The following is a 54972-nucleotide window of genomic DNA, read 5'->3' on the forward strand; positions in this document are numbered from 1 at the left end:
CTCGCCAAACCCAAGCTGACCCGTCGCCTTCACCGACATCGGCAAGTCTCCTGCTTCAAACAGCAAGGAATCACAGCCAGCCGATTTCGCAATGGTCCCCCTTTGGGGGAGGCGGCCGAAGGCCGGTGGGGGGACGTTCTCAGCTTCCGAGGCGATGGAAAGTCATTGTCTCCTCCCCCCACCGATCGCTGCGCGATCACCTCCCCCTGTGGGGGAGGTTCCTAAAGGTCAGCCCGCCGCGGCGGCCGCCATGTCGCGCCACGGACGCGCTTCGCGGCGGAAGCGGGGGTGGGTCTTGGAGAGCCGCTTGTCGAGTTCGGCCAGGGCCTCGCGGGCCTCGGCCTTGCGGCCGCTCTCGCCCAGGAACACCGCATAGCGGGCCATGCCCTCGAAGCCGGGCATGTGGGCGGCGGCCCAGCGCAGGGAGACGTCAGCCTCCTCGGTGCGGCCCAGCGCGGCCTGGGCGCGGCCCAGGGCCAGGGCGGTCTGCGGCGTGCGGCTCTTTTCGCCCTGCTGGCCCAGGGCCTCGAGCAGCGGCAGGGCCTCGGCGGCGCGGCCAAGCTCGATCAGGCTGTTGGCGCGGGCCAGCATCAGGGTCGGATCGTCGGCATAGTGGCTCTGCAGGGCCTGGGCGTAGATCCGCTCGGCCTCCTCGTGCTTGCCAAGGCCGCTGGCGGCGACGGCCAGGCGCGAGAGGTTGGCGACGGTCGGGGCGTCCTCGGCCTCGCGGCTGGCTTCGCGATATTCACGGTGCGGGTCGAGCGCCTGGCGGGCGGCGGTCTTCATCTGCTGGGCCTTTGCCCCGCCCATGAACTCCGGCGCGATCACGGCCAGCAGATAGATCAGCGCGCCGATCCACGGGAACATCAGGATGATGAACAGCCAGTACATCGCCTGGCCCGTGCGCACGACGTGGACGCACATGACGATCGAGAAGATCAGCGACAGGCCAAGAACGGGGAACATCGACAAGGGTCTCCGGATACGTCCCGGCTATGTGTGGCCCCCATGCCGGGGCGTCAATCGGCGAGGCCTCCGCAAGGCGAGGTTTCGCCGTCCGCTCGCGCAGGTCCGCGCAACGTCGCCTCTTGCGTGTTCGACATGTGTCCGACTAGTGTCGTTATATTGCGAGAGTGCAATCCACTATGTGGGATTATCTCGCGAAACACATAAGCAGACCGGGAAAACCGGCGCTTGGGTTGGAAACATAAGGGCGGGTCCATCGAGGCGCCGCCGTCAGGAGGGACCTATGTCGTCGTCGTCCTCTCGCGCCCTGAAGGCGGGCTGCTCGTTGGGTGTCCTGCTGTCCGCGGCCCTCCTGGGCGGTGCGGCGAGCGCCCAGACGGCCCCTCCGCCCTCGGGCGAGACCACCGAGAACGCCGTGGAGGAGGTGATCGTCACCGGCTTCCGCGAAAGCCTGAAGAGCGCGCTGAACGTCAAGCGCCAGTCCTCGGGCGTGGTCGACGCCATCAAGGCCGAGGACATCGCCGACTTCCCCGACGCCAACCTCGCCGAGTCGATCCAGCGCGTGCCGGGCGTGTCGATCACCCGCGTGGCGGGCGAAGGCCGTACGATCACTGTGCGGGGCCTGCCGCCGAACTTCACCCGCGTGCGCATCAACGGCATGGAAGCCCAGTCGACCAGCGGCGCCACCACCAGTGACCGCGGCGCCAACCTGGGCCGCGGCTTCGACTTCAACACCTTCGCCTCGGAGCTGTTCAGCGGCATCACGGTGCGCAAGTCGGCCCAGGCCGAGGTGATCGAGGGCTCGCTGGGCGCCACGGTCGATCTCGATATCGCCAAGCCGCTGGACCAGAAGGGCCGCACCTTCGTGGTCGGCGGCTCGCTGGGCTACAACGACCTGTCGGAGAAGAACGACAAGAAGTTCAGCGCCGTGCTCGGCGACCGCTGGGACACCGCCTGGGGCCAGTTCGGAGCCCAGGCCTCGGTGGCCTGGAGCAAGCGCGAGTTCCTCGAGGACCAGTGGGGCTCGGGCGGCTGGAACCCGGCGACTTCCGACCAGGGTTTCTGCACCCCCGTCGGCCGTCCGGTACCCAACCCCGCCTTCAACGCCGCCAACGGTACGGACGCGCTGAACTGCGCCACCGGCGTGCCGCGTCCGGCCGCCAGCGACACCCTCTACGACCTGGGCAACCGCTCGACGGTGTTCTTCCCGCGCCTGCCGCGCTACGGCCGCTTCCACCACGACCAGGAGCGCACCGGCGCCACCCTGGCCCTGCAGTGGAAGCCCAGCGAGCGCACCTCGTTCGGCTTCGACGCGCTTTATTCGAAGTATGACGTCGTGCGCGAGGAGAACTGGCTGGAGGGTTTCTCCTTCGCCCGCTCGATCACCCAGAACGGCAAGCCGCAGACGGCGATCCGCGAACTGATCCTGCGCGAGGCCGGAACCAGCCACACCGCCGGCGACAACTTCGGCAAGCCGGTCTACGACGTCGCCTATGCCCGCTTCGACGGCGTCGACGTGCGTTCCGACACCCAGCACGACGAGTTCCAGAACGTCTTCCAGCAGTACACCTTCAACGGCAAGCACGAGCTAACCGACAACATCACCATCTCGGGCCTCGTCGGCTATTCGAAGTCGGACTACGACCAGCCCAAGACCACGACGATCATGTTCCAGCGTCCCAATACGAGCATGACGATCGACTTCCGCGACGACCGCGACCAGCCCAAGATCACCCACGGTTTCGACGTCACCGACGCCAGCCTCTACAGCTTCGGCGCGCCCAACGCCGAGGTGCGGCTGTCGCAGATCTTCACCACCAACATCTACAAGACGGCCGAGCTGAACCTGGCCTGGGCGGTGGACGACGACCTGACCATCAAGTTCGGCGGCCACTTCCACGAGTTCTCGTTCGACACCTCGGCCCGTCAGCGCCTGAACAACTTCCTCGTGCCCACCCTGACCAGCGACCAGCTGAAGGCCGTGACCAAGGTCATCAGCGGCTTCGGCGGCAGCGGCATCAAGGACGGCGTGTTCCCGACCAGCTGGGCGACCATCGACTACGACAAGTTCGTCGACAGTCAGAACCTCTACAGCGACAGCGGCATGTACGCGCTGTCGCCCAATGTCGGCGGCATCCGCCGCGTCGAGGAGAAGGTGACCTCGGCCTATCTGCAGGCCGACCTTCGCACCGTGATCGGCGGCCTGCCGGTGCGCGGCGACGTCGGCTTCCGCATCGCCCAGACCGACCTGCAGTCGCGCGGCTATCAGGTTGGCCTGACGCCCCAGCAGGTGACGGCCGAGAACAGCTATCACGACGTGCTGCCGTCGCTGAACTTCGCCGTCGACCTGCGCGACGACCTGGTGGTGCGCTTCTCGGCGGCCAAGGTGGTGGCGCGTCCTGACCTGACCTTCCTGTCGCCGGGCGGCAGCCTGAACCTGACCGGCACGCCGTCGATCACGTCGGGCAACCCCGACCTGGACCCGATCCGCGCCACGACCGTGGACCTGGGCGCAGAATGGTATTTCGCGCAGGGCTCGGTGCTGGGCGTGGGCGTGTTCTACAAGGACATCGCCACCTATGTGCAGAACCAGTCGTCGCAGACCAAGTTCCGCCAGACCGGCCTGCCGCTCAGCCTGCTGGGCAATTCGATGCTCGATCCCGACGGCACCGACTTCACCATCACCCGTCCGGTCAACACCCCCGGCGGGCCGCTGAAAGGCATCGAGGTCAACTACCAGCAGACCTTCACCTTCCTGCCGGGCTTCCTGCGCCATACCGGCGCGCTGGTGAACTACACCTATGTCGACTCGCAGATCGACTACTTCCTGGCCGCCGGCGGGGTGACCACCAACGACCTCGTGGGCCTGTCGAAGAACGCCTACAACGCCACGCTCTACTACGAAGACGCCAAGTTCAGCGCCCGCGTCTCGGCCTCGTACCGCGACAAGTCGATCGTCGCCCTGCCGGCCAACAACCCGCTGCAGGACGTCGAGGGCTACGACGCCAACCTGACCTTCGACATGGCCGCCTCCTACCAGATCAACGACCGCATGAAGCTGTCGCTGGAGGGGCTGAACATCTTCGATCGCTTCAACCGGCAGTACATCGACTCCGACCGCGACAGCACCTTCGTCTACACCCACACCGGCCGGCAGTTTAACCTGGGCCTGCAGTACCGGTTCTAGGCTCGGGCAGGGGGCGGCCTCCCTCGGGAGGCCGCTACTCGACCATGCCGCCACGCGAGGGCGGGGTTGCCTTGGCCAGCTGTTCGGCCAACAGGGCCGAAAGCTCCTCGCGCACCTCTTCCCGGGGCCGGCCGTAGTGCTGGGACAGGCCATTGGCGACGTGCTGGGTCAGGTCACCGATGATCACCGCCCAGGCGTTGGTCTCGTTCAGGCCGGGGACGTTCTCGTACATCCCGACGTTCAGCGTGCAGTGAAAGCCGCGATCGGCGATCCACAGACGGGCCATCTCGACTCCGTTCGGGTCGAGAGTGGCGGGCGGCGGGATCTGCAGCTCTTTGGCCATGTCGGCTCCTTCGCATCGAAAGCGGGTTTGCCGGTAGCCGGATTCGGTTGAGCGGAATCTACTCCGCGCGCGGCTTTTTCGGATCGGCCTTGGGCGAGGGGGCCAGGCGCAGCACTTCGGCCTGGTAGCGCTCGTCGTCGCCGGCGGCGGCGAAGGGCAGGGCGTCGGTGATCGCGTCCAGCAGCGGGTCCAGCCACTGGTGCTCGACCTTGTGGAAGTCGCCCAGCACGTAGTGCATGACCATGGCCTTGTCGCCGGGATGGCCCACGCCGATGCGGGCGCGGCGGAAGGTGTCGCCGATCTGGCTGGTCACCGAGCGGATGCCGTTGTTGCCCGCGGCCCCGCCGCCGGCCTTCATCCGAAAGCGCCCCGGAGCCATGTCGATCTCGTCGTGGAAGACGATGACGTCGGTCGGCTTCAGCTTGAAGAACTTCATGGCCTCGCCCACGGCGCGGCCGGTCTCGTTGTAATAGGTCTTGGGCTTGAGCAGCAGCAGCTTGACCGGGCCGTTCGGGGTGTCGACCAGGCCCTCGCAGGCCAGCCCCTGGAAGCGCGCGCGCCAGGGCGCCGTGCCCCACTTCCGTGCGATGGCGTCCACCGCCATGAAGCCGACGTTGTGGCGGTTCTTCTCGTACTTGGGCTCGGGATTGCCGAGGCCGGCGAGGATCAGCATGGCGCGGTCAGTTCCGTGTCTATCGGCCCTGCGTCCTTCGAGGCTCCCCTGCCGGGTCGCACCTCAGGATGAGGAAATCAATGCAATGAGGCCCTCATCCTGAGGCGCCCGCGCAGCGGGCCTCGAAGGACGCACGACCCCAAACGAAAACGGGCGGACCCGAAGGCCCGCCCGTCTCTTAAGTCAGTTCGGTCGCTAAACCGAGCCGGGATCAGCCTTCGACGGTGGTGTCGCCGGCGTCCGACTGGGCCGAGGCCGAGGCCTTCAGGGTCGCGATCACGAAGTCGCGGTCCACGGCCGGCTTCACGCCTTCCGGCAGCTTCACTTCCGAGATGCGGATGGTGTCGCCCAGGTCGTGCTTGGCCAGGTCGATGACCAGCTCTTCGGGGATCTGGTCGGCCGGGCAGGCCAGCTCGACGGTGTGACGGATCACTTCCAGCGAACCGCCCTTCTTCAGGCCCGGCGAGGTTTCGTGGTTCTTGAAGTGCACCGGCACTTCGATCTTGATCAGCTGGTGCTCGCCGACGCGGAACAGGTCGAAGTGGACCGGCTCGTCGGTGACCGGGTGGAATTGCACGGCCTTGGCGATGACCGATTGCTTTTCTTCACCGTGCTGCAGCGTGACCAGGTGGCCGAGCAGCTTGCCGGTGTAGAGGGCCTTGCGGAATTCGTTGGACTTCACCGCGACGTTCACGGGGTCCTTGTCGCCGCCGTACAGGACGCCCGGGACGAAGCCGGCGCGGCGGGTTTCACGGGCGCCGCCGGTGCCGGCGCGCTCGCGGATTTCGACTTTCAGGATGATCTCGGCCATGTCTGTTCTCTCTTGAGGGCCCATGCCCTCGGAATGCGAAATCGCCGCACAAGGCCGGATTGCCCCGCTCGGTCGACGTTTTCAGGAGGGCGCCCAATACACGAAGAGGGCCGCCGGTGCAATCCGGCGGCCCTCTCGCTGTCAGCCGGGGAGGCTGGGTCAGGCTTTCTTCTTCTTCACGGCCGCCGGCTTGGCGGTCGTCTTCTTCTTGGCGGCCGGCTTTTCCGGCGGCGGGGGCGGCAGGGGCTCGACCGGCATCGGCGCGCCCGAGGCCTTGATGACGCAGGCGCCGGTGTCGATCATGGCGTGCTGGCCCAGGCAGAAGATGTCCTCGTAGTGCGGCTTGGAGACAGCCAGGCACTGGTAGAGGTTCAGCTTGGCCATGTTCAGGCACGAGGCGCTGCTGGGCTCGGCCATGATCGCGTCGATGGTGGCCAGGTTCTCGTCGCCGGCCGCGCCGAGGGCGGCGAGGGCGGCCACGGCCAGGCTGCGGATGACGGCCGGGCGGTAGGGCGGCGGCGCCGAGCGCGGGCCGGCCGGCGCGGCGGTGGCGTCGAGGGCGGCGTCGATGTTGGCGGCGGCGGGCGCCGGGGCCGGCGGGGCGTTGACCGTCACCAGGGTCGCCTGCTGCAGCTGGGCCACGTCGGCGGTGTCGGCCAGGGCCGGGACGGTCGAGGCGCTCTTGGCATAAGCCAGGCGGGCGTCGCGATCGGTGACGAAGCCCTTGGACCAGGCCACGCGCTGCACGTCGTAGGCCGACTGCTTCACCTTCTTGCCGGCCTGGTAGACCTTGAGGCCGTCGGCGCCGAGGGTGTCGATGATGCGGGCGGCGGCGGTGTCGGAGCCCTTGAAGCCGACGGCGTAGGCCGGGTCGGCGATCAGCTGGTGGATGACCTGCTGGCGCTGGGCGGGATCGGCCGCGAAGGCGCGCACGGCGCTGACGAAGGTCGGATCCTGCAGGGCCAGGACCGCGCCGTACGACATGACGCCGCTGAGGAAATGCTTCTGCTCATAGCCGACGCCGACCTTCAGCGAGGCCTGGATCTGCTCGCCGTTCTGGAAGTTGGCGTCGATGGCGCCGGCGCGCTGCATGTAGCCGCGGAAGGCGCTTGCGCGCTCGACCACCTTGCTCGACAGGGTGATGGGCGGCGGGGCCGGCGGGGCCTGGACGACGGGCGGGGGCGGCGGCGCGGGCGGGGTGGAGCAGCTGGCCAGGACCGAGGCCGCGGCGAGCGCGACGGCCGTGATCGCGGCGCGCGGACGCAGGTTGAAAAGCATGCTGACGACATCCCCGTGTGACTGGAACCGGCTTAACATCGCCGACGGGCGACATTGTGACAGTCAGTCCGTTAACCAGACTTTGACAAGCGGGACTATGTCGCGATTTCCGCGAGAGCGCGGATTCCGTTGGATATTTCGCCGACGGAAAATGTGGCGCCGATGTGGCGGCGCGGTCGTGGGGGTTAACGGCCAGCCCCCGACCAATCCCCGCGAAAGCGGTGACTGGTCGGGACAGGAAGTCTCTTAGTCGAACAGCTTCGACACCGACTCTTCGTTGGCGATGCGGCGGATGGCTTCGCCGATCAGCGGGGCGCACGAGACGTAGCGGATCTTCGGGCAGGTCTTGGCGTGGTCGGAGGCTTCGATGGAGTCGGTGACCACCAGCTCGGTCAGGACCGAGTTGGTCACGCGGTCGACCGCCGCGCCCGACAGCACGCCGTGGGTGACGTAGGCGCTGACCGAGACGGCGCCGTGGTTGATCAGGGCCTGGGCGGCGTTGCACAGGGTGCCGGCCGAGTCGGCGATGTCGTCGAACAGGATGCAGCGGCGGCCTTCGACGTCGCCGATGATGTTCATCACTTCCGACTGACCCGGGCCCGAGCGACGCTTGTCGACGATGGCGAGGTCGGCGTCGTCCAGGCGCTTGGCCAAAGCGCGGGCGCGCACCACGCCGCCGACGTCCGGCGAGACGACCATCAGGTCTTCGCCCAGCGGGTAGTTCTTGATGATGTCGTCGGCCAGCAGGCGCGAGGGCAGCAGGTTGTCGGTCGGGATGTCGAAGAAGCCCTGGATCTGGCCGGCGTGCAGGTCCATCGTCAGCACGCGGTCGGCGCCCGATCGGGTGATCAGGTTGGCCACCAGCTTGGCCGAGATCGGGGTGCGGCCGCCGGTCTTGCGGTCCTGGCGGGCGTAGCCGAAGTAGGGCAGCACCGCGGTGATCCGCTTGCCCGAAGCCCGCTTCAGGGCGTCGATGCAGATCAGCAGTTCCATCAGGTTGTCGTTGGCCGGGTAGCTCGTCGACTGGATGACGAAGACGTCCTCGCCGCGGACGTTCTCGTCGATGGTGACGAACACCTCGAGGTCGGCGAACCGGCGCACCTGGGCGCGGGTCAGCGGCATGTCGAGGTACTCCGCGATGGCCTGGGCCAGCGGACGGTTGGAGTTGCCGGACAGCAGCTTCATGTTGGATTCTCGGTGGGGGGACGCCGTTGCCGGGCCTTCTAGCAGCGATCCGCCCGGGGGCAATCCTCTTAAGGCTCCAGGTTGCGCTTCGTGAACGTTTCGTGTCGTTCAGGCCGCAGGGGACCCCCTCCGGCCCTTCGGGCCGCCTCCCCCAGAGGGGGAGGATCTGCGGCCTCCGACGCTCCCCCTCTGGGGGAGCTGTCGGCGAAGCCGACTGAGGGGGTTCTCCGCTACCCCTCCAGCATGATCGCCGACAGCAGCCGGCCGTAGTCCTTCTGGCCGCTGAGCACCGCGCGGCGGTTGGAGAAGAAGTGGTCGCCCTCGGCGCAGGTGTCGCGGCCGACCCATTCGCGTTGTTCGACGCCGGCGGTCTCGATGCGGTCGAGCACGAAGGCCGGCAGGTCGAAGTAGCGCTTGTCCTGGCTCTTGCCGGGCTTGAAGAACCGCTTGGAGCCGGGGCAGTCGGCCTCGAACTTCGCGAAGAACTCCAGGCCCACCTCGTAGGACTGCGGGCCGATGCAGGGGCCGACGGCGGCGACCATGCGTTCGGGGCGGGCGCCCAGTTCGACCATGGAGTCGACGGCGGCCTGCACCACGCCGTCCAGCGCCCCGCGCCAGCCGGCGTGGGCGGCGGCCACGACCCGGGCCTCGGGATCGACGATCAGCACCGGGGCGCAGTCGGCGTGCAGGGCGCCGCAGACCACGCCCGGCGTCTTGCTGACCACGGCGTCGCCCTGCGGCCGCGCATCGCCCCACGAGCCGTCGGCGACGATGGCGATGGTCGAGTGGATCTGGAAGCAGGTGTTGAGGTCTTCGCGCTCGACGCCGAACCAGCCGGCGGCCCGGGCGCGGTTCTCGATCACGTCGGCCGGCTCGTCCTGGCTGCCGCGGCCGACGTTGAGGCTGTCGTACAGCCCCTGCGAGACGCCGCCGTTGCGGGTGAAGAAGGCGTGGCGCAGGCCCGGCACGGACGCCAGCAAGGGCGACTGGACGGTGGGGAGCGATGCTTTGGTCATGCCTCGTCCTCGAAGAGCGGGGGATTGAGCCCCGGCGCGCTCAGGCACGCGACCTTGAAGAGATCGCCCATCTGCGCCGCTCCGGTCAGGCGATCAAGCTGTCTTGCGAGGGTGTCGGCGCGATCGGGGCGCGCGGCGGCCAGCGCCTGGGCGCGAGCCTCGATGCCGAGGGCGCGCAGGAACTCGCCCTGGGTGATCACCGGCGGGGCGCTCGCGCCGGCCTGCCGCGCCGCGTCCAGCACCGAGGGGAAGTCGGCCCAGACGGTCAGGTCGGCCTGGCCGGGACTGTCCAGCGGGCCTTCCTTCCTGTGGGCGCGCAGGGCCTGCAGGGTGTCGCCGGCCTCGGGGGCGGCGCGGCCGTAGTCGATCAGCAGCGCCGCGCCGCCGTCGCGGGCGACCCGGTGGCCTAGCTCCGAGCCCAGCGCGGCCTGGGCCGGCGAGGATTCGAGGATGGATCCGAGCGCCAGTTCCTCCCCCGCCAAGGCGGGGGACGGGGACCACGAAGTGTTGGAGGGGGCGTCAGGCGGCAGGGAGGCGGTCGCCCCCTCCACCGGCTGCGCCGGTCCCCCTCCCCCGCGACGCGGGGAAGGAGAAAGCGATCGCAGCCCGAACGCCAGTTCGCCGTCTTCGCCCAGGCCCACGACGCGCTCGGCCCAGCCATCGGCGGTCTTCACGAACTGGCGGGCGGGCAGGCAGTCGAGCAGTTCGTTGGCGACCAGCAGCAGCGGCGCGCCGGCCGGAACCTCTTCCAGGCGGTCGGCCCAGCGCACGGACGCGCCGGAAAGCTTGTCACGCTGGGCCGCGCGCAGCACCGGCGAGACCTCGACCAGCCACAGGTCGGTGGCGTCGAGGAAGGCGGGCAGCAGGCGGGCCGCGCGCAGGATGTCGCTCATCAGGGTCCCGTCGCCGGGGCCCATCTCGACCAGGCGGAAGGTCGCGGGGCGGCCCAGGCGATCCCAGGTCTCCATCAGCCAAAGGCCGACGAGTTCGCCGAACATCTGGCTGACGCCCGGCGCGGTGATGAAGTCGCCCCCGGCGCCCAGGGCAGGGCGATTGGCGTAGTAGCCGTCGCGCGGGTCGTGCAGGCAGCGGGTGAAATATTCCGGAACGCTGATCGGGCCGTCCTGGGCGATCTGGGCCTTCAGGCGGCCCAGCAGCGCGGGTTCTCGCAGGCTCAAGGCTGGACCGGCTCCGGCGCCGGGACGGGGGTCTTCAGGGCGCGCCACAGCAGCCAGCCGCCGACCAGCAGCATCGGCAGCGACAGCATCATCCCCATGGTCAGGCCCAGCGGGAAGTTCGGCATGCCCTCGTCGGGGTTGCGCACGCCTTCCAGCGAGAAGCGGAACAGGCCGTAGCAGATCAGGAAGGTCGCCACGAGCGCGCCGCGGCGCTGCAGCCACTTGAAGCGCCAGACCAGCACCTGGAGGATCGCGAACAGCAGCACGCCTTCCAGCGCCGCCTCGTAGATCTGGCTCGGATGGCGCGGCAGCAGGCCCGCAGGGCAGCCGCCATGGGCCGCCTCGATGGTCTTGTTGCAGAACACCACGCCCCACGGAACGTCGGTGGTGCGGCCCCACAGCTCGCCGTTGATGAAGTTGGCGCAGCGACCGAAGAACAGGCCGATCGGGGCCACCGGCGCGACCAGGTCGCCCAGCTTCAGAAGGTCGATGCCGTTGCGGCGGGCGAACAGGATCACCGCCGCGCAGACGCCCAGGAAGCCGCCGTGGAACGACATGCCGCCTTCCCAGACCTTGAAGACGTTCAGCGGATTGGCCGCCAGGACGTCGCGCTGCTCGGGGTTCACCAGCATGTAGAAGAGCACGTAGCCCAGGCGTCCGCCCAGGATGATCCCCAGGGTGATCCACAGCACCAGGTCGTCGATCTGCTCGGCGTTGGCCGTGGGCCGGTGGCCGCCCCAGGGCGTGGGCGATTTGACCAGCCGGATGGCGTACTGCCAGCCCAGCACAATGCCGGCGACATAGGCCAGGGCGTACCAGCGCAGGGCCAGCGGTCCCCATTCCAGGGCCCAGGGACCGATGTGAACGACGGGGTCGATGTCGGGAAAGATCACGCCGTACGGCTCCGTTCGAGACAGATGGTCGCAGGGATACCCGCTTCGTGGTTCGCTTTCATCCCCTGCGCACCATATAAAGAACTGTGGGCGATTTGCGCCCGGCCGGAACGACGATGCACAGCCAGAACCCTTTCCTCGACGAATTCGCCAAGTTCACCCAGGCCGCCATGGGCATCGCCCAGACCGCCGGCGACGAAGCCAAGACGGCGTTCCGCGCCCAGGCCGATCGCTGGGCCGCCGAGCTGGACCTGGTGCGCCGCGATGATCTGGAAGCCCTGAAGGCCCAGGTGGCCGCTCTGCAGGCCGAAGTCGCCGCGCTGAAGGCCGAGAAGACCGCGACCCCGAAGGCCGCCGCGAAGAAGGCGACTCCGAAGGGCGACAAACCCGCCGAAAAGGGCGAATAAATCGTTTACCGCTCGCTTCAAGCGTGAACGCTGTTGTGGCCAAACGCGCGAAGCAGCTTAGACTCTCCTTTCGTGGGCGACACCCGGCGGGTCCCACGCCCGTCATCGCCCCCGGGGGCCAAAGGTTCTGATGGACACCCAACCCGACGACGACGTCCTGCTGGCGCTGGATCCCCTCGAGGTGGTCGAGCACGTGCTGGCCGCCGAAAACCTGACCTTCGACCGGACGGAGGACGGCGATCTCGCCTTCGCCCTGACCGGCGACTGGAAGGATTACGAGCTCTGGTTCGCCTGGCGTCCGGAGGCCGACTGCCTGCAGCTGTGCCTCTCGCTCGACCTGCGGGCGTCCAAGACCAAGCGCCCGGCGGCCTACGAACTGCTGTCGATGATCAACCAGCGCGTCTGGCTGGGCCACTTCGAGGTCTGGACCGACGACGGCGAGGTGGTGTTCCGCCACGCCCTGGCCCTGCCGTCGGGCGAGCGCCCGACCATGGCCCAGGCCGCCTCGATGATCGACGCGGCGGTGGAAGCCGCCGACCGCTTCTATCCGGCCTTCGACTTCCTGCTGCACGGCGCCAAGACCCCAGACGAGGCCATGGCCGCCTGCATGTTCGAGACCGTCGGCCAGGCTTGATCTTCCTTCTCCCCTTGCGGGAGAAGGTGTCGGCGCGAGCCGACGGATGAGGGGTCTCTCAGACTTTCGACGCCGCGACAGCTGATCGGCTGCCGCGGCGTTTTCGTGCGCGCGACCCCTCACCCGACCTCCCTTCGGGAGGCTGCCCTCTCCCGCAGGGGGAGAGGGACCATTCTGGTGGTGACGCGCCCCCCCTGTCGCGCTAAGCGCCCTGCGACACCAGACACGCGGGAGCTGACCCATGACCCCCATCCTTCTGCTCGGCGCAGGCCGCATGGGCGGGGCCCTGATCGAGGGCTGGCGCAAGACCGGGGCGTTTTCGCTCTCCGACCTGATCGTCCGTGATCCGGCCGCGACCGCCGAGGCTTTCCCCGGCGCGGTGGTCAATCCGTCGCTGGAAGCGTTGTCGGCGGCCAAGGTGGTGCTGCTGGCGGTCAAGCCGCAGATCTGGCGCGAGGCGGTCAAGGACGTGGCCCCGCACCTGGCCCCCGACGCCATCGTCGTCTCGATCGCCGCCGGCGTGCGCGCGGCCGACATCTCCGAAGCCTTCGGCGGGCGCCGCGTGGCGCGGGTGATGCCGACGACCGCGGTCGCCATCGGCCAGGGCGCAGCCAGCCTCTATGCCGACACGCCCGAGGCGCTGGACGCCGCCAAGGCCCTGCTGGCTCCCGTCGCCGCCACGGTCGAACTGGCCGACGAGCAGCTGATGCACGCGGCGACCGCCGTCTCCGGCTCGGCGCCGGCCTATCTCTACGCCTTCATCGAGGCCCTGGAGGCCGCCGGCGCCGGCCAGGGCCTTTCGCCGCAGGACAGCGCCCGCCTGGCCCGCGCCACCATCGCCGGCGCCTCGGCCCTGCTGGCGGCGGGCGGCGAAGAGCCGGCCGAACTGCGCAAGCAGGTCACCTCGCCCGGCGGCACCACGGCCGCGGCGCTGTCGGTGCTGATGGGCGAGGGCGGTTTCGGAGACCTGCTGCCGCGCGCGCTGGAAGCAGCGGTGAAGCGCTCGGAGGAACTGGGGGGGTAAGAAAGATCCTCCCCATGAAGGGGGAGGTGGCCCGAAGGGGCGGAGGGGGAAGTGCCTGATGAGGGTAGTGCAGCCTCAAGGACGGCAGCTCCTTCCCCCTCAGTCGGCTTTGCCGACAGCTCCCCCTTCAGGGGGAGCATCTCTTTCTACGGCGCGGTTGCGTCCACCAGCGCCTGCGCCGGCTTGCCCCGTTCGGCGGCCACGAACTCCACGGCCCGCACGATGTGGTCGGCGAACTCCCCGCCCAGCAGGCGGGTGTGGCTGGCGCCGGCCACGTGGTCGACATAGCCGTGCTGCGAGGCGCGGGCCGGGGCGGCCTGCATGTCCTTCCACTGGGCGCGTTCGCCGACGCGAGCGCCGGCGGTGACCACGGCCACCGGCCATTCGGGCTTGAACGGCGGTTCGGCGGCGGCTTGATCGGAAGCCTCGGCCCACAGCGTGACCTCGGCGGCCGAGGTGCGGTTGTGGCGGCCGTTGGCGAAGCCCCAGCGCTTTTCGGCCTTGGCGTCCGGCGGCAGGCCGATCTTGTCGCCCAGGCGGGTGTACATCAAAGGCTTGTAGAGCCCGGTCGAGGCACCCAGGGCGGCGGCGCGCGAGATGAACACGAACGACTTGATGAAGCTCTGGGCGCGGCGGATCTGCGCGGCTTCGGGCGTGGCGGCGTCCACCAGGACCAGGCCCGCCACCTGGTCTGGATTGCGCCCGGCGTACTCGCGCAGGCGCAGGCCGGCCATCGAGTGGCCGACCAGGATGAACGGGCCCTTCTCGCCCGAGGCGGCGACCAGCTTCTCGAAGTCCGAGACGATGGCCAGGCCGTCGCGCGGGGCGGGGCCCTGGGGCGAATAGCCCATGCCGGCGCGGTCGTAGGCGCAGGCCCGCCAGCCGGCGGCGGCCAGGGCGTCCTGGGTGGCGCCCCAGTCGGCGGCAAAGCCGAAGGCGCCGGCTTCCAGCCAGACGGTGGGGCGGTCGGCGTGCGTGGCCTCGCCTTCGCACACCAGGCGCAGCTTACGGCCCTCGCCTATGTCGACGAAGGTTCCGCGCGGGGCCTTGTGGCCGGCCGCGGCCATCACGCCGCCCGTCGCGACGAAGGAGACGAACAGGAGGGTGAAGGCGGCAAGGGCGCGTCCGGCGTGCTTGAGCATGGGTCTCAATGTAGGGGCGCAGGGCCGTTCGTCGAGAGCGTCCGCGACGTCGGGGCGCGGTTTCTTTTCGGCGGATCAATCCGTAGACTCGCCGCCATGCGTCGCGTGCTGTCCGCCCTGTTGCTGGTCGCCGCCCTGGTCTCGTCAGCCGGGGCCCAGACCCATGGCCGCCAGGCGCCGTCGGTCCCCGCGCCGGCGGAGACCTCCGCGCCCAGCGCGCAGGCGGTGATCCCGCCGCCGATCCCGCTGCAGTCGCCAAGGCCCGGCGCCGATCCGGCCGCCTGCAAGGCCGTGTGCGCCAAGACCTACTACTTCTGCCGCGCCAACACCGACGACGACAGCTGCCCGGCCGAATGGGCCCGCTGCGACGCCCGCTGCAAGGCGACGTTCACGCGGCCATAGGATCCTCCCCCCTCTGGGGGAGGTGGCCCGAAGGGCCGGAGGGGGGACGTTCTCAGCTTTCCGGGCGCCGGCCGTCGCATCAGCCACACCCCCCTCCGTCGCCTTTGGCGACACCTCCCCCAGAGGGGGAGGATCTTGATGCATCCCCTCTTGCTCCGCGCCCGGAACGAGGCTCAAATCCTGACGGGGCGTCATTGACGCCGCCCAACAAAAGAGCCGCGCCTCGATGTCGAACATCGCCTATTTCCCCGCCATGCCGCCGCGCGAGGACAATCGCCCGGGCAAGCGCGAGCGCACCAAGACCGCCAACCGCCAGGCCATCCTGGACGCGGCGCGGCAGGTGTTCGGCGAACTGGGCTATGACGGGGCCACGGTGCGCGACATCATCCGCCTGACCGGCCTCGCCTCGGGCACCTTCTACAACTACTACAAGTCCAAGGAGGAGGTGTTCGACGCCCTCGCCGACGACGGCGCGCGGCGCTTTCGGCCCCTGCTGCGCGTGGAGTTCGAGAAGGCGACCGACTTCGCCTCGTTCCTGCGCGGCGCCATGCGGGCCTATTTCGACTTCCTGGCCGCCGAGCACGAGACCTGGCGGGTCAACCGCCCCGCCGGCGAGACCCATCCGCAGGTGCGCGCCACCCCCGAGGTCACCGCCGTGTTCGCCGAGGTGCGCGAGGCCTTCGAGCGGGTGCTGGAGCGCGACCACGCCCCGCCGGTCGACCTCGACTACCTCACGGCCGCCTGCATCGCCGTGGCCCGCGAGGTCGGCGACAAGATGCTGGAGCGCCGGCCGATGGACACCCAGGGCGCCACCGCCTTCGCCGTCGGCCTGATCCTCGGCGGCCTGCCGGCGCTGCCCAGGCCCTAGCGGCCGATCCTTCTCCCCACCTCCAGAAGAAAAGAGCCCCCGAATGGCCGACGTCCAGAAGCTGGTCCTCAAGACGATCCTGTCGCTGCCGACCCCGATCCTGCGGGCGCTGAGCGGCGGGGGCGTCGTCTATCGCGGCGGCCGCACGCTGGACCCGCGCTTCCAGTTCTTCGCCAACGCGGCCAAGGGGCTGCCGTCGATGACCACCCTGTCGCCGGAAGAGGCGCGGGCGGGCAGCGCCAAGGGCCTGCTGGCGGTGTCGGGCCCGCCCGAGGTCGGGGTGCGCAACGAAAGCCTGACGATAGACGGTCCCGGCGGCCAGATCCCGATCCGCGCCTATCGTCCGGCCGAACAGGACAGTTCGGCGCCGCCGATCGTCTTCGCCCACTTCGGCGGCGGGGTGATCGGGGATCTGGAGACCTGCCACGCCTTCTGCGGGATCCTGGCCCGCATCGCCAGGACCGCCGTGCTGTCGGTCGACTATCGCCTGGCGCCCGACCATCGCTTTCCCGCCGGTCTCGACGACGTGCTGGCGGCCTATCGCTGGGGCCGCGACAACGCCGCCCGCTTCGGCGCCGCGCCGGGGCAGGCAGCGATCGGCGGCGACAGCATGGGGGGCAACTTCGCCGCCGTGCTGGCCCAGGAGATGAAGCGCAGCGGAGAGGCCCAGCCGGCCTTCCAGCTGCTGATCTACCCGGCCGTCGACGTGGCCAGCGAGACGCCGTCGATGGCGATCTATGCCGACAGCTATCCGCTGAGCCGCCCGATCATGGAGTGGTTCATGGGCCACTACATGGGCCCGGAGGCCGATCCGGCCGATCCGCGCCTGTCGCCAGACAAGACCGAGGACCTGACCGGCCTGGCGCCGGCCCTCGTCGTCACCGCCGGCTTCGATCCGCTGGTCGACCAGGGCGAAGCCTACGCCAAGCGGCTGATCGCGGCCGGCGTGCCCACCACCTACCGCTGCTACGACAGCCTGGCCCATGGCTTCACCGCCTTCACCGGCGCGGTGCCGGCGGCCGACGCCGCCTGCCGCGAGATCGCGGGCCTGGTGCGGGCGGAGATCGAAGGACGGCGCGGCGCGTGAAGGCGCTTGTCGTCGAGCGTCTGGCGCAGGACTTCGCCGGCTGCGCGGTGAGGGAGGTCGCGACCCCGGCGGCCGCCCAGGGCGAGGCGCTGGTCCGCATCCGGGCCGCCAGCGTCAACTTCCCCGACCTGCTGATGACCCGCGGCGAGTACCAGCTGAAGCCGGACCTGCCGTTCACCCCGGGCCTGGATTTCGCCGGCGAAGTGGCGGCGCTGGGCCAGGGCGTCGACGGACTGGAGGTCGGCGCGGCGGTGGTCGGCGGAACGCGAACCGGGGCCTTCGCCGAGTACATCGCCGTTCCGGCCAAGGCGCTGAGGCCCAAGCCCGCGCGGCTGTCGTTCGGCGAGGCGGCGTCCTACGGCGCGGCCTATCTGACCGCGCGGGTGGCGCTGGTGCGGCGCGCCAATCTCCAGCCCGGCGAGTGGGTGCTGGTGCACGGCGCGGCCGGCGGCGTGGGGCTGGCGGCGGTGGATCTGGCCAAGGCCATGGGCGCGAAGGTGATCGCGGCCTCGGCCTCCGACGACAAGCTGGCGCAGGTCTCGCGGCTCTACGCCCCCGACGCCGTCGTCAATGTCGCCGGCGGTTTCCGCGACCAGGTCAAGGCGATCACCGGCGGGCGCGGCGTCGACGTGGTCTATGACCCGGTGGGCGGCGATGTCTTCGACGAGAGCCTGCGGTGCCTGGCCTTCGACGGGCGGCTGCTGGTGGTCGGCTTCGCTTCGGGGCGGATCCCGACGGTCTCGGCCAACATCCCCCTGATCAAGGGGATCTCGGTGATGGGCGTGCGGGCCGGCGAGTACGGCCGTCAGTTCCCCGACAAGGGCGCCGAAGACCAGGCCGCCGTCTGGGCGATGGCGCAGGCCGGGACGATCCGGCCCCACGTGCACGCCGAGGTTCCGCTGGAGCGCTGGCGCGAGGCGTTCGACCTGCTGGCGCAGCGTCGCGTGATCGGCAAGGCGGTCATCACGCCATGACCGGCGGGCGTTGATAGACCACGAAGCGCGCGACGCGGGTGGAGCGCATGGCCTCGACCATCTCGTCGTCGCTGTAGCCTGGCAGGGTCTCCAGCCAGGCTGCGAACGCCTGGGCGCCCTGGGCCTCCAGCGGGAAGACGCCGACCGGATCGGTCGAGGCGTCGTGGAGCAGGAAGACCACGTCGTCGCCCCACGGCCCGCTGTCGTCGGTGGCCACCACGACCTGCCGCAGGTCGGCGAGCGCCAGGCGGCGGGGCGGCGAGCGCCCGTCGGTGGTGAGGATCGCGCCGTCGACGATCTCCACGCGCCAGGGGCTGGGCGGATTGGCGTGCGACAGCCATGTCTTCAACCAGCCCAGCATCGTGTTCCTCCTAGGCCGGCCGCCTGGCCCTCAGCGCCTGGGCGATCGTGCCGTCGTCGAGCCAGTCGAGGTCGCCGCCGACGGGAACGCCGCGGGCCAGCATCGTCACCGGCACGTTGGTGTTGGCGAGGCGATCGGCGAGATAGTGGGCGGTGGTCTGGCCGTCGACCGTGGCCGGCAGGGCCAGGATGACCTCGGCCACTTGCCCGCTGGACGCGCGCTCCAGCAGCTCGCCCACCCGCAAGGTTTCCGGGCCCACGCCGTCCAGAGCCGACAACAGGCCGCCCAGCACGTGGTAGCGGCCCTTGAACGAGCCGCCGCGCTCCATCGCCCACACCGAGCCGACCTCCTCGACCACGCACAGCAGGCGCACGTCGCGCGAGCCGTCCGCGCACACGGCGCAGGGATCGGTGGTGTCCAGCGAGCCGCAGGTGGAGCAGGTCTTCACCTTGGCCTGGGCATCGGCCATGGCGGCGGCCAGCGGCGCCAGCAGCGCATCGCGCTTCTTCAGCAGGGCCAGCGCCGCCCGTCGGCCCGAGCGCGGCCCAAGGCCCGGCAGCTTGGACAGCAGGGCGATCAGGCGCTCGATCTCGGGTCCGGCGGAGGCGGCCATCAGCGGTTTCTCATCCAGTAGGGGACCCCGTCGAAGTCGGCGAGCGTACCCGTCGATATATGGTCGCCGTCCTCGAACGGCCGCCATGCGCGGTCCTTGCGGTCGGTCCAGCGGACCTTCCGGACGTTCGAGGCGAAGCGCAACTCGCCGACGCCGTGCTCGGCGTACGATCGTTGCGCCTCGACCAGCGACGGCGGGTTGGCGCCGCCGCAGCAGGTCGGATTGGCGAACTGAAACGGATCGTCTTCCCAGAAGCAGATCCGGCAGATCTCGTAGCTTCCTCGTTCGACTAGGCCTACGTAGCCGCAGCAGGCGCAGGCGATGGTCCGCCGGGTCCAGATCAGAACTTCATCCCGGGCATGCCGCCCATCAGCCCGGCCATCGGGCCGGCGGCTTCCTGCATCATCTGGGCCTGCTTGGCTTCCAGCTTCTTCTTGGCGTCGGCGTGGGCGGCGACGATCAGGTCGGAGATCACCTCGCCTTCGCCCGGCTCGATCAGGCTCTCGTCCAGCACGACCTTCTTGAGGTCGCCGCCGCCCGACAGGGTGACGGTGACCATGCCGCCGCCGGCGGTGCCTTCGATGACCACCTCGGCGAGGCGGGCCTGGGCGTCGGCCAGCTTCTGCTGCATGGCCTGGGCCTGCTTCATCAGGCCGCTGAGGTCTTTCATGGTCTGCTCCAACTGCTGGCCCGAAAACCTCGCCCTTCGATGGGCTCAGGGTGGGGTTTCCTACTGACGGGCCTTCAAAGTAGCCCTCATCCCGAGCTTGTCGAAGGACGAGGGCGGTTCTCTCCTAGTCCTCGGCCTCGTCCGGCTCGATCGGCGCGGGTTCGGGGGCCAGGACCTTGCGGATCTCGACGATCTCGGTGCCGGGGAAGGCCGACAGCACCGAGGCGACGAACGGATCGGCCTTGATGGCGGCCAGGGCCTCGCGCTCCTCGCGCTTCTGGCGCTCCATCAGGCTTTCGGCGCCGCCGCCGCCTTCCGCGGCGACCAGCCAGGGCTGGCCGGTCCATTCCTTCAGCGCGCGGACCAGGCGCCCGGCCAGGTTGCCGGGGGCGCCGGGGGCGGCCTCGAAGGTGATCGCGCCGGGACGGAAGCTGATCGGGCGGACGAACTGCTCGACGTCGAGGCGCAGCCCGATGTCGCGCTTTTCGGCGATCAGCTTCAGCACGTCGTCGAACGAGGCCAGCACGGGGGCGGCCGGGGCGGTCCCGATGGCGGCCATGGCGCGCGGCGCGGCCGAGACGGCTCCGCCAGGGGCCGCGCCGCCACCGACGGCGACGCCGCCGCCCGGACCGGCGCCCGGATTGCCGCCGTCGCGCAGGGCCTTCAGCGCGTCTTCCGGACCCGGCAGGTCGGCGGCGTAGCACAGGCGGATGATGGCCATCTCGGCGGCGGCCATGGCGTCGGGCGCGCGGCGCACCTCGTCGTGGGCCTTGAGCAGCATCTGCCACAGGCGAGCCATGGTTCCGGCGCTGGTCTGGGCGCCGACCGAGGTCAGACGCGCGGCCTGCTCCTTGGGCATCGACAGGGCGTCTGGGCCCAGGGCCTTGGCCACCGAGGCGGCGTGGCAGTGGTCGAGCAGGTCGAGCATCACCACCACCGGGTCGGCGCCGAAGCCCCACAGCTGGCGGAAGGTGGTCAGGGCCTCGCCCGGCTTGCCGCTCATCACCTGTTCGAAGAGAGCGATGGTCTGGCTGCGGTCGGCCAGGCCCAGCATGTCGCGCACGACGGCGGCGGTGACCGTCTGGGCCTTCTCGGTCTGGACGATGGCCTGGTCGAGCAGCGACAGGCCGTCACGGGCCGAGCCCTCGGCGGCGCGGGCGATCAGGGCCAGGGCGTCGGGGTCGATCCTGGCGCCTTCGCGCTGCGAGATGCGGTCGAAGTGCTTGGCCAGCACGTCCGGCTCGATCCGGCGCAGGTCGAAGCGCTGGGTCCGCGACAGGATCGTCACCGGCACCTTGCGGATCTCGGTGGTGGCGAAGATGAACTTGGCGTGCGGCGGAGGCTCTTCCAGCGTCTTCAGCAGCGCGTTGAACGCGGCCGTCGACAGCATGTGCACTTCGTCGATGATGTAGACCTTGTAGCGCGCCTCGACCGGGGCGTAGCGCACCCCGTCCAGCAGCTCGCGCATCTCGTCGACCTTGGTGCGGGAGGCGGCGTCGAGCTCCAGCACGTCCATGTGCCGGCCCTCGATGATGGCCCGGCAGTGGCGGCCCTCGGTCGAAAGGTCGACGCTGGGGCCGTGGACGGTGTCGCTCTCGTAGTTCAGGGCGCGCGCCAGCAGGCGGGCGGTGGTGGTCTTGCCGACCCCGCGGACGCCCGTGAGCATGAAGGCGTGGGCGATGCGGCCGGTGCTGAACGCGTTGGCGAGCGTCCTGACCATGGCCTCCTGGCCGATCAGGTCCTCAAAGGTGCGCGGGCGGTACTTGCGGGCCAGCACGGTGTAGGCCGCGCCGGCCTCTTCGGCTTCAGGCTCGGGCAAGGGCTTGGCCGTCACGGGAGCAGGGGCGGGCGCCGACGCCTCGCCGAAGATATCGGCCGTGTTCTCGTCGCGCTCGGGCGCCTCCTCACGATCGAAGGCGGGCTCGTCCCAGGGGGGAGCGGAATCGGGCGTGAGGTCGTGGTCGGCCATGGGCGCAGTCTAGAGCGTCGAGCGGCGCGGCAAAAGGCTCACGGGCGGCCGCGTCGCGTCTGCTGACAGAATTTAAGGGGTAAGGTGGAGACCGGCGGGCGACCCGAGGGTGATCTCGTTGTGGCTGCTGCCTTCCGGCCCTGACCAGGTTGGCGAGGCCATCGTCCGTCGCCGATCTCCGAGGGGGTATATCGCGACTCATCGCGCGATATGCAAGCGCCAAGCGCTCCGTCCGGTGACGACTCTTCGCCGCCGGTCCGTCGCTGGGCGGGCGCCGGACGCCAAAACCCCTTACACTTTGCCCGGCCAGCCTCTACAGAATCGACCCATGCCGCTTTCCGAGATCGTCAACATCTTCGCGGGCAATCCGCTGGACCGCGCCGGCGAGCGCCGAGGCGACGCCAGCTGGATCGCCGAGAAGCTGGAGGACCCCCAGTCCCTGGCCGTCGCCGTCTGGAACGGCAAGGTGCTGGTCGAGGATTCGCCTTCAGCCGACGACGAGCCGACCGGCGTCCAGATCGCCTATCTGCGCGCGGACATGGCCAAGGAGCTGGCCGGCACCGACGAGCGCCTGCTGTTCATGGGCCTGTGGAAGGACATCGCGGTCTTCGCCGTCGACCTGGAGGGCGCGGCCGACCCGTCGGAAGGCGCGCTGCAGGGCCTTGGCCGGTTCGAGGAACTGCGCGGCGCGGCCGCGACCCTGCCCGCGCCCGACGCCGGCATCCTGGCCACCGCCAAGTCGATGTTCGAATGGCGGCGCAAGCACCCGTTCTGCGCCAACTGCGGCAACAAGAGCGACGTCGTCGACGGCGGCTGGAAGCGTATCTGCCCCTCCTGCCACGCCGAGCATTTCCCGCGCACCGACCCCGTGGCGATCATGCTGGCCGTGCACGGCGGCAAGTGCCTCTTGGGCCGTCAGGCGGCCTGGCCCGCCGGCATGTTCTCGGCCCTGGCCGGCTTCGTCGAGCCGGGCGAGACCATCGAGGAGGCCTGCGCCCGCGAGCTGAAGGAAGAGGCGGGCCTGGTGGCCACCAAGGTGCGCTACCATTCCAGCCAGCCCTGGCCGTTCCCCGCCTCGCTGATGATGGGCATGATCGCCGAGGTCGACAGCGACCAGGCCGCCCCCGACCAGACCGAACTGGAAGCCGTCCGCTGGTTCGACAAGGACGAGGCCAAGGCCCTGATCCGCGGCGAAATCGAAGACGCCTTCGCCCCGCCGACCCTGGCCATCGCCCATCAGCTGATCAAGACCTGGTGCGAGTCTGAAGACTGATCCTTCTCCCCCTTGCGGGAGAAGGTGGCGGCGAAGCCGCCGGATGAGGGGTCTCTCAAACGAAAGCCGCCTCGCCCGGCGTTTCCGCCCTCGCAGCGTTGATATTTGAAAGACCCCTCACCCGACCCGCTTCGCGGCCCACCCTCTCCCGCAAGGGGAGAGGGATCAGGAAATGAGCTTCACCCACTCCCTGACCACCAGCGCCACCAGCACCAGCGTCGACAGGCCAAAGGCCAGGAACCGCGCCATCACGATGTTGACGCTCGCCTGCACCAGGCTGTGCGCGATCCGCAGCGCCACATAGGTCCAGGCCAGGGCCAGCGCGGTTCCGTCCGCGTGGCCGGCCACGGCGATGGCCAGGGCCGCCGCGTAGAAGATCGTCGGCTGCTCCATCAGGTGGTTGTAGTTGTGGGCCGCCTGCCGGGCGGCGTCGGGCAGCACGTCCAGCGCGCCGGGGAACCGGGCGTCCTGCGGCTTGATCCCGGCCTTGGTCATCGCCGGCAGCCGCTGGGCGTACATCCACGCCCACATCACCAGCGACCAGCTCACCAGCGCCAGCACCGGCGCGATCATCGTGTTCATCTCGTTGCCTCCCCAGGTCGTGTTTGGGGGAGGCTATCGGCGAACCCGCGCGACGCGAAGCCTGCCGTTTCGTCAGCGCTTCTTCAGCGTCTCTTCCATGCCGCGACGGGCCAGTTCGTCGGCGCGTTCGTTGTGCTCGTGGCCGGCGTGGCCCTTGACCCAGCGCCAGTCGACCTCGTGGCGCAGGCGCGCCGCATCGAGGCGCTGCCACAGGTCGACGTTCTTCACGGGGCTCTTGTCGGCGGTCTTCCAGCCCTTGGCCTTCCAGCCATGGATCCACTGGGTGACGCCCTTCATCACGTACTGGCTGTCGGTGTGCAGTTCGGCCTTGGTCGGGCGGTTCAGCGCCTCCAGGGCCATGATCGCGCCCATCAGCTCCATGCGGTTGTTGGTGGTCGCCAGCTCGCCGCCGCAGATCTCCTTGCGCTTGTCGCCGTACATCAGCACCGCGCCCCAGCCGCCGGGGCCGGGATTACCGCGGCAGGCGCCGTCGGTGTAGATGACGAGCTTGGGGGTCACGCGCGGCCCCCGAACAGCGACAGGCCTTCGCGGTGGACGGCCAGCTTGCGCTCGTACTCCAGCGGGTCCTTCGGGCGCACCAGGGCGCCGGCGGGCGTGGCGTTCCAGTCGGCCAGGCGGGTCAGGAAGAAGCGCATGGCCGCGCCGCGGGCCAGCATCGGCAGGGCGTCGCGCTCGGCCGGGCTCAACGGGCGGCGGCGCTCGTAGCCGGCGATCAGCCCTTGCGCTGCGGTGATGTTGAAGCTGCCGTCGGCCTCGAAGCACCAGGCGTTCAGGGTCACGGCCACGTCGTAGGCGTAGGCGTCGTCGCAGGCGAAGTAGAAGTCGATGGTCGCCGCGAACTTGCCGTCGGTCCGGAAGAAGACGTTGTCGGGGAAATAGTCGGCGTGGATCGTGCCCGTGGGCAGGTTGCGCGGCCAGGCCAGGGCCATCTCGGCCAGGTCCTTGTCGATCGTCGCGGCCAGGCCCGGCTTCAGGTCTTCGGCGGCCTGGCGGTGCTTGGAGAACAGCGGGGCCCAGTGCGGCTGGCCCAGGTCGTTGGCGCGGCGCCCCGCATAGCCTTCGCCGGCCAGGTGCAGCCAGGCCAGGCCTTCGCCGGCCTCGCGGCAGTGGGCGGGGGTGGGCTTGCGCACCGACAGGCCCGGCATGAACTCGACGATGGCGGCGGGCTTGCCGCGCAAGGTTTTGAGAGTCTTGCCCGTCTTGTCGCCGACCGGCCGCGCCGAGGGATAGCCGCGATCGGCCAGCCAGCCCAGCAGGTCGAGGAAGTAGGGCAGGTCCTCGGGGCGCGCGCGGCGCTCGTAGACCGTCAGAATGTAGCGGCCGGTCTCCGTCTCCAGCAGGAAGTTGGAGTTCTCCACGCCCTCGGCGATGCCCTTGAACGCCAGCGGGGCGCCCAGGTCGTACTCGGCCAGGAAGGCTTCGAGCTCTTGATCGGTGATGTCGGTGTAGACGGCCATGGGCGCGGGATGCGGCGCCGCGCGCTGGCGGTCAAGCGGCTCCTGTCGGCGGCAAGAGGGGCGTGCTATGGTTTCTGCCGCAAGGAGCGCTCCATGATCGAACTCAAGATCGAGCAACAAGGCGAGGCGGTTAAGGTCGAACTGACCGAGGAGCTGCTTGTCCTGCTCGGCGCCAAGGCCGGCGATACGCTGGTTATCGACGGCGAGGCGGGTGGCCCGTTCACCCTGGCGGCGCGATCGACGGACGAGCGCTTCGAACGTGGCCGGGCTTTCCTCGAACGCTATCGTTCGACCTTCGAGGCGTTGGCGAAGTAGTCGCCGGTGAACGAGCCGGTCTGGATCGACGAGGCGCTGCTGATCCGTTGGCACGACTTGGTGCTGGCCGAGACGGGCGGCGCAAGCGGCGTGCGGGATCAGGGTCTTCTGAATTCGGCCCTGGCTCGTCCGGTGAACCGTCATGCCTATGAGGGTGTCGCGGACCTGATCGAGCTCGCCGCCACCTATGCCGTAGCTGTCGCCTCGAACCACCCCTTCATCGACGGCAACAAGCGCGCGGCATTCATGGCGCTCGGCATGTTCCTCGAGGACAACGGTCTTTGGCTCGCCGCGGCGCCTGACGATGCAACCGAGGTTATGTTCGCGGTCGCGGCCGGCGAGATCGGCATCCCTGAATTGACCGACTGGCTGCGCTCGCGCGTCATCGACGCGCCCTAGTCGTCAGGCCGTCGTCAGCAGGCGCGGCAGCTTGAAGGTCACCGTCTCGCGGGCTTCGACCAGTTCCTCGATCTCCAGGTCGAAGTGGCCGCTGATGGCGTCGATGACGCCCTGCACCAGGTCTTCAGGCGCCGAGGCGCCGGCGGTCAGGCCGATGCTTTCCACGCCCTCGAACCAGCTCCAGTCCAGGCCCGAGGCGTCGTCGATCAGGTAGGCGGCCTTGGCGCCGGCCTTCAGGCCCACTTCCTTCAGGCGCACCGAGTTGGACGAGTTGCGCGAGCCGACCACCAGAATGAGGTCGGAGGCCTCGGCCAGCATCTTCACCGCGTCCTGGCGGTTGGTGGTGGCGTAGCAGATGTCTTCCTTGTGCGGCGCGGCGATGCCGGGGAAGCGCTCCTTGAGCATGGCCACGATGTCGGCGGTGTCGTCGACCGACAGGGTGGTCTGGGTCAGGAAGGCCACGTTCGAGGCGTCCTTGGGCTGCCAGGTGCGCGCGTCGTCGATGTCCTCGATCAGGGCCACCGTGCCCTCGGGCAGCTGGCCCATGGTGCCCACGACCTCCGGGTGGCCGGCGTGGCCGATCAGCACGATCTCGCGGCCGTTGTCGAAGTGCTTCTGGGCCTCGACGTGCACCTTGGAGACCAGCGGGCAGGTGGCGTCGAGATAGATCATCTCGCGGGCCTTGGCTTCGGCCGGCACCGACTTGGGCACGCCGTGGGCCGAGAACACCACCGGGCGGTCGTCGGGGGCCTCGGTCAGCTCCTCGATGAAGATCGCGCCCAGGGCTTTGAGCCGATCGACCACGTGGCGGTTGTGGACGATCTCGTGGCGCACATAGACCGGCGCGCCGAACTTCTCGATGGCCCGCTCGACGATCTGGATGGCCCGGTCGACCCCCGCGCAGAAGCCGCGCGGGCTGGCCAGGAACAGGCGAAGCTTGGGACGGATCGGGGCGGGCGTGGTCATGGCGCGGAACCTAAGCGTTCGCGGCTCCGGGCGCCAGACGTCGCGAAGGCGCCCGCGCATGGCGTTTTGACGACGCCGCTGCAACGTGCGCCCGTTGCGAGGTCACGCATATGCCTTTATCAGGCTGCATGACGCCGGGTGGGGCCTTTCCCTTTCTGGCAATCCTTCTCGAACCGGACGTTTCATGCGCCGCACGCTTTCCGTCGCCTTCAGCGCCCTGATGGCCCTGTCGATCGCCGTCACCGCCACCAGCGCCTACGCCCAGGGCGGTGGCCGCGGCGGCCAGGGCGGCGGCCAGGAGGACGACGGCTCCAAGAAGAAGAAGCGCGACGAGGAGTGGAACCAGCCCAAGGCTCCGCTGGCCCAGCTGCGCAACGCCGGCCCGTGCCCCTTCGTGAAGGTGCTGTACGACGCCAGCCGCTATGTCGAGTTCAAGGGCGGCAAGGAAAGCGCCGCGGCCACCGCCTACACCGGCGAAATCCAGGGCGTGTCCTCGGGCTGCGCCTACAAGAGCGACGACCCCATCAAGATGCAGGTCGAGGTGCTGTTCTCGCTGGGCCGCGGCCCCGAAGCGACCGAGAGCCGCAAGACCTATCGCTACTGGGTGGCCGTGACCGAGCGCAACAAGGACGTCCTGGCCAAGGAATACTTCGACCTGCCGATCACCTTCCCGGCCAGCGGCGACCGCGTCTACGCCACCGAGAAGCTGCAGACCATCACCATCCCGCGCGCCGAAGCCACGACGAGCGGCAGCAATTTCGAAGTCCTGATCGGCTTCGACGTCACCCCGGAAATGGCCGCCTTCAACCGCGACGGCAAGCGCTTCCGCGTCAACGCCGGCCAGGCCGCCCAAGCCCAGCAAGCAGGGACTCCTCCTAAGCAATGAACGATTTGAAGCGGTCCTTGAGCGAGGCGGCCGCGGCCGCTTTCCAGGCCGCCGGACTGTCTCCCGACTTCGGGCGCGTCACGGCGTCCGACCGGCCCGACCTGGCCGACTTCCAGTGCAACGGCGCCCTCGCCGCGGCCAAGAGCGCCAAGCGTAACCCCCGCGAGATCGCCGTCCAGGTGGTCGAGCAGCTGAAGGCCGATCCGCGCCTGGCCTCGGTCGAGATCGCCGGCGTCGGCTTCATCAACATGCGCGTCAGCCCCGCGGCCCTGGCCGCCCGCGCCGACGAGATCGCCGCCGACGAGCGCGCCGGCGCCAGCCTGCTGGAAGAGCCGCGCCGCGTGCTGGTCGACTATGCCGGCCCCAACGTCGCCAAGCCGATGCACGTGGGCCACCTGCGCGCGTCGATCATCGGCGAGTCGATCAAGCGCCTGTACCGCTTCCGCGGCGACCAGGTGGTGGGCGACGCCCACTTCGGCGACTGGGGCTTCCAGATGGGCCTGCTCATCACCGCGGTGATGGACGAGGACGCCTTCATCGCGGCCCTGATGGACAAGCTGCCGGACGCCCCGCGCGACTTCTCCGACGCCGACGCCGCCAAGGTGCGCGCCGAGTTCACCGGCCGGGTGACCCTGTCCGACCTCGACCGCCTGTATCCGGCCGCCGCCGCGCGCGCCAAGGAAGACGCCGAGTACCGCGACCGCGCCCGCAAGGCGACGGCCGACCTGCAGAACGGCCGCTTTGGTTATCGGCTGCTGTGGAAGCACTTCGTCGACGTCAGCCGCGTGGCGCTGGAGCGCGAGTTCCACGCCCTGGGCGTCGACTTCGACCTGTGGAAGGGCGAGAGCGACGCCGACCCGCTGATCGCGCCGATGGTGCGCCAGCTGGAGGACAAGGGCCTGCTGGTCGAGGACCAGGGCGCCCGCATCGTCCGCGTGGCCCGTCCGGGCGAGACCAAGAAGAAGAAGCTGCCCGACGGCTCGGTGATCGAGGTCGAGAGCCCCGATCCGCTGCTGGTGGTCTCGTCGGAAGGCTCGGCCATGTACGGCACGACCGACCTGGCCACGATCCTGGATCGTCGCCAGTCGTTCGACCCGCACCTGATCCTCTACTGCGTGGACCAGCGCCAGGCCGACCACTTCGAGCAGGTGTTCCGCGCCGCCTACCTGGCCGGCTACGCCCAGCCGGGCGGCCTGGAGCACATCGGCTTCGGCACCATGAACGGCGCCGACGGCAAGCCGTTCAAGACCCGCGCCGGCGGCGTGCTGAAGCTGCACGACCTGATCGAGATGGCCCGCGAGAAGGCGCGGGAGCGCCTGCGCGAAGCCGGCCTTGGGTCGGAACTGTCGCCGGAAGCCTTCGAGGAGACCGCGCACAAGGTGGGCGTCGCCGCCCTGAAGTTCGCCGATCTGCAGAACTTCCGCGGCACCTCCTACGTCTTCGACCTCGACCGCTTCACCAGCTTCGAGGGCAAGACCGGCCCTTACCTGCTGTACCAGACCGTCCGTATCAAGAGCATCCTGCGCAAGGCGGCCGAGCAGGGCGCCCAAGGCGGACCCGTGATCGTCGCCGAGCAGGCCGAACGCGACCTGACCCTGCTGCTGGACGCCTTCGAGGGCGCGCTTGGCGAGGCCTACGACAAGAAGGCCCCCAACTTCGTGGCCGAGCACGCCTACAAGCTGGCTCAGGGCTTCTCGAAGTTCTACGCCGCCTGCCCGATCCTGGGCGCCGACGAGCCGGCCGTGCGCGCCTCGCGCCTGACCCTGGCCCAGACGGCGCTCAAGCAACTGGAGCTGGCGCTGGACCTGCTGGGCGTCGAGACGCCCGAGCGGATGTAAGACGAAGATCCTCCCCCTTTGGGGGAGGTGGCCCGAAGGGCCGGAGGGGGGACGTTTTCAGCCGCCGCCGAATTGGCCGGCCTGGAAGCCTCTCCCCTCTCCGTCGGCTTCGCCGACACCTCTCCCACAGGGAGAGGGCCTACTGCGTCGAAAACCCCGTCACGTTCTCCGTCTTCACCGGTCCGGCGACCTTGCCGACCGACACCCGGCGCAGCCGTACGTCGCGGATCGGCAGGTCCTTCTCGCCCTTGAGGCTGCACACCGAGCCGGCTTCGGCGACGCGCACGTCGCTGACCCGCAGGCCCTCGATCGCGGTGAGCCGCCGCTCGTAGGTCGGGACCAGGGTGCGCCACTGGTAGAGGACGTCGGTGTCGACCGCGAGCACGCTGCCGGCGATCTTCGTGGCGCTGACATTGCGCATGTGGATGTTGCGCACAAAGCCGCCGCGCCGCTCGTTGGTCTTGACGAACAGCAGGTTGGCGATCGGCACGGCCCAGCCGTCCTCGCCCTTCCCGTCGCCGGTGAAATGGCAGTTGTCGACGAAGACGTTCTCGATCCCCGCCGACAGTTCGCTGCCGACGGCCATCAGCTGGTGGCCGTTCCTGATCTGGCAGTCGCGCATGACGACGTTGCGGGTGGGAACCCCTAAGCGCCAGGCGTCCTGGTCGCGGCCCGACTTCACCGACACCGCGTCGTCGCCCTGGTCGAACACGCAGTCCTCGATCAGCACGTTCTGGCTCATCTCCGGATCGACGCCGTCGTTGTTGTGGCCGTGGGCGCGGATCTTCACCCGCCGGATCACGACGTCGGTGCAGAGGAACGGGTGGATCACCCAGAACGGGCTGTCCTCGATGCTGACGTCCTCGATCAATACGTGGCGGCAGCGGTTGAACTGGATGAACTGCGGGCGAAGGTTGGCCTCGCCGGCCGTCATCCGGCGAGCGTCCACCGGCTCGCCCTTGGCGGCCTGGTGATAGAGCGCCACCAGGGCGTCCATGTGCGGCTTGGGCCGCTTGTACCACTCGCGCCAGACGTCGAGTTTCGCCTTCAGCCGGCCGGGGCCGGTGATCGCCACGTTCTCGCACGCGAAGGCGTAGACCAGCGGCGAGTAGTTCCAGCACTCCAGCCCCTCCCACGTCGTCTGGACGGGCGGCAGGTAGTCGGCGGGCTTTTCCGAGAACAGCAGGGTCGCGCCCTTGGCCAGGTGCAGGGCGACGTTGCTTTTCAGGTGCACCTTGCCGGTAGGCCAGGTTCCTGCAGGCACCACCACCACGCCGGCGCCGGCCGCATTGGCCGCCTTGATCGCCGCGGACAAGGCGGCGCTGGTCCTGCCCTGGTCGCCCTGGTCGGCGCCGAAGTCGGTGATGGGAAACCGCCGGGCGCTCGAAAAGTCGGGCACGCCGATCGAGGGCATGTCGAAGGGCGCGGTCGGGCGCACCAGCTTGCGGGGCAGGGGGCGAGCCAGGGCCAGGCCCGGCAGCAGCGGCGCGGCCAGTCCGCCCGCCAGCGCCATCCGCCGGCTCGGTAGGTCGAAAGCCATGCCGCGTCTCCCCATGCGTCGGGCGTCACGCGCCCGTGTTGCAGCATTCCTCACATGTTGGAATTTGAAGTCAATATTCGGGAGTTGGGGCCCGGCGCTGGCGGCGTCGCCGGGTGGGGCGGCGCGGGAAAGCCCTTCCCACCTGATCGCCGATAATTAGAATGAGCGTTTGAAAGAGCGCCGCCCCCGTCCCAGGTTAGAGCGGCCCGGCAGGAGGAACCCATGCGCGACTACCTGAAGTTCTACATCGACGGCCAGTGGGTCGAGCCGAAGTCCGACAAGACGGTGGACGTCATCAATCCCGCCACCGAGGCCGTGGCCGGCCGGGTGACCCTGGGTTCGGTCGAGGACGTCGACCTGGCGGTCCGCGCCGCTCGCAAGGCCTTCGCGACCTATTCCCAGACCAGCCGCGAGGAGCGCATCGACCTGCTCGAGCGGATCATCGCCGAGTACCAGAAGCGCTTCGAGGACATGGCCAAGGCCATCACCGAGGAGATGGGCGCCCCCGCCTGGCTGGCCCAGCGCGCTCAGGCCGCGATGGGCATCGCCCACGTCCAGACCTCGCTGCAGGTGCTCAAGGACTACAGGTTCGAGGAAGATCGCGGCACAACCCGCCTGGTGAAGGAGCCGATCGGCGTCTGCGCCTTCATCACCCCGTGGAACTGGCCGGTGAACCAGATCGCCTGCAAGGTCGCGCCGGCCCTGGCCGTGGGCTGCACCATGGTGCTGAAGCCGTCCGAGGTCGCGCCGTTCTCGGCCTGGGTGTGGACCGAGATCCTCGAGGCCGCCGGCGTGCCGGCCGGCGTCTTCAACCTGGTCAACGGCGACGGCCCCACGGTCGGCGCCGCGCTGTCCAGCCATCCTGAAGTCGACATGGTGTCGTTCACCGGCTCGACCCGCGCCGGCATCGAGGTGGCCAAGAACGCCGCCCCGACCGTCAAGCGCGTGCACCAGGAGCTGGGCGGCAAGAGCCCCAACATCATCCTCGACGACGCCGACTTCCAGCGCGCCGTCGGCGGCGGCGTGGCGTCGGTGATGATGAACTCGGGCCAGTCGTGCAATGCGCCCACCCGCATGCTGGTGCCGGCGGGGCGCATGGACGAGGTGATCGCCATCGCCAAGGCCGCCGCCGAGGCCCACACGGTGGGCGATCCCAGCGGCAATTCCAAGCTGGGCCCGGTGGTGTCCGAGGTGCAGTGGACCAAGATCCAGGGCCTGATCCAGAAGGGCGTCGACGAGGGCGCGACCCTGGTGGCCGGCGGTCCGGGCAAGCCCGAGGGGCTGGAGACCGGCTACTACGTCAAGCCGACCGTCTTCGCCAACGTCACCCCCGACATGACCATCGCCAAGGAAGAGATCTTCGGCCCGGTGCTGTCGATCCTCGGCTACGACAGCGTCGACGAGGCCGTGGCGATCGGCAACGACACTGAGTACGGCCTGGCGGCCTATGTCTCGGGGACCGATGCGGGCGAGGTGCGCAAGGTGGCGAGCAAGCTGCGCGCCGGCCAGGTCAACCTCAATGGCGCCAGCCCCGACCTGATGGCCCCGTTCGGCGGCTACAAGATGAGCGGCAATGGCCGCGAATGGGGCGACCACGCCTTCGGCGAGTTCCTCGAGACCAAGGCCATCCTCGGCTACGCGCCCAAGCAGGCGGCGGAGTAAGGCAGCCCTTCTCCCACTGAGCTCCCCTTCTCCCAGAGGGAGAAGGGGGGGGGCCAAGCCGCAGGCTTGGGAGGATGAGGGGTTTATGCGGTGAGGGCGTAACCCCTCACCCTCCCACCGCTGCGCGGCGGGCCCCTCCCTCTCCCTATGGGAGAGGTTTTCAGGGGCGGCTCACCACCGCACGCTGGCCCGGGTCAGCACCAGGGTCTTGTCGGAGACGCCCCAGCCCATCAGGCCGTCGGGCTTGGCGCCGGGCGAGGGGGCGGCGCGGGGCCAGCCTTCGCGGGTTTCGAGGGCGGCGGCCTCGACGTGGCCGCTGCCGTTCAGGCGGCTGAAGCTCAGGGTCACGCCGTTCGGATCGGGGGCGTGGTAGGTCAGGCTGGTCCATTCGCCGCGCTTGGTGGCCAAGGGGACGGGGCGGCCGTTCAGGCGCGCGCCGGCCAGCATGCCGTCGGGCTTGATGCGCAGGGTGACGTACTCGGCGCCGGGGCCGGGGATCACCCGCACCAGCAGCCGCTCGCCGGCCTGCTCCAGCACCAGCTGCGGCGGATCCAGCGGCACGGGCCGCGTTTCGGCCATCCACACCTTGGAGCGGAAGAAAGGCGGCAGGTCGCGCTGGGCCGGCGCGCCGCCCTGTGCGGTCAGGGCCCCGCGCGACCAGGCGTCCAGGCGCGGCAGGGTCGAGATCCGCCAGGCCTGGCCGCTGGACAGGTCCGACAGGTGGGCCGCCTCGGTCAGTTCCGGCCGGGCCGGCGTGGCGCCCGCCAGCACCGCATAGGCGACGAGGCCGCCGCCCAGCGCGGCGACCAGGGTGGCGGGAATGGCCGCCAGCTTCAGGGCCGAGAAATCGTGGGCCAGCGGCACGAGGGCGGGCAGGGCCAGCAGGCCGAACGCCGCCAGCACGGCCGGCAGGGTCACGCCCAGTCCGGCGAAGGTCCACGCGCCCCAGGCACCGACCTGGGTGACGACCACGATCGCCGCCAGGGCGACGCAGGCGGTCAGGGCCCAGGCCACGCGGCGGTCGCGGGTGCCGCCCTTGGCCAGCACCAGCACGGCGGCGAGCGCGGCGACCAGCAGCGGCCAGACGGCCATCACCGAGCCGCCGGGCAGCAGGATCATGGCCGCGACGGCGATGGCCAGCAGGCCGACCAGGGCGCCGATCCAGGCCCCCAGCACGCCCACCGGCTTGCCCAGCGAGGCCCAGACCAGCACGGCGCTGCCCGCGCCCAGGCCGACGCCGATCGGATCCAGCGCGGGCGGTCCGCCGATCAGGCAGGTCAGGCCGCCGGCCGCCAGCGCCAGCAGGCTGGGCCAGATCCGCGCCGCGCCCTTGGCCTGGCCGATGACCACGGCCAGGGCCACGCCGACCAGGATGGCGGTGCAGCCCAGCAGCAGCGGATCAAACCGCCCCAGCAGGGCGTAGTGGGCCTGCAGGTCGGCGATGTTCAGCAGCTTGCCCGTCAGGTGCAGGACCAGCGCCCCGGAGGTTCCCACCAGCAGGAAGCCGCAGAGGCCCTTGAGCAGCTCGACGGCGCTGGTTCCCCGGATCATCAGGCCGCGCACCAGGGCGTACAGCACCAGCGCCCCGGCCAGGGCCAGCAGACCCCAGCCGACCGTGACCGGATAGCTGACCATGGTCAGGCCGAAGACGTCGGAATAGATGGCGTTGGGCGCCTTGCCCGGCAGGTCGGCGGCGCTGGCCAGGGCGCGGGCGGTGGGCAGCACCTGATCGCCGAAGTGCTGCAGGCTGCCCTGGTCGAGGTGGTCGGCGCGGGCCAGCGGGGTGTGATAGGCCAGTTGGTCGTCGATGAAGGCGAAGTTCAGCCCGGGCAGGCCGGCCTTCACCGCGTGGGTGAAGTCGGTGTCGTTGGGCATCTTCTCGTAGACGGCCGCGGCCAGCGAGTTGGCGGCCGGCCGCTTGGCCTCGCGGGCGAAGAGCGCCATCAGGGCGCCGTTCTGCGGGCCGGTCTGGAACATCGCCGCCCGGCCACTGTCGCCGCGGGCCTCCATGTTGATCACTACGCCGACCTTCTGGCGCAGCGGGTCGCGGGCGAAGAAGGCGTCGGCGCCCAAGAGGCCCTGCTCCTCGCCGTCGGTGAACAGGAAGATCACGTCGCGGGCGGGCGTTGGGCCGGCCTTCAGCGCGCGGGCGACCTCGAGGGCGGCGGCCACGCCGGCGGCGTCGTCGGCCGCGCCCGGCGAGTTGGCCACCGAGTCGTAGTGGCTCATGATCAGCACGGCGGGCTTGGTGCGATCGGCGCCGGGCAGCACGCCGATGACATTCTGCACCGTGCCCGCGGCGAGCCAGCGGCCGTCGTTGCGCGGCCCGGCATAGCCCTCGTCGGCGCGGACCGAAAGCTCCAGTCCCAGGGCGGTGATGCGGGCCATCAGGTGCTCGCGCACCCGCACGATGTCGGTCGAGCCGGTGGGGTGGGGACGCAGGGCGATGGTCCGCACGTCGGCCATGGCGCGTTCGGCGGAAAAGGCGTCTGGCGGGGCGCTGGCGGGAACGACCGGCGGGGATCTCTGCGCCAGCGCGGCCAGCGCCAGGCCCAGCAGCAGGCAGATCCAGAAACCGAGAAGTCTGATCGCTTTCATGCGCGGCTCGCCCTCGCGTCCATCCCCGGCCCGCGTCGAGGGTGCGGGTGTTCGCGCGCGGGGGGAACGGGGAAAGGCGCGCGTGCGGAGCGAAAATGGGGCGAAAACGCCAGGGTTTTCCCCTGTATCGCTGGCCCCCCTTTTGTCAGGCTATGGGGTTGACGTCCCACAAGCTTCGCCGAGGTCACGATGAGCGTCCGCTCATACCGCGCCTCGCTGCGGTGATGGATGCGTGGCCAGGGCGCACCTACAAGGGCGCCGCGAGGCCGGGCGGTGCTGGGGCTGGCCCTCGACGGCGGCGGAGGTTATCGATTGTATTCCATTATTGCTCAATCTGGAGTGATTCATGAGCGTCGCGTTCACGGCATCGATCCTGGTTCTGTCGATCGCCCTGCAGGGGAGCGGCGGCATGTCGGTAGGCGGGGGCAAGACCTTGGTCTGGGGCGCGAATCACGTCGGATCGCTGGAGTGCGACGGGCGCAAGGCGACCATCAGCGGTATCGAGAACACGATCACCCTGACCGGGGTCTGCAAGACCCTGGAGGTCTCCGGCGTCGGGCATTCGGTGGACGCCGCCATCGCGCCTGGAGGTCGTCTAGTCGTCAGCGGCTCGGAGCACCGGATCCGCTGGCGATCCACCGGTGAGATCCGCCGCCAGGTCGGCGGAGTCGACAACCAGGTCGTCCAGGTGAAGTAGGGCGCAATCGACGCGCCGGCGGCCCCGCCATGTTGGGCGGGGCGGGTCCACCGCCTGGCCTTGCGGCCCGTTGCGCCCGCCACGCGCCGCTGGCACGGTCGCCGCCAAGCGGTCTTCAGCGCCGCGTGGAGGCGCGTCGTGACCCCGTTCCACCATCTGCTGGCCAACAACCTGGCGGCCAACATCACCAACTTCACGGTCTGGTTCGCCCTGACCTTCTACGTCTATCTGGAGACCCGCTCGGTGTTCGCCACCGGCATGATCGCCGGGGTCTATCTGGTGCTGACGGCGGCCTGCGGCTTCTGGTTCGGCAGCCTGGTCGACCATCACCGCAAGAAGACGGCGATGCTGGGTTCGAGCCTGGCTTCGCTGGGGCTCTACGTCCTGGCCCTGGCCGTGCACGAGGCGGCGCCGAAGGGCGCGATCGCCGATGTCGGCCGGCCCTGGCTGTGGGTGTTCATCGGCCTGTGCATGCTGGGGGTCATCGCCGGCAACATCCGGGGCGTGGCCCTGCCGACCCTGGTGACGATCCTCATTCCTGAAGGCCAGCGCGACAAGGCCAACGGCCTGGTGGGCATGGTCAGCGGGATCGGCTTTCTGACCACTTCGGTGATCAGCGGCTTCCTGGTGGCCTGGGGCGGCATGCGGCTCGGCCTCGGCTTCGCCCTGGCCCTGACGCTGGCGGCCTTCGTGCATCTGCTGGCCGTGCGGGTCGACGAGCCGCGCGCCGTCGCCGAGGCGGGCGAGCACGCCGCTCCGCGCCGGGTGGACATCGCCGGCACCGTGCGGGTGATCGCCGGGGTGCCGGGCCTGTTCGCCCTGATCCTGTTCGCCGCCTTCAACAACTTCCTGGGCGGGATCTTCATGGCCCTGCTCGACGCCTACGGCCTGTCGCTGGTGTCGGTGCAGGCCTGGGGGCTTCTGTTCGGCGTGCTGTCGACGGCCTTCATCCTCAGCGGGATCGTCATTTCCAGGACCGGCCTGGGGCCCAGTCCCCTGCGCACCCTGCTGCTGGTCAACCTGATCACCTGGGGCGTCTGCTGCGTCTTCACCCTGCAGTCGTCGATTTGGCTGCTGGCCGGCGGCTGCTTCGTCTGGATGCTGCTGGGGCCCTATGCCGAGGCCGCCGAGCAGACCACCCTGCAGAAGGTGGTGCCGTTGGAGCGCCAGGGGCGGGTCTTCGGCTTCGCCCAGTCGGTGGAGCAGGCCGCCTCGCCCCTGACCGCCTTTCTGATCGGCCCGCTGACCCAGTTCGTGGTCATCCCCTTCATGACCGACGGCGCCGGCGCGGCCGCCATCGGCGACTGGTTCGGGCGCGGGGCGGATCGGGGCATCGCGCTGGTGTTCACGGCGGCCGGCGTGGTGGGGGTCCTGGCCACGATCGCCGCCTTCAACTCACGGCCCTACCGGCAGCTGAAGGCCGCCTATGCCGCCGGCTGAGCCGCTCGCCCGGCGAGCGCCACATGCACGCCGCCCCGGATCGCAGGGGTCGGCCGGAGCCCGAAGATGGACCTGATAAGCCTTCCCGTCTCGCCCTTCGCGGCGCGCGTGCGCATCGCGATCTACGCCAAGGACCTGCCGATCGGCGTGGTCCCGCCGCCGGCGGGATGGCGCGAAAGCCGCCACTTTCGAGACCTGTCGCCGACCGGCCGCATCCCGGTGCTGCTCGACGAGCGCGGGCCGATCTGGGAGTCGGCGGTCCTGCTCGAATATCTGGAGGAGCGGTTTCCGCACGCGCAGCCCCTGCTGCCCGCCGACGTCTTCGACCGGGCGACGGCCAGGCTGCTGGTGCGTCACGTCGATCTCTACCTGATGCCGCCGATGGTGCTGCTGGCCCAGCCGCGCAACGACGAGGGCGTCGCCCGCCGGGCGGTCGAGGAGCTGTTGAGCGGCGTGGCCATGCTCGACGGACTCCTGAACGGCGCGGGGTACGCGGTCGGCGACCAGCTGACGATCGCCGACTGCGCCCTGGCGCCGGCCCTGTTCGCGCTGGGCGTGACGGCCGAGCGCCTGGGGATGGACCTGATCGAGCCCGGGTCGGCCGTCGACGCCTACGCCCGGCTTTCACGGCGCGACCCCCATGTGGGGCGCGTGATCGGAGAGATGGAGCAGGGGCTGCGCCTGCTGGTGCGGGTCGACTAGCCGGGTGACGCGGGCTCCAACGAAAAAGGGCGGCCCGTGCGGACCGCCCTTTCCCTGCCCCGGGAGCCCGTCGCCGGGCCCCTAGCCGTCTTGCTTAGAACTTCGACCGCAGCGTCACGCCGTAGGTGCGCGGCGCGCCGAGGAAGGCGTCGTAGGTGAGGGTGTCGTTGGCCGGGTTGTAGACCTTGTTGGTCGCCGACAGGCCCGAGGAGCCTTGCAGCGGGCCGTTGAACACCACCTGGTAGTAGTTCTTGTCGAGCAGGTTCTGGGCCCACAGTTCGACCGCCCACTTGTCGTCGGCGTCGCCCAGGCCGACCCGGGCGTTGAGCAGCGGGAAGGCCTTCTGCTGCTTGAACGGGAACAGGTCCGAGCCGGTGTTGTATTCCGAGGAATACTTGCCGCCGACGTTGTACTTGGCCTTCAGCGAACCGCCGACCGAGTGCTCGTAGCTGATCGAGGCCGAGGCCGACCATTCCGGCGCGAACGACATCTGCGAGCCGGGCAGCAGGACCAGGGCGTTGGTCGGGTCGTTGGCGATCGGCTGGTCGCCGTACTCGGTCTTGGAGTAGGTCGCGCCGCTCTGGATGGTCAGGCCGCGCACCGGGGTGAACCACAGGAAGTCGATGTCGACGCCCTTGGAGGTCACTTCCTCGACCGAGCGCACCGCGAACGAGGTGCCCAGGAAGGTGTTCAGCTGGAAGTCGCTGAACTTCTGGTAGAAACCCGTGACGTTGAACAGCACCGTGCGATTGAACAGGGTGTTCTTCACGCCGATTTCGTAGCTGTCGACGAACTCGGCCGGGAACGAGGTGTCGGTGATCGGCACCACGCCCACGCCGCCCGAGGGCAGGCCGTTCGACGACTGGGTGCGGTCGAGGTTGAAGCCGCTGCCCTTGTAGCCGCGGGCGTACGAGGCGTAGGTGAACACCGACGGGTTCAGGCGGTAGCTGGCCTTGACCGTACCGGTCCACTCACGCTCGCTCAGGCTCTGCTTGGTGCCGCGGCCGTTGAACAGCGGGTTGGCCCAGGGCAGGCACATGTTGCCGACGACGGTCGAGACCAGGCTGGTGCCCGTGGCGGTGCCGAACAGGGCGGCCGGAACGCCGCGGCCCACCAGGGTGGAGGCGACGCGGGCCTGGCCCGCCGGGGTCAGCAGCACGCCGCAGGCGTTGGAGGCGCCCGTCTGGTAGGTGTCGAGGTCCTTCTCTTCGGCCGTGTAGCGCAGGCCCACGGTGATATCGAAGGCGTCGGTGATCTTCAGCGTGTTGTTGGTGAACAGCGCCACGGTCTTGGAGCGCTGGTTGTAGGTGTCGTGCAGGCCGGTGCCGGCGGTGAACGAGCTGCCGTAGGGCAGGGCGGTGATCTGCGAGGCGAACAGCGCGCTGTTGGCCTGGTTGACCGTGATGCCGGCCGGAGCCAGGGCGCCGGCGACGCCCGACAGGACGATCGTCGACATGTAGGCTTCGTAGTCGCTGCCGAAGCGGAAGTTGGCTTCGTTGTCCAGGCGCTCATCGGCCAGGAAGGCGCCGACCAGCCAGTTCAGGCGCTCGGTGCTGCCGGCCAGGCGCAGTTCCTGGCTGAAGGTGGTGAACTCGGCGTAGTTGGTGCCGTCCTTGGCGCGGTAGGTGATGTCGGCGGCGGTGAAGTCGCTGTCCTGGCCGCTGTCGATGCGCCAGTTGCGGATGGCGCTGATCGAGGTCAGCGTGCCGATCGGCAGGTCGATGTCGGCCTGCAGCGAGATGCCCTTGTCCTCGATCTCCTGCGGCGCGCCGCGGTTGGAGTAGGCCACGCGCTTGAACGGATCGGCCGGGTTGGCGATGCCGACGCCGCCCTGCGACAGGGCGTTGACCACGGCCGCGGTCGGGCCGGTGCGGATCTGCACGGCGCCGCAGCAGTTTTCGTCGCGCTTGGTGTAGTCGGCGATGATCTTGAAGGTCGAGTTGTCGTCCGGCACGAACAGCAGCTGGCCGCGCACGGTGTAGAAGTTCTGGTCGGCGTCGTGCTTCTCGCCGCTCGGACCCTTGCCGGTGATGACGTTGTTGAAGCCTTCGCGCTCGCGGGCGGCGGCGTAGAGGCGGCCGGCCCACTTGTCGCTGCCGAACAGCGGACCGGTGACCGAGGCCGCCGCGCCGAAGGCGTTGTAGTTGCCGGCGGTCAGCTCGCCGTTGGCCCCGAAGCCGAACTCCGGCTCCTTGGTCATGATGTTGATGACGCCGGCCGAGGTGTTCTTGCCGAACAGGGTGCCTTGCGGGCCCTTCAGCACCTCGATGCGCTCCATTTCGCCCAGGTCGCCGAACGACACGCCGTTGCGGGGACGATAGACGCCGTCGATGACGATGCCGACCGAGCTTTCCAGGCCGGGGTTGTCGCCGACGGTGCCGACGCCGCGGATGCGGGCGGTGGTCGAGGCTTCCGACGTGGTCGACGTCACCGTGAGACCCGGAGTCAGGATCGTCAGGTCCTTGATGTCGCGCACGCCGGTGTCCTGCAGCAGCTTGGCGCCGACCGCAGTGACCACCACCGGGGTGTCCTGCAGGTTCTGCTCGCGCTTCTGGGCGGTGACGATGATGCTGTCGACGGTAAGGGTTTCGGGCTCTTGGGCGGCCGCCGCGGCCGAGTCCTGAGCATGGGCGACGCCGATGGCGGCGACGCCCGCGAGCACGACGGCGGAGGCCGTGCCGCGAAGCACCTGGGTAAAGCGCATTTCCTACCTCGGTTCGTTATGACGAGAGCGCTTGCACCGCCCCCGCCGGTTTTTTGATTGGCCTTCACCCGAACGATCGTTCGAATGGACAGCCAATGGTTATGGGCGCTCCGTATGCTCGGCAAGCGAAAACCTTGCTGTGAAACGGTTCGAAGGTTCCTGTTGCGAAACTGCGACAGCGTTATGCGAACATGCCGAGGTTCTTAAAATCGCCGATCCGGGGGCTTCCCTTGCGCCGGAGGGGCGGCGGGCGCATCTGGCGTCCATGCCGGTCTCCGCACGCTTCCGCCCCGATTCCCGCTTCGCCCCGCTGGGGAGCGAGTTCGCCGACCCGGTGGAGGCCGCCGACTTTCCGGAAACGATCCTGCGGTTCCGCAACGATCGGGCCGCCGCCAGCGTGGGGCTGGACGAGTTGAGCGACGCCGAGTGGATCGCCCATTTCGGGCGGTTCACCCCCCTGCCGGGCGCCCAGCCGAACCCGCTGGCCATGCGCTATCACGGCCACCAGTTCCGTTCGTACAACCCCGAGCTCGGCGACGGCCGGGGCTTCCTGTTCGCCCAGGTGCGCGAAGCCGGAACCGACCGCCTGCTCGACCTGGCCACCAAGGGCTCGGGCCAGACGCCGTGGTCGCGGCACGGCGACGGCCGGCTGACCCTGAAGGGCGGCATGCGCGAGATCCTGGCCGCCGGCCTGCTGGAGGCGCTGGGCGTTCCGACCTCGCGGGCCTTCTCCCTGATCGAGACCGGCGAGGCCCTGACCCGCGGCGACGAGCCCAGCCCCACCCGATCGGCGGTGCTGACCAGGCTCTCGCACAGCCACATCCGCCTCGGGACCTTCCAGCGCCTGGCCTATTTCGATCGCGCCGACCTGATCGGGACGATGGTCGACCACGTGGTCGAGACCTATTTCCCGCACCTGGCCGACGCGCCCGACCGCCCGGCGGCGATGTTCGAGGAGGTTGTCGTGCGCACCGCTCGCCTCGTGGCCCGCTGGATGGCCGCCGGCTTCGTGCACGGGGTGCTCAACACCGACAACATGGTCGTCACCGGCGAGAGCTTCGACTACGGACCCTGGCGCTTCCTGCCGCGCAACGACCCCAATTTCACCGCCGCCTATTTCGACCATTCGGGGCTCTACAGCTTCGGCCGCCAGCCCGAGGCGGGGTTCTGGAACCTGCAGCAGCTGGCCGCCTGCCTGGTGCTGGTCAGCCCCGACCAGGCCGGCCTGATCGCGGCGCTGAACCGCTTTTCCGACGCCTACAAGGACGGCCTGCGCGAGGCGATGATCGCCCGCCTGGGCGTCAAGGGGCGGGGCGGCGAGGCCGATGTCGAGCTGGTCAACGCCGCCTTCAAGGCCCTGGCCGAGGGGACCAAGCTGGCCGGCGGCGAGGCCCTGCGCTGGGAGCCGTTCTTCTTCGACTGGTTCGGCGGCGAGGCCTCGCAAGCCCGCGCGCTGGAGGGGCCGCGCGGCGCGCTCTACCAGGATCCGGCTTTCGCCGATTTCCGCTCGCGGCTTTCGGGTTTCGAGCCCGACCGTCCCGAAAGGCTGGAAAACCCCGTGTTCGGACGATCCGAGCCCGAGGAGCTGCTGATCGAGGAGGTCGAGGCCCTGTGGGCGCCGATCGACCAGGCCGACGACTGGGCGCCGCTGAACGCCAAGCTGGCCAGGATCGAGGCGGCGCGAAAGGCCTACGGCCTTCATGTGTAATCTGGACGACTGACATAAGTTTGAGGCATTTATGCCGCATGCTGAGTTTTCCGGAGTCGCGACCGGAACCAACGTCAAGCTTGCGATTTAAGCGTGCTGGACGGTGGTCTAACAACCCTGCGGCCAACCCCCTGCCGACCAGGCCGGGCGGGACAAGGTGGAGAATAACGCATGCGCATCTTCCAACCGATCATGCTGGTCTGCGCCGTGGCCCTGTCGTTCATCGGCGCCCTTGGCCTGCCGGGCTGCGCCCGCGCCATCGGTGAAGCCCTCTCGGACGGTCCTGAACTGGCCTAGAGTTCCTTCTCCCCTTGCGGGAGAAGGTGTCATCCGCAGGATGACGGATGAGGGGTCTCTCAAACGGGAGGCGCCTCACCCAGCCTTTCCGCTGTCGCGGCGTCGGTCATCGACCCCTCACCCGACCCGCTTCGCGGGCCACCCTCTCCCGCAAGGGGGGAGGGGCATATTTGCCACACCGCCCGCAACTTCCGCGCGCGCCGCTCGCTCGACGCTGGCGCGGGTTCGCATAACCCTGTAATCGCCCGCCTCCCGATAAGGACCTCGAAGATCATGGCGCGCAAAGCCCTGCCGATCATGCCCGTCAGCTATCAACTCGACCGCCAGGTCGAGGGTAATGACGCGCGCGTGTCGGAGGGGATGACGGCCTAGGTCCAAGCGGACTTCGGGAAGTACGAGAAAACCCCTCCTGGCCTTGGCCGGAGGGGTTTTTCGTTTTTGCGCGGAAATTCCTTCGCCCATGACGCCGGGAGGGCCGATTGGAAAGGAGAAGCCCATGGGAGGCTTCACGCATATCGAAAGCGAAGGCGCGCCGATCAAGGCGTGGACGCAAGGGGTGCCGATCGAGGACTCGGCGCTCAAGCAGCTGCGCAACGTCGCCAGCCTGCCGTTCATCCACAAGCACGTGGCGGTGATGCCCGACGTGCACTGGGGGATGGGCGCCACCGTCGGCTCGGTGATCCCGACCTGGAAGGCGATCATCCCGGCCGCCGTGGGCGTCGACATCGGCTGCGGCATGATGGCGGTGCGCACCTCGATCCGCGCCGAGCATCTGCCCGACAACCTGTTCGGAATCCGCTCGTCGATCGAGGCGGCCGTGCCCCACGGCCGCACCGACAACGGCGGGCGCAACGACAAGGGCGCCTGGCAGACCGAGCCCCCGGCGATCGCGGCGGCCAAGTGGGCGGAGCTGAAGGCCGGCTACGACGACGTCGTCGACCGCAACCCCAAGGCCGCCCACCCGCGCGGGTTCGGGCACCTGGGCACGCTGGGCACGGGCAACCACTTCGTCGAGCTGTGCCTCGACGAGGCCGGCGACGTCTGGGTGATGCTGCACTCGGGCTCGCGCGGGGTCGGCAACCGGTTCGGGACCTACTTCATCGAGCGGGCCAAGCACGAGATGCGCCGCTGGTTCGTGAACCTGCCCGATGAGGACCTGGCCTACTTCGCCGAAGGCAGCGACGGCTTCGTCGACTACGTGCGGGCCGTGGCCTGGGCCCAGAAGTACGCCCGGGCCAACCGCGAGGTGATGATGGACCAGGTGCTGGGGGTGCTCCGCGAGCATTTCCCGGACCTGGTGGTGACGCAGGAGGCGGTGAACTGCCACCACAACTACGTCTCCAAGGAGAAGCACTTCGGCAAGGACGTCTACCTGACCCGCAAGGGCGCGGTGTCGGCCAAGGCCGGGGAGCTGGGCATCATCCCCGGCTCGATGGGCGCCAAGTCGTTCATCGTGCGCGGCAAGGGCAACCCGGACTCGTTCTGCACCTGCTCCCACGGGGCGGGCCGCGCGATGAGCCGCAACGAAGCCAAGCGCCGGTTCACGGTGGAGGACCACGTCGCGGCCACGGTCGGCGTGGAATGCCGCAAGGACGAAGGCGTGATCGACGAAACCCCGATGGCCTACAAGGACATCGACGCGGTCATGGCCGCCCAGAGCGATCTGGTGGAGATCGTCCACACGCTGCGCCAGGTGGTGTGCGTGAAGGGATAGCCGCGTGACAGCCGAAAGTGTGTGCGGTTTCGGCGGCCGTCACGCGGCCGCTTGGAGACGAGCCTGCATGCAGGCTCTAGGACGCCGTCCGGTCGCAAGACCGGGCGGCGTTTCCGCGTGCGGACGTCAGTCGCTCGCCGGCATGACGACGAAGCGACCTTTGGCCGGAAGCCGCCGGTCCTCGATCCAGGTGGCGACCAGGTCGAACAGGCCGCCGGGATGAGCGCTGACGGTTCCGTCCGGCGTGTGGACGCGCTCGATCAGCCCGTGGTCGGCCTTGGGGTAGACGACGACGTCGAGGTCGGACCGCCGGACCTGCGTCTGGCGCAGGATCTCCTGGGTGGCCTCGCTGGGCGCCTGACGGTCGGCGCCGCCCAACAGCCACAGCTGGCGCGCCTCGATCCTTTCGATGACCGGACGGGGTTCGTAGTCGAAGCTCAGGCCCTGAGCTGCCGTGGGTCCGCCGGCCCTGGCCTCGGCGCCCGACATCGTCAGCAGTATGCCCGTGTACGACCGGGGCTGGATGGCCGCCAGCCAGGGCCGGCCGGCGTGGGTCGCGCGGAAGGCGTCCAGTTCCTCCAGGCCGTCCTGGAAGTTGGAGCGGACGATCCGTTCGGTGAGGGCGGTCAGCGAGCGGGCCTCGGCGAGGACGTCTTCGCCGAAGCCGGCCGCGCGCAGCTGGTTCTCGACGATCCGACGGTCCTGGGCGATCGGCCCTTCGGCCATGGCGAAGGCGGGGATCACGAAATCCAGCGGCGCCAGCGTCGCCGTCAGGGGCGCGACCCAGCCGCCCTGGCTGGCGCCGATCACGCCGATCCTGCGCACGCCCGGCGCCAGTCGCCGGGCTTCGGCGACGGCGGCCGCGGTGTCGCGGGCGCGGACGTGGAAGTCCGCCGAAAGCGATCCGCCCGAGGCGCCCGTGCCGCGCTTGTCGTAGACGAAGACCGCCACGCCCCGCCGCGCCAGTTCGTACTGCCAGACGACGTCGTCGGTGGAGGGATCGTTGTTGGAGCCGTCGATCCAGACGGCCAGGGCCTTGGCCCGGCCGCCCGTCGGGCTCACCAGCTTGCCGTGCAGCGTGACCCCGTCGCCGGCGAAGTCGGTCTGGGTCTCGGCCAGGGGCAGGCGCGCGCCCTCCACGGTCCTTCCCGACCGCGTCAGCCGCAGCCCGCCGCCATCGCAGGGGCCGAAGACGACCCGGAGCGGACCGCCGACATAGGCGCCGTCGGCCTCCTCGCGCAGCCGGCCGAACACGCCGCTCGACAGCGTGAACTGCAGATCTCGCGGATGGCCGCCGTGGCCGGTGATGGTCACGTACTGTCCGTCCGGCAGGGCGTAGGCGCCCAGCCGGCAGCGCAGGGCCGGGTCCAGGCGGGTCTGGGGTACGGCGTCGAGGGAGGGCGCGGTCGCGATCACGGCGGCGAGGGTCGCGGCAAGCAGGGACGGCATGTCGTTCTCTGGGCTGGTTGGGGCGTGGACGGGTTCAGGTCGTCTTGGGGCGCGCGAGCCGCAGCCAAAGCTCCGCCGCGACCAGGTTCGGAACCCAGGCCAGGAAGGAGATGGCGCGATACCAGGGCGGGAGCGGCAGTTCCAGGATCATCACCAGCGGCAGGTAGAGCCGCAGGGTGACGGCCGCCAGGGTCAGGGCCCAGGACCGGATCATCCAGCGGCGGTGCTCGGCCAGGCGTCCCTGCACGGCGGCGCGCCAGCCCAGGATGTTCACGGCGATCCAGAGGACGGCGAGCGAGGAAAAGCCCGCCGTCGCGATCGGGCCGGCCCAGGAGCCGAACGCCAGGATCAGGCCCGCTCCGCCGCCGACCAGGCAAGCAAGGACGTAGACCCGCCCCGTCCAGCGATGCGGCGGCCTCGCGCCCCGGCGCAGGGCCGGAATGAACTGCAGCGATCCGACCACCAGCGCGACGACCGACCCGGCGACGTGGATGACCAGCCAGGGAACGCCGTGCGGATTGCCCAGGGCCTGCCTCGGCGTGGTCGGCGGATGCAGCAGGTAGCGGGCGGAGTAGGCCGCGATCCCGAGGCTGAGCAGCGCTACGGCCGTCCAGGCCAGGCGGGCGCGCCAGGACATGGTCGCGGGGCGGAAGGGGGCGGCGGCGGTGGTCAAGGCGAAGGCTTCCCGAGGTGATTTCTCCGAACCTCGTTGCCGGGCGGGCGGCGGCTCGCTAGGCCTTGCTTCGCGAACGGCGCCGGGGCTGCGCGAACGGGACGGCATGGACAGCGGGACGGACGAACGGGGCGGTTGGGCGATCGCGCGACGATGGGCGGTCGATCTGGCCATGCTGGCGGCGGTGGGCCTGCTGATGGGCTTCCTCGCCCCTTTCGCCTCCGAGCGCCTGCCCGCCGTCGGCCGCTATCTCCACTGGATGATCTGCATGGTCGGGGGCGGGCTGATCGGCATCGCCGTCGACGCGCTGCTGGCGCGGCTGGCGGCTTCGGGCTGGCGACGGGTGCTGGCGGTCTCCCTGGTCATGACGCCGCCGGTGACCCTGCTCGTGCTGGTCGTCCAGCATCTGCTGGCGGGCGGGCCGCTGAGCTGGCCAGGCTTCTGGGTGCTGCTTTGGCAGGTGTGGCCGATTTCGCTGGCGCTGATGGCGGTGCGGGCGCTGGTCTGGCGGCGCCGGGACGCCCGGGTCGAGACGCGGACGATCATCGCTCCGCCTCTGCCCGAGGCCGAGGCGGTGTTCCGGCGGCGGCTTTCGGCCAGGCGCCGCGCGGCGCGGCTGATCGCCGTCGAGGCGCACGACCACTATCTGAAGGTCCACACCGACGCCGGGGCCGAGCTGATCACCCTGCGTTTCGCCGACGCCCTGGGCGAACTGGCCAGCGCCCATGGCTGGCGCGTCCACCGCTCGTGGTGGGTGGCGGCCGACGCGGTCGAGACGGTGCGCTGGCGACGGGGCGCGGGCGAGCTAAGCCTCGCCGGCGGCCTGGCCGCCCCGGTCAGCAGGACCTACGCCCCGGTGCTGAAGGAAGCCGGCTGGTTCTAGCTTCGGCCACCACAGCCCGCTCAATCCCCGCGAAGGCGGGGACCCAAGCTGACTTTCAGGCTCACCTGTGTCGGCGACCAACCTTCCGATCCCGCTTGGATCCCCGCCTTCGCGGGGAAACTCGGAGCAAGGGGCGCGGAAGCTACGCCCCTCACGCCAGGACCGGCATCTTCTCCAGCAGCTTGTCCAGCGTCACCGGGTACTCGCGCACCCGCACGCCGGTGGCGTTGTAGATGGCGTTGGCCACCGCGGCGCCGACGCCGCAGATGCCCAGTTCGCCGACGCCCTTGGCCTTCATCGGCGAAGACATCGGGTCGGTCTCGTCGAGGAAGATCACGTCCTGGTGCGGGATGTCGGCATGCACCGGCACCTCGTAGCCGGCCAGGTCGTGGTTGGCGAAGAAGCCGATGCGCTTGTCGACGACCAGTTCCTCCATCAGCGCCGCGCCGGCGCCCATGACCATGGCCCCGATCACCTGGCTGCGGGCCGACTTCGGATTGAGGATCCGGCCCGCGGCGCAGACGGCCAGCATCCGGCGGATGCGGATCTCGGCCGTCCAGGCGTCGACGCCGACCTCGACGAAGTGGGCGCCGAAGGTCGACTGCTGGTGGGTCCTGGTGAGGTCGCCGTACTCCATGAAGTCCTCGGCGGTGACCGGGCCCGAAGCGGCGGCCTTTTCCAGCGGCAGGCTCTGGTTGTTCAGCTTCACGCGGCCGTCGGCGAACTCGGCCTTGGCCGGGTCGAGGCCCAGCTTGCCGGCGACCGCCTCGCGCAGCTTCATGCAGGCGGCGTAGACCCCGGCGGTCGAGCTGTTGGCGCCCCACTGGCCGCCCGAACCGGCCGAGACCGGGAACGACGAGTCGCCCAGGCGCACGTTCACGCGGTGCAGCGGCACGCCCATCATCTCGGCCGCGGTCTGGGCGATGATGGTGTAGCTGCCGGTGCCGATGTCGGTCATGTCGGTCTCGACGGTGACGACGCCGCTGGTCTCCAGCCGCACGCGGGCGGCCGACTTCATGACGAGGTTGTTGCGGAAGGCCGCCGCCACGCCCATGCCGACCAGCCAGCGGCCGTCGCGGGCCTGGCCGGGCGTCTTGGCGCGCCGGCTCCAGCCGAACTTGTCGGCGCCGGTGCGCAGGCACTCGTTGAGCCTGCGCTGCGAGAACGGCCGGCTGGGCTTTTCCGGGTCGACCTGGGTGTCGTTGAGCACGCGGAAGTCGATAGGATCCATGCCCAGCTTCTCGGCCATCTCGTCGACGGCCACTTCCAGGGCCATCAGGCCGGGCGCCTCGCCGGGGGCGCGCATGGCGTTGCCCTCGGGCAGGTCGAGCACCGCAAGCCGGGTCTTGGTCATGCGGTTTTCGCCCGCATAGAGCAGGCGGGTCTGCTGCACGGCGGTCTCGGGACCGCCGCCGGGCAGGTCGCCCGACCAGCTTTCGTGGCCGATGGCCAGGATCTTGCCCGCCTGGTCGGTCCCGATGCGGATGCGCTGCAGCGTCGCGGGCCGGTGGGTGGTGTTGTTGAACATGAAGGGCCGGGGCAGGGCCAGCTTCACCGGCCGTCCCGCCGCCTTGGCGCCCAGGGCCGCCAGGATGGCGTCGGCCCGCACGAACAGCTTGCCGCCGAAGCCGCCGCCGATGAACGGCGACATCAGCCGCACGTTCTCGCGCGGGATCCCCAGGGTCTTGGCGACGTCGCCGGCGCCCCAGGCGATCATCTGGTTCGAGGTCCACAGGCTCAGCTTGTCGCTCTTCCAGGCGGCGATGCTGGCGTGGGGCTCCATCATCGCATGGGCGTGGTCGGGCGTGGCGTAGTGCTCGTCCAGCTTCACCGGCGCGGCGGCGAAGGCGGCGTCGAAGTCGCCGAAGGCGCTGTCGGGCCCACCGTCCTTGGGCTTGGTCGCGCCGTCCTTGGCCGAGACCAGGTCGAACGTCCCCTTGGCGCGCTCGTAGTCCGCCTTCACCAGGCCTGCGGCGGCGCGGGCCTGCTCGAAGGTCTCGGCGACCACCACGGCGATGGCCTGGTGGTAGTGCTGGATCTCCGGCCCGCCCAGCAGCATGGCGGTGTTGAAGTCGCCCTTGGCCAGCTTGCCGGCCTCGGCGGCGGTGACGATCGCCAGCACCCCCGGCGCGGCCTTGGCGCGCGAGAGGTCGATCGAGGTGATGCGGCCCTTGGCGATCGCCGCGCCGACCACGTAGCCGTAGGCGATGTCGGGGATCGCGTCGTGGCGCTCGTAGGCGTAGGGGGCGCGGCCGGTGGTCTTCATCGGACCGTCGATGCGGTCGACCGGCTTGCCGACCACCTTCAGCTGGTCGATCGGGTTGGTCGTGGCGGGGGTGTCGAACTTCATGGCCTCAGCCCCTCGCTTCGGTGACGGCCGCGCCGATCGCGCGCTCGGCCAGGGTCAGCTTGAAGGCGTTCTGGCTGGTGGTGCGGGCGCCGGCCAGCAGGCCCTCGGAGACGGCTTTCGCGCCGCGCGGCAGGGCGGCCTCGGCCGCCTCCACCCGCCAGGGCTTGTGGGCGACGCCGCCCAGGGCCACCCGTCCCGAGCCGTCCTTGTGGATCACGCTGGCCACCGAGACGAGCGCGAAGGCGTAGGAGGCCCGGTCGCGCACCTTGCGATAGGCGTGAACCCCGCCGATCGGCCTGGGCAGGGTGACGGCGGTGATCAGTTCGCCGCGCGCCAGGGCGGTTTCGACGTGGGGCGTCTCTCCGGGCAGGCGGTGGAAGTCGGCGATCGGGATCGAGCGCTCGGCGCCGTCCGGGCCGACGGTCTCGACGCTAGCGTCCAGCACGCGCAGGGCCACGGCCATGTCGCTGGGATGGGTGGCGATGCAGGCCTCGCTGGCGCCCAGCACCGCGAGGGTCCGCGTGAAGCCGCCGATGGCCGAGCAGCCCGCGCCCGGCGTGCGCTTATTGCAGGGCATGTTGGTGTCGTAGAAGTACGGGCACCGGGTGCGCTGCAGAAGGTTGCCGGCGGTTGTGGCCTTGTTGCGCAACTGGCCCGAGGCGCCGGCCAGCAGGGCGCGCGAAAGCACGCCGTAGTCCTTGCGCACCCGCTTGTCGGCCGCCAGGTCGGTGTTGCGCACCAGGGCGCCGATGCGCAGGCCGCCGTCCTTGGTCGGCGTGATCTCGTCCAGCTTCAGGCCGTTCACGTCGATCAGCCGCGCGGGCGTCTCGATCTCCAGCTTCATCAGGTCGAGCAGGTTGGTGCCGCCGGCGATGAAGCGGGCGGCCGGGTCGGCGGCCAGCGCCGCGGCGGCTTCGCGCGGGCTCTTGGCGCGCTCGTAGGAAAACGCCCTCATGCCTTTGCTCCGGCGACTTCGGCCACGGCCTCGACGATGTTGGAATAGGCCCCGCAGCGACAGATGTTGCCGCTCATGCGCTCGCGCAGCTCGGCCTGGCTGAACTCGACCTTGGCCGTCAGGTCGGCGGTGACGTGGCTGGGCACGCCGGCCCGAATCTCTTCGAGCACCGCCTTGGCCGAGCAGATCTGGCCCGGCGTGCAGTAGCCGCACTGGTAGCCGTCGTGCTTGACGAAGGCCGCCTGCAACGGGTGCAGCTTCTCCGGGCCGCCCAGGCCTTCGATCGTGGTGACCTCGTCGCCCTCGTGCATCACCGCCAGCGACAGGCAGGAATTGATCCGCCGGCCGTCGACGATGACGGTGCAGGCGCCGCACTGGCCGTGGTCGCAGCCCTTCTTGCTGCCGGTCAGCTTCAGGTGCTCGCGCAGGGCGTCCAGCAGGGTGGTGCGGGTGTCCAGCTCCAGGGTCTGGCGCTGGCCGTTGACCGTGAAGGACACCTTCATCAGCGTGGGTTGTTCGGCGGGCGCGGCCGAGGCCATGCCCGGAGCCGCCGCGACGCCCACGGCCGCGCCGGTCGCCATCACTTCGCGCCTGGAAAGCTGAAGGTCGTCGAGTATCGCCATCCCATCCTCCGGTCCTCCACGCGCCAAGGGTCCGCGGTTAAAGCGGCCGGGCGCGCGGGCGGTTTCGTCGCGGGTGTCGGCCCAGCGAAAACGGGAAAGCGTAACAGGGACGGGCTGGACGCATTAGCCGCCCCAAGGTGCACGGGGTGTTGAGCAGCGCTCAACAATCCCGATCGAGTTTCGCGCGTTGGGCTGCGCTCAGAGCTTCGATATGAAGCGCTCACGCAGGGCCGCGCCGCCGATGATCACGGTTACGACGGTGATGCAGAAGAAGGCGGAGGCGGCGAGCTCAACCGCCCCGAGGTGAGGCCATTGATCGACCGAAACGGCGGCGCACACGATCATCAGGATCACCGACCAGACGGCGATCCGCGAGAGCAGCTTCAGGCCGCGAAAGATTTCGACGGCCGCGACGACCAGCCCCAGGGCTGCCGCGCAGCAGAACAGCAGGATTTCCAAGCGCGGTCCTACGCCTCGCCCTTGCTGCCGCCTGAGCGTTGGAAGAGCTGCAGGGTGCGCAGCATCGACAGGCGGGCGCTGTCGGGGTGGTGGCCGCTGGGGGCGACGAAGGCGTGGCCGGCGTCGTACTGGTGGATCGGCAGGTCGGGATGGGCCGCCTCGATCGCCGCCACGTCGGCGAGGGGGATCATCTCGTCGGTCTTGCCGAAGTGCAGGATGGTCGGGACCTTCGGCGTCTCCTCGCGATAGCGGACGATGTCGCCGCCGTAGAAGCACGAGACCGCCGTCACGCCGTGGGCGCGGGTCGAGGCCAGCCAGGCGGTCGTGCCGCCGAAGCAGAAGCCCATGACGAACACCGGGCCCTCCAGGGCGTCGATGGCGGCCTGGACACGCGGCACGCTGGCCGCGCCCCAGCCGGCCTGCTCGCCCAGCGCCATGCGCTGGTCGAGGATCGCAGGGTCGGTGTTGTGCTCGGGCCAGGGGGCGTCGGCGCTGTCCAGCAGGTCGGGGGCGATCACCTCGTAGCCGTGCTCGGCCAGGCTTTCGCTGAACTCGCGGATGTGCGGGGTGATCCCCCAGATGGCGTGCAGGATCACCAGGCCGCCGCGCCGGGCCTCGCCGGGCTGGACGTGGAAGGCCGACAGCGGGCCGCCGTCGCGGTCGCACAGGGCGATGCGGGTTCCGGCGGCGGTCATGCGCCGGCGCCTTCCTGGGAGGCGGCGACTTCCTCGAACAGCGCCACGGTGCGCTCGCGGGCCAGTTCGGCGTCGGCCAGGTCGCTGTCGGGGCGGCCGTCGTTGTTGAAGCCGTGGCCGCTGGCTTCGTAGACGTAGACTGGCGCGTCGGGGTGGGAGGTCCAGATCGCCGCCTTGGTCGCCTCGGCGTCGATGTGGGCGTCCTTGGCGCCCAGGTGGACGATCACCGGGCAGTGCAGGGGCAGGGCCGCATTGGCCCGCACCTGGCTGCCGTAATAGCTGGAGCCGGCGGCCAGGCCTTCCAGCTTCGAGGCCGCCAGCCACACCAGCGATCCGCCCATGCAGTAGCCGACGGCGAACACCGGGCCCTTGTCCTTCAGGGCGTCGATGCAGGCCTGGATGTCCGACAGCATGGCCGGCATGCCCACCTGGCCGACGGCGGCGACGCCGTTCTGGAAGCCCTCGGGGTCATGTTCGGCGACATAGCCGGGGGTGACGCGGTCGAATAGCGATGGCGCGATGGCTTCGTAGCCGCGGGCGGCCCAGCGCGCGAGGTCGGCCTGCACGTACTGGTCCAGGCCGAAGATCTCCTGGATCACCACCACCCCGCCCTTGCGCGGCCCCTGCGGCTGCACGCTCAGGGCGGAGAACGTAAAGCCGTCGATGGCGGAGGTCAGGGTGAGGGTGTCGGCCATGGGGGGCTCCGGCGTCTTGTTCAGGCGCGCGCATCCAGAACCGCGCCGCCTTTGCGGTCAAGGCGCGCCGTCGCCGAAGTTCGACAGCCGGGCGGGTCCCTCAGGCCGCGTTTCGCGGCTTGCGGCCGAAAAGGTGCGGCGCCCGCCTGCGGATGGCGGCCTGCAGGGCGGTGCGCGACAGGTCGAGGCCGCCGACCTCGATGTCCACGGTGAAGGGGCCGGTGCGGTCGGAGGCCTGCTGCTCGACGACCGGCGGCGGGGTCAGGGTCAGGCTCAGCACGTGTCCGTCCTCGCCGCGGTTTTCGTACCTGGCCGACAGGATGCGGGACCAGGGCAGGAAATAGAGCGGGTCCTTGCGCGTCTCGCGCCAGCTGAGACCTTCGCCCGCGATGATCAGGCGCGGGACGCGGTCCCGGATCAGCAAGGGGACGCCGATCACGCACCAGGCGGCGGCCAGGCCCAGCACGATCCAGGGCGGATGGTCGCCCTGCGCGGCGCGCCAGCCCATCCATGCGGCGGCGATCAACAGCATGATCGCCGAGCTGATCACGGCCTTGCGCCAGTCGCGGCGCGCCACCAGCGGGCCGGCGTCGGTGATGTCGGTCATGGCTCTATCCTCACCCGCGCGCCGTCGCGCACAAGTTTCCAGACCTCTTCTATCTCCGGGTCCGTGACGGCGATGCAGCCGTCGGTCCAGTCTCGGCCCTTGTAGAGCGCCGAAAGGGCGCCGCGGCCGTTGGGCAGGCCGTGGATCATGATGTCGCCGCCGGGGTCGACGCCCCGGGCGCGGGCGGCGGCGGCCTGGGCCGGGGTCGGGTAGCCGATCCGCAAGGCCAGGTGGAAGCGGCTGTTGGGATTGCGGCCGGTGATGCGGTAGTCGCCTTCCGGCGTGCGCCGGTCGCCCTGCCGGGTCTTCGGCGCCAGGCCCCCGCCGCCCAGCGAGACCGCATAGGTCCGCACCAGCCTCTGGCCGGCGTAGAGGCGCATGCGGTGGGCGGCCTTCTCGATGACGATGCGATCGACCGAACCTTCGATCGCCGGCGGCTGGGCCGTGGCCGCGCCGCAGCCGGCCAGGACGAGCATCATCGCCGCGAGCAGCAGGGCGCGCATGTTCAGAACTCCGGATCGGCGGTCGCCGAGGGCGGGATGACGATCTCGATGTCGGCCACGTTCGCGTCGGCCGCGACGGGGATCAGCCGCAGGCGTCCGCCCAGCGCCTCCAGCGTGGCGGCGCCGTCCGGGCCTCGGGCCAGGGTTCGTCGCCGGGTGGCCGGCGGCCGGCCGTCGCTTTCGACCTTGAGGTCGATCGCCGCCCCCTCGGGGGTCCATCCGGCGAAGGCGATGGTGAAGCGCAGGGGCGCCAGGCCCTCGATCGGGCCGGGCTCGACCAGCACGGGTCCTGCCAGCGGCGCCTTGGGGGTGAAGCGGCGGATGATCGGGTAGTGCGGCGGCGAGGCCTCGACCCAGCGCACCACGCCGTTGACGAAGGGCAGGCAGGCCGCGGCGTCCTTCGACGGCGCGGACGTCGCGGCGCACCAGATCGTCTGGTTGCCGCCATGGTGCACCTGGCCGATCTGGCCCAGGCGGCGCTGCTCGCGGGTCGTGGCCACGCTGGAGAAGGACTGGCGGACGCCGATGACGCGCGTTCCGGCCGGCAAGGCCACGCGTCCGTCGCGCAGCACGTCCTGGCTCAGGACGCCGGTGAACGCG

General features: G+C 69.9%; 53 protein-coding genes, 1 other RNA gene and 1 pseudogene (1 of these 55 only partly in view). 22 read left to right on the plus strand and 33 right to left on the minus strand.

The features are described 5' to 3' along the window. Positions 1-228 precede the first annotated feature (228 nt). On the minus strand, positions 229-966 hold the full coding sequence (locus G5B46_RS18865; protein WP_165261385.1) for a tetratricopeptide repeat protein: 738 nt from the start codon (positions 964-966) through the stop codon (positions 229-231). Between the two features lie 283 nt (positions 967-1249). Here G5B46_RS18865 and G5B46_RS18870 point away from each other — a divergent pair, with 283 nt between their 5' ends. Then, positions 1250-4153 carry a TonB-dependent receptor gene (locus tag G5B46_RS18870; protein WP_165261387.1) on the plus strand — a complete coding sequence of 968 codons (2904 nt, stop codon included), beginning with the start codon at positions 1250-1252 and terminating at the stop codon, positions 4151-4153. A 34-nt stretch (positions 4154-4187) separates the two neighbouring features. On the opposite strand, the gene G5B46_RS18875 is transcribed toward G5B46_RS18870, so the two are convergent. The 8 genes from G5B46_RS18875 to lgt all read right to left on the minus strand — a co-directional run bounded on the left by G5B46_RS18875 (position 4188) and on the right by lgt (position 11530). Continuing rightward, positions 4188-4496, minus strand: a complete 309-nt coding sequence (locus G5B46_RS18875; RefSeq protein WP_165261389.1) for a DUF5076 domain-containing protein — start codon at positions 4494-4496, stop codon at positions 4188-4190. A 58-nt stretch (positions 4497-4554) separates the two neighbouring features. Then, on the minus strand, positions 4555-5169 hold the full coding sequence (gene pth, locus G5B46_RS18880; protein WP_165261391.1) for an aminoacyl-tRNA hydrolase: 615 nt from the start codon (positions 5167-5169) through the stop codon (positions 4555-4557). Positions 5170-5380: 211 nt separating this feature from the next. Continuing rightward, positions 5381-5980: a 50S ribosomal protein L25/general stress protein Ctc gene (locus G5B46_RS18885; protein ID WP_165261393.1), complete on the minus strand. Its 600-nt coding sequence runs from the start codon at positions 5978-5980 to the stop codon at positions 5381-5383. Positions 5981-6139: 159 nt separating this feature from the next. Continuing rightward, a complete protein-coding gene (locus G5B46_RS18890) occupies positions 6140-7258 on the minus strand; it encodes a hypothetical protein (RefSeq protein WP_165261395.1) in 1119 nt (372 codons plus the stop codon). A 246-nt stretch (positions 7259-7504) separates the two neighbouring features. Further along, positions 7505-8443, minus strand: coding sequence for a ribose-phosphate pyrophosphokinase (locus G5B46_RS18895; RefSeq protein ID WP_165261397.1), 939 nt, complete (start codon positions 8441-8443; stop codon positions 7505-7507). A 230-nt stretch (positions 8444-8673) separates the two neighbouring features. Then, positions 8674-9459 (minus strand): peptidoglycan editing factor PgeF, encoded by a 786-nt coding sequence (gene pgeF / locus G5B46_RS18900; RefSeq protein WP_165261399.1) that lies wholly within the window; start codon positions 9457-9459, stop codon positions 8674-8676. Continuing rightward, complete coding sequence (locus G5B46_RS18905) at positions 9456-10637, minus strand: SAM-dependent methyltransferase (RefSeq protein ID WP_240903573.1); 1182 nt, start codon at positions 10635-10637, stop codon at positions 9456-9458. Before G5B46_RS18905 ends, pgeF begins: the two co-directional genes overlap by 4 nt. Further along, positions 10634-11530 carry a prolipoprotein diacylglyceryl transferase gene (gene lgt / locus G5B46_RS18910; RefSeq protein ID WP_165261401.1) on the minus strand — a complete coding sequence of 299 codons (897 nt, stop codon included), beginning with the start codon at positions 11528-11530 and terminating at the stop codon, positions 10634-10636. Before lgt ends, G5B46_RS18905 begins: the two co-directional genes overlap by 4 nt. A gap of 116 nt (positions 11531-11646) precedes the next feature. Here lgt and G5B46_RS18915 point away from each other — a divergent pair, with 116 nt between their 5' ends. The 3 genes from G5B46_RS18915 (at position 11647) to proC (ending at position 13595) form a co-directional block, all read left to right on the plus strand. Beyond that, on the plus strand, positions 11647-11937 hold the full coding sequence (locus G5B46_RS18915) for an accessory factor UbiK family protein (RefSeq protein WP_165261403.1): 291 nt from the start codon (positions 11647-11649) through the stop codon (positions 11935-11937). A 130-nt stretch (positions 11938-12067) separates the two neighbouring features. After that, a complete protein-coding gene (locus tag G5B46_RS18920) occupies positions 12068-12571 on the plus strand; it encodes a YbjN domain-containing protein (protein ID WP_101713958.1) in 504 nt (167 codons plus the stop codon). A gap of 241 nt (positions 12572-12812) precedes the next feature. Next, positions 12813-13595, plus strand: a complete 783-nt coding sequence (proC, locus tag G5B46_RS18925; protein ID WP_165261405.1) for a pyrroline-5-carboxylate reductase — start codon at positions 12813-12815, stop codon at positions 13593-13595. 146 nt (positions 13596-13741) lie between these two features. Here proC and G5B46_RS18930 read toward each other — a convergent pair whose 3' ends face one another. Next, positions 13742-14737 (minus strand): alpha/beta fold hydrolase, encoded by a 996-nt coding sequence (locus tag G5B46_RS18930; protein WP_205691767.1) that lies wholly within the window; start codon positions 14735-14737, stop codon positions 13742-13744. Between the two features lie 96 nt (positions 14738-14833). Between G5B46_RS18930 and G5B46_RS18935 the strand changes: the two genes are divergently transcribed. The 4 genes from G5B46_RS18935 (at position 14834) to G5B46_RS18950 (ending at position 18068) form a co-directional block, all read left to right on the plus strand. Next, complete coding sequence (locus tag G5B46_RS18935) at positions 14834-15139, plus strand: hypothetical protein (RefSeq protein ID WP_165261409.1); 306 nt, start codon at positions 14834-14836, stop codon at positions 15137-15139. A gap of 226 nt (positions 15140-15365) precedes the next feature. After that, complete coding sequence (locus G5B46_RS18940) at positions 15366-16007, plus strand: TetR/AcrR family transcriptional regulator (RefSeq protein WP_101713963.1); 642 nt, start codon at positions 15366-15368, stop codon at positions 16005-16007. A gap of 43 nt (positions 16008-16050) precedes the next feature. Then, the gene (locus G5B46_RS18945; RefSeq protein WP_165261411.1) at positions 16051-17094 is read left to right on the plus strand and encodes an alpha/beta hydrolase; all 1044 of its coding nucleotides are present in this window, start codon (positions 16051-16053) and stop codon (positions 17092-17094) included. After that, positions 17091-18068: an NADPH:quinone oxidoreductase family protein gene (locus G5B46_RS18950; RefSeq protein ID WP_165261413.1), complete on the plus strand. Its 978-nt coding sequence runs from the start codon at positions 17091-17093 to the stop codon at positions 18066-18068. The genes G5B46_RS18945 and G5B46_RS18950 overlap by 4 nt, the downstream gene beginning before the upstream one ends. Here G5B46_RS18950 and G5B46_RS18955 read toward each other — a convergent pair. The 5 genes from G5B46_RS18955 to ffs all read right to left on the minus strand — a co-directional run bounded on the left by G5B46_RS18955 (position 18058) and on the right by ffs (position 21862). Beyond that, on the minus strand, positions 18058-18429 hold the full coding sequence (locus G5B46_RS18955; RefSeq protein ID WP_165261415.1) for a hypothetical protein: 372 nt from the start codon (positions 18427-18429) through the stop codon (positions 18058-18060). The genes G5B46_RS18950 and G5B46_RS18955 overlap by 11 nt on opposite strands. 10 nt (positions 18430-18439) lie before the next feature. Continuing rightward, positions 18440-19042: a recombination mediator RecR gene (recR, locus tag G5B46_RS18960; protein ID WP_165261417.1), complete on the minus strand. Its 603-nt coding sequence runs from the start codon at positions 19040-19042 to the stop codon at positions 18440-18442. A 340-nt stretch (positions 19043-19382) separates the two neighbouring features. Continuing rightward, a complete protein-coding gene (locus G5B46_RS18970; RefSeq protein WP_165261419.1) occupies positions 19383-19712 on the minus strand; it encodes a YbaB/EbfC family nucleoid-associated protein in 330 nt (109 codons plus the stop codon). Positions 19713-19836: 124 nt separating this feature from the next. Further along, positions 19837-21681 carry a DNA polymerase III subunit gamma/tau gene (locus G5B46_RS18975; protein ID WP_165261421.1) on the minus strand — a complete coding sequence of 615 codons (1845 nt, stop codon included), beginning with the start codon at positions 21679-21681 and terminating at the stop codon, positions 19837-19839. A gap of 82 nt (positions 21682-21763) precedes the next feature. Next, positions 21764-21862: signal recognition particle sRNA small type (gene ffs / locus G5B46_RS18980), an RNA gene on the minus strand. Between the two features lie 147 nt (positions 21863-22009). Here ffs and nudC point away from each other — a divergent pair. Next, complete coding sequence (gene nudC / locus G5B46_RS18985) at positions 22010-22954, plus strand: NAD(+) diphosphatase (protein ID WP_165261423.1); 945 nt, start codon at positions 22010-22012, stop codon at positions 22952-22954. Positions 22955-23119: 165 nt separating this feature from the next. Here the strand turns inward: nudC and G5B46_RS18990 are convergent, their stop codons facing one another. The 3 genes from G5B46_RS18990 to thrB form a co-directional block, all read right to left on the minus strand. Then, positions 23120-23536 carry an MAPEG family protein gene (locus G5B46_RS18990; RefSeq protein WP_165261425.1) on the minus strand — a complete coding sequence of 139 codons (417 nt, stop codon included), beginning with the start codon at positions 23534-23536 and terminating at the stop codon, positions 23120-23122. 72 nt (positions 23537-23608) lie between these two features. Continuing rightward, positions 23609-24055 carry a ribonuclease HI gene (gene rnhA, locus G5B46_RS18995; protein WP_109102588.1) on the minus strand — a complete coding sequence of 149 codons (447 nt, stop codon included), beginning with the start codon at positions 24053-24055 and terminating at the stop codon, positions 23609-23611. Further along, positions 24052-25014 carry a homoserine kinase gene (thrB, locus tag G5B46_RS19000; protein WP_165261427.1) on the minus strand — a complete coding sequence of 321 codons (963 nt, stop codon included), beginning with the start codon at positions 25012-25014 and terminating at the stop codon, positions 24052-24054. The genes rnhA and thrB overlap by 4 nt, the downstream gene beginning before the upstream one ends. Before the next feature lie 93 nt (positions 25015-25107). On the opposite strand from thrB, the gene G5B46_RS19005 reads away from it, so the two are divergent. Continuing rightward, a complete protein-coding gene (locus tag G5B46_RS19005; RefSeq protein WP_165261429.1) occupies positions 25108-25329 on the plus strand; it encodes an AbrB/MazE/SpoVT family DNA-binding domain-containing protein in 222 nt (73 codons plus the stop codon). Between the two features lie 6 nt (positions 25330-25335). Then, positions 25336-25728: a type II toxin-antitoxin system death-on-curing family toxin gene (locus G5B46_RS19010; RefSeq protein WP_165261431.1), complete on the plus strand. Its 393-nt coding sequence runs from the start codon at positions 25336-25338 to the stop codon at positions 25726-25728. A 3-nt stretch (positions 25729-25731) separates the two neighbouring features. On the opposite strand, the gene ispH is transcribed toward G5B46_RS19010, so the two are convergent. Next, positions 25732-26694, minus strand: a complete 963-nt coding sequence (gene ispH, locus G5B46_RS19015; RefSeq protein WP_165261433.1) for a 4-hydroxy-3-methylbut-2-enyl diphosphate reductase — start codon at positions 26692-26694, stop codon at positions 25732-25734. 184 nt (positions 26695-26878) lie between these two features. Between ispH and G5B46_RS24215 the strand changes: the two genes are divergently transcribed. Continuing rightward, positions 26879-27580, plus strand: a complete 702-nt coding sequence (locus tag G5B46_RS24215) for a Tat pathway signal sequence domain protein (protein WP_205691768.1) — start codon at positions 26879-26881, stop codon at positions 27578-27580. Then, on the plus strand, positions 27577-29418 hold the full coding sequence (locus G5B46_RS19025) for an arginine--tRNA ligase (RefSeq protein ID WP_165261435.1): 1842 nt from the start codon (positions 27577-27579) through the stop codon (positions 29416-29418). The genes G5B46_RS24215 and G5B46_RS19025 overlap by 4 nt, the downstream gene beginning before the upstream one ends. 139 nt (positions 29419-29557) lie before the next feature. Here the strand turns inward: G5B46_RS19025 and G5B46_RS19030 are convergent, their stop codons facing one another. Continuing rightward, positions 29558-30958 (minus strand): glycoside hydrolase family 28 protein, encoded by a 1401-nt coding sequence (locus G5B46_RS19030; RefSeq protein WP_165261437.1) that lies wholly within the window; start codon positions 30956-30958, stop codon positions 29558-29560. A 222-nt stretch (positions 30959-31180) separates the two neighbouring features. Here G5B46_RS19030 and G5B46_RS19035 point away from each other — a divergent pair, with 222 nt between their 5' ends. After that, complete coding sequence (locus G5B46_RS19035) at positions 31181-32620, plus strand: aldehyde dehydrogenase family protein (RefSeq protein ID WP_165261439.1); 1440 nt, start codon at positions 31181-31183, stop codon at positions 32618-32620. A 171-nt stretch (positions 32621-32791) separates the two neighbouring features. On the opposite strand, the gene G5B46_RS19040 is transcribed toward G5B46_RS19035, so the two are convergent. Next, positions 32792-35218 carry a M20/M25/M40 family metallo-hydrolase gene (locus tag G5B46_RS19040; protein ID WP_165261441.1) on the minus strand — a complete coding sequence of 809 codons (2427 nt, stop codon included), beginning with the start codon at positions 35216-35218 and terminating at the stop codon, positions 32792-32794. 346 nt (positions 35219-35564) lie between these two features. Here G5B46_RS19040 and G5B46_RS19045 point away from each other — a divergent pair, with 346 nt between their 5' ends. The 3 genes from G5B46_RS19045 to G5B46_RS19055 all read left to right on the plus strand — a co-directional run bounded on the left by G5B46_RS19045 (position 35565) and on the right by G5B46_RS19055 (position 38057). After that, the gene (locus tag G5B46_RS19045) at positions 35565-35915 is read left to right on the plus strand and encodes a DUF3060 domain-containing protein (protein WP_165261443.1); all 351 of its coding nucleotides are present in this window, start codon (positions 35565-35567) and stop codon (positions 35913-35915) included. 138 nt (positions 35916-36053) lie between these two features. Next, positions 36054-37355, plus strand: a complete 1302-nt coding sequence (locus G5B46_RS19050; RefSeq protein ID WP_165261445.1) for an MFS transporter — start codon at positions 36054-36056, stop codon at positions 37353-37355. A gap of 66 nt (positions 37356-37421) precedes the next feature. Beyond that, the gene (locus G5B46_RS19055; RefSeq protein ID WP_165261446.1) at positions 37422-38057 is read left to right on the plus strand and encodes a glutathione S-transferase family protein; all 636 of its coding nucleotides are present in this window, start codon (positions 37422-37424) and stop codon (positions 38055-38057) included. A gap of 94 nt (positions 38058-38151) precedes the next feature. Here G5B46_RS19055 and G5B46_RS19060 read toward each other — a convergent pair whose 3' ends face one another. Continuing rightward, entirely contained in the window at positions 38152-40761 is a 2610-nt protein-coding gene (locus tag G5B46_RS19060) for a TonB-dependent receptor (protein ID WP_165261447.1), read from the minus strand. 265 nt (positions 40762-41026) lie between these two features. Here G5B46_RS19060 and G5B46_RS19065 point away from each other — a divergent pair, with 265 nt between their 5' ends. From G5B46_RS19065 to G5B46_RS19075, 4 genes and pseudogenes are all read left to right on the plus strand, one after another. Then, entirely contained in the window at positions 41027-42469 is a 1443-nt protein-coding gene (locus G5B46_RS19065) for a protein adenylyltransferase SelO (protein ID WP_165261448.1), read from the plus strand. 171 nt (positions 42470-42640) lie between these two features. Then, positions 42641-42766, plus strand: a complete 126-nt coding sequence (locus G5B46_RS19070) for a hypothetical protein (protein ID WP_101716832.1) — start codon at positions 42641-42643, stop codon at positions 42764-42766. A gap of 80 nt (positions 42767-42846) precedes the next feature. Continuing rightward, positions 42847-42931, plus strand: a pseudogene (locus G5B46_RS24525) (hypothetical protein); the annotation flags it as partial. 331 nt (positions 42932-43262) lie between these two features. After that, positions 43263-44480 carry an RtcB family protein gene (locus G5B46_RS19075; RefSeq protein ID WP_165261449.1) on the plus strand — a complete coding sequence of 406 codons (1218 nt, stop codon included), beginning with the start codon at positions 43263-43265 and terminating at the stop codon, positions 44478-44480. A gap of 126 nt (positions 44481-44606) precedes the next feature. Here the strand turns inward: G5B46_RS19075 and G5B46_RS19080 are convergent, their stop codons facing one another. Together G5B46_RS19080 and G5B46_RS19085 are read right to left on the minus strand one after the other, a co-directional pair. Beyond that, complete coding sequence (locus G5B46_RS19080; protein ID WP_165261450.1) at positions 44607-45929, minus strand: alpha/beta fold hydrolase; 1323 nt, start codon at positions 45927-45929, stop codon at positions 44607-44609. Positions 45930-45963: 34 nt separating this feature from the next. Beyond that, positions 45964-46602 (minus strand): DUF2306 domain-containing protein, encoded by a 639-nt coding sequence (locus G5B46_RS19085; protein ID WP_240903574.1) that lies wholly within the window; start codon positions 46600-46602, stop codon positions 45964-45966. Between the two features lie 106 nt (positions 46603-46708). On the opposite strand from G5B46_RS19085, the gene G5B46_RS19090 reads away from it, so the two are divergent. Beyond that, the gene (locus tag G5B46_RS19090) at positions 46709-47485 is read left to right on the plus strand and encodes a LytTR family DNA-binding domain-containing protein (RefSeq protein ID WP_165261451.1); all 777 of its coding nucleotides are present in this window, start codon (positions 46709-46711) and stop codon (positions 47483-47485) included. 151 nt (positions 47486-47636) lie between these two features. Here the strand turns inward: G5B46_RS19090 and paoC are convergent, their stop codons facing one another. The 9 genes from paoC to G5B46_RS19135 all read right to left on the minus strand — a co-directional run. Next, positions 47637-49835 carry an aldehyde oxidoreductase molybdenum-binding subunit PaoC gene (paoC, locus tag G5B46_RS19095; RefSeq protein ID WP_165261452.1) on the minus strand — a complete coding sequence of 733 codons (2199 nt, stop codon included), beginning with the start codon at positions 49833-49835 and terminating at the stop codon, positions 47637-47639. Positions 49836-49839: 4 nt separating this feature from the next. Then, positions 49840-50790: a xanthine dehydrogenase family protein subunit M gene (locus tag G5B46_RS19100; protein WP_165261453.1), complete on the minus strand. Its 951-nt coding sequence runs from the start codon at positions 50788-50790 to the stop codon at positions 49840-49842. Further along, positions 50787-51413, minus strand: a complete 627-nt coding sequence (gene paoA, locus G5B46_RS19105; RefSeq protein WP_165261454.1) for an aldehyde dehydrogenase iron-sulfur subunit PaoA — start codon at positions 51411-51413, stop codon at positions 50787-50789. The genes G5B46_RS19100 and paoA overlap by 4 nt, the downstream gene beginning before the upstream one ends. Positions 51414-51611: 198 nt before the next feature. Continuing rightward, positions 51612-51872, minus strand: a complete 261-nt coding sequence (locus G5B46_RS19110) for a hypothetical protein (protein ID WP_165261455.1) — start codon at positions 51870-51872, stop codon at positions 51612-51614. Between the two features lie 8 nt (positions 51873-51880). Continuing rightward, complete coding sequence (locus tag G5B46_RS19115; RefSeq protein ID WP_165261457.1) at positions 51881-52567, minus strand: dienelactone hydrolase family protein; 687 nt, start codon at positions 52565-52567, stop codon at positions 51881-51883. Beyond that, positions 52564-53262, minus strand: a complete 699-nt coding sequence (locus G5B46_RS19120; protein ID WP_165261459.1) for a dienelactone hydrolase family protein — start codon at positions 53260-53262, stop codon at positions 52564-52566. Before G5B46_RS19120 ends, G5B46_RS19115 begins: the two co-directional genes overlap by 4 nt. 100 nt (positions 53263-53362) lie before the next feature. Further along, complete coding sequence (locus G5B46_RS19125; RefSeq protein ID WP_165261461.1) at positions 53363-53869, minus strand: hypothetical protein; 507 nt, start codon at positions 53867-53869, stop codon at positions 53363-53365. Next, positions 53866-54372 (minus strand): L,D-transpeptidase family protein, encoded by a 507-nt coding sequence (locus G5B46_RS19130; protein WP_205691770.1) that lies wholly within the window; start codon positions 54370-54372, stop codon positions 53866-53868. Before G5B46_RS19130 ends, G5B46_RS19125 begins: the two co-directional genes overlap by 4 nt. A 2-nt stretch (positions 54373-54374) precedes the next feature. Then, on the minus strand, positions 54375-54972 hold the 3' portion of the coding sequence (locus G5B46_RS19135) for a hypothetical protein (protein WP_165261463.1). It continues 188 nt past the right edge of the window; only the last 598 of its 786 coding nucleotides appear in the window; its start codon lies beyond the right edge, outside the window — the gene reads right to left on this strand; it ends in the stop codon at positions 54375-54377.

The sequence above is a fragment of the Caulobacter sp. 602-2 genome, from assembly GCF_011043625.1.
In the GTDB taxonomy this organism is placed as follows: Bacteria; Pseudomonadota; Alphaproteobacteria; order Caulobacterales; family Caulobacteraceae; genus Caulobacter.

Excerpts from the sequence above, each read along its gene's own strand:
- G5B46_RS19055 (WP_165261446.1), top strand. The coding sequence starts at position 37,422 with ATGGACCTGATAAGCCTTCCCGTCTCGCCCTTCGCGGCGCGCGTGCGC.
- G5B46_RS18870 (WP_165261387.1), top strand. The coding sequence starts at position 1,250 with ATGTCGTCGTCGTCCTCTCGCGCCCTGAAGGCGGGCTGCTCGTTGGGT.
- G5B46_RS19080 (WP_165261450.1), bottom strand. The coding sequence starts at position 45,929 with ATGCCGTCCCTGCTTGCCGCGACCCTCGCCGCCGTGATCGCGACCGCG.
- G5B46_RS19025 (WP_165261435.1), top strand. The coding sequence starts at position 27,577 with ATGAACGATTTGAAGCGGTCCTTGAGCGAGGCGGCCGCGGCCGCTTTC.
- G5B46_RS18990 (WP_165261425.1), bottom strand. The coding sequence starts at position 23,536 with ATGAACACGATGATCGCGCCGGTGCTGGCGCTGGTGAGCTGGTCGCTG.
- G5B46_RS19045 (WP_165261443.1), top strand. The coding sequence starts at position 35,565 with ATGAGCGTCGCGTTCACGGCATCGATCCTGGTTCTGTCGATCGCCCTG.
- paoA (WP_165261454.1), bottom strand. The coding sequence starts at position 51,413 with ATGGCGATACTCGACGACCTTCAGCTTTCCAGGCGCGAAGTGATGGCG.
- G5B46_RS19100 (WP_165261453.1), bottom strand. The coding sequence starts at position 50,790 with ATGAGGGCGTTTTCCTACGAGCGCGCCAAGAGCCCGCGCGAAGCCGCC.
- G5B46_RS18970 (WP_165261419.1), bottom strand. The coding sequence starts at position 19,712 with ATGAAAGACCTCAGCGGCCTGATGAAGCAGGCCCAGGCCATGCAGCAG.
- G5B46_RS18865 (WP_165261385.1), bottom strand. The coding sequence starts at position 966 with ATGTTCCCCGTTCTTGGCCTGTCGCTGATCTTCTCGATCGTCATGTGC.
- pth (WP_165261391.1), bottom strand. The coding sequence starts at position 5,169 with ATGCTGATCCTCGCCGGCCTCGGCAATCCCGAGCCCAAGTACGAGAAG.
- thrB (WP_165261427.1), bottom strand. The coding sequence starts at position 25,014 with ATGGCCGTCTACACCGACATCACCGATCAAGAGCTCGAAGCCTTCCTG.
- G5B46_RS18920 (WP_101713958.1), top strand. The coding sequence starts at position 12,068 with ATGGACACCCAACCCGACGACGACGTCCTGCTGGCGCTGGATCCCCTC.
- G5B46_RS19005 (WP_165261429.1), top strand. The coding sequence starts at position 25,108 with ATGATCGAACTCAAGATCGAGCAACAAGGCGAGGCGGTTAAGGTCGAA.
- pgeF (WP_165261399.1), bottom strand. The coding sequence starts at position 9,459 with ATGACCAAAGCATCGCTCCCCACCGTCCAGTCGCCCTTGCTGGCGTCC.
- G5B46_RS18940 (WP_101713963.1), top strand. The coding sequence starts at position 15,366 with ATGTCGAACATCGCCTATTTCCCCGCCATGCCGCCGCGCGAGGACAAT.
- G5B46_RS19125 (WP_165261461.1), bottom strand. The coding sequence starts at position 53,869 with ATGACCGACATCACCGACGCCGGCCCGCTGGTGGCGCGCCGCGACTGG.
- G5B46_RS19070 (WP_101716832.1), top strand. The coding sequence starts at position 42,641 with ATGCGCATCTTCCAACCGATCATGCTGGTCTGCGCCGTGGCCCTGTCG.
- G5B46_RS19130 (WP_205691770.1), bottom strand. The coding sequence starts at position 54,372 with ATGCGCGCCCTGCTGCTCGCGGCGATGATGCTCGTCCTGGCCGGCTGC.
- G5B46_RS19040 (WP_165261441.1), bottom strand. The coding sequence starts at position 35,218 with ATGAAAGCGATCAGACTTCTCGGTTTCTGGATCTGCCTGCTGCTGGGC.
- G5B46_RS18895 (WP_165261397.1), bottom strand. The coding sequence starts at position 8,443 with ATGAAGCTGCTGTCCGGCAACTCCAACCGTCCGCTGGCCCAGGCCATC.
- G5B46_RS18975 (WP_165261421.1), bottom strand. The coding sequence starts at position 21,681 with ATGGCCGACCACGACCTCACGCCCGATTCCGCTCCCCCCTGGGACGAG.
- G5B46_RS19060 (WP_165261447.1), bottom strand. The coding sequence starts at position 40,761 with ATGCGCTTTACCCAGGTGCTTCGCGGCACGGCCTCCGCCGTCGTGCTC.
- G5B46_RS19120 (WP_165261459.1), bottom strand. The coding sequence starts at position 53,262 with ATGGCCGACACCCTCACCCTGACCTCCGCCATCGACGGCTTTACGTTC.
- G5B46_RS18935 (WP_165261409.1), top strand. The coding sequence starts at position 14,834 with ATGCGTCGCGTGCTGTCCGCCCTGTTGCTGGTCGCCGCCCTGGTCTCG.
- G5B46_RS18890 (WP_165261395.1), bottom strand. The coding sequence starts at position 7,258 with ATGCTTTTCAACCTGCGTCCGCGCGCCGCGATCACGGCCGTCGCGCTC.
- G5B46_RS18875 (WP_165261389.1), bottom strand. The coding sequence starts at position 4,496 with ATGGCCAAAGAGCTGCAGATCCCGCCGCCCGCCACTCTCGACCCGAAC.
- ispH (WP_165261433.1), bottom strand. The coding sequence starts at position 26,694 with ATGACCACGCCCGCCCCGATCCGTCCCAAGCTTCGCCTGTTCCTGGCC.
- recR (WP_165261417.1), bottom strand. The coding sequence starts at position 19,042 with ATGGCCGCCTCCGCCGGACCCGAGATCGAGCGCCTGATCGCCCTGCTG.
- paoC (WP_165261452.1), bottom strand. The coding sequence starts at position 49,835 with ATGAAGTTCGACACCCCCGCCACGACCAACCCGATCGACCAGCTGAAG.
- G5B46_RS18955 (WP_165261415.1), bottom strand. The coding sequence starts at position 18,429 with ATGCTGGGCTGGTTGAAGACATGGCTGTCGCACGCCAATCCGCCCAGC.
- G5B46_RS18945 (WP_165261411.1), top strand. The coding sequence starts at position 16,051 with ATGGCCGACGTCCAGAAGCTGGTCCTCAAGACGATCCTGTCGCTGCCG.
- G5B46_RS19035 (WP_165261439.1), top strand. The coding sequence starts at position 31,181 with ATGCGCGACTACCTGAAGTTCTACATCGACGGCCAGTGGGTCGAGCCG.
- G5B46_RS19030 (WP_165261437.1), bottom strand. The coding sequence starts at position 30,958 with ATGGCTTTCGACCTACCGAGCCGGCGGATGGCGCTGGCGGGCGGACTG.
- G5B46_RS19090 (WP_165261451.1), top strand. The coding sequence starts at position 46,709 with ATGGACAGCGGGACGGACGAACGGGGCGGTTGGGCGATCGCGCGACGA.
- G5B46_RS19115 (WP_165261457.1), bottom strand. The coding sequence starts at position 52,567 with ATGACCGCCGCCGGAACCCGCATCGCCCTGTGCGACCGCGACGGCGGC.
- G5B46_RS18930 (WP_205691767.1), bottom strand. The coding sequence starts at position 14,737 with ATGCTCAAGCACGCCGGACGCGCCCTTGCCGCCTTCACCCTCCTGTTC.
- G5B46_RS19065 (WP_165261448.1), top strand. The coding sequence starts at position 41,027 with ATGCCGGTCTCCGCACGCTTCCGCCCCGATTCCCGCTTCGCCCCGCTG.
- G5B46_RS19075 (WP_165261449.1), top strand. The coding sequence starts at position 43,263 with ATGGGAGGCTTCACGCATATCGAAAGCGAAGGCGCGCCGATCAAGGCG.
- nudC (WP_165261423.1), top strand. The coding sequence starts at position 22,010 with ATGCCGCTTTCCGAGATCGTCAACATCTTCGCGGGCAATCCGCTGGAC.
- G5B46_RS18915 (WP_165261403.1), top strand. The coding sequence starts at position 11,647 with ATGCACAGCCAGAACCCTTTCCTCGACGAATTCGCCAAGTTCACCCAG.
- proC (WP_165261405.1), top strand. The coding sequence starts at position 12,813 with ATGACCCCCATCCTTCTGCTCGGCGCAGGCCGCATGGGCGGGGCCCTG.
- G5B46_RS18885 (WP_165261393.1), bottom strand. The coding sequence starts at position 5,980 with ATGGCCGAGATCATCCTGAAAGTCGAAATCCGCGAGCGCGCCGGCACC.
- G5B46_RS24215 (WP_205691768.1), top strand. The coding sequence starts at position 26,879 with ATGCGCCGCACGCTTTCCGTCGCCTTCAGCGCCCTGATGGCCCTGTCG.